This is a genomic window from Actinocatenispora comari, from assembly GCF_017312725.1.
In the GTDB taxonomy this organism is placed as follows: domain Bacteria; phylum Actinomycetota; class Actinomycetes; order Mycobacteriales; family Micromonosporaceae; genus Actinocatenispora; species Actinocatenispora comari.
Genome location: NZ_BOPO01000039.1, coordinates 57,672 through 99,154 on the forward strand (window position 1 = coordinate 57,672; position 41,483 = coordinate 99,154).

The following is a 41,483-nucleotide window of genomic DNA, read 5'->3' on the forward strand; positions in this document are numbered from 1 at the left end:
AACGTCTCGGTCGCGTTGTTCTCCGACGAGCCGGTCTTGCCGCCGACCGAGCGGCCGGACAGGATGCTGCCCACCTCGGTGGCGGTACCGCCGTCGCAGTGCCCGCCGGCAGACTGCTGGCCGACCGGGCAGCGCGCCGCGTCGGCCGCCGCCGCCGCGACCCCCCGGCTCACCGCCTGGTGGCAGTCGGGACCGCCGGCCGAGACCCGGTCACCGTGCGCGTCGGTGATCGAGGTGATCGGCGTCGGGGTGCAGTACTTGCCCTGCGCCGCAACGGTCGCGTAGGCATTGGCCAGGTCCAGCGGGGTGGTGTCGGCGACGCCGAGGGTGAACGAACCCCACGAGTCGGCGTCGTGCGCGGCCCGCTGCGCGTCCGAGTCGGCGCGGAAGGTGATGCCGAGCTTCTTCGCCATCGCGACCGCCTTGTCGGCCCCGACCTGCTCCTCCAGCCAGACGAAGTAGGTGTTGACCGACCGGCCGAAGCCGGTCCACATGGTGCGGTAGCCGTCCATCCAGGACGGGTTGTCGTTGCCCGGGCAGTAGTAGCCGCCGCAGCTCGCCGGCCCCGAGTCCGGCCACTTCGTCTGCAGCCGGCCGGGCGCGTCGAACCCGGTGGACAGCGGCTTGCCCTCGCTCAGCGCCGCCAGCATGGTGAACATCTTGAACGTCGATCCGGCCTGGTACCCGTCGACGCCACCGCCGCCGGCGATCAGCTGCGCCGTGGTGTTCGGGTACCCGTTCTGGCCGTCGGGGTTGCTCGCCAGGCTGAAGTGCCGGTTGACCGCGAGCGCCGACACCTTGCCGGTACCGGGCTGCACCACGGCGATCGGCAGCGCGCGGGCGTTGCCGTAGTCGTACACCGAGAGTGACTGGGCCAGCGCCTCGCGCTGAGTGTCCGGGTCCAGCGACGTGACGATCTTGTACCCGCCCTGCCGGAGCGCCTGCTCGCGCTGCGCGACGGTCCTGCCGAACGCCGGCTGGGCGTCCCACCACTGCTTGACGTAGTCGCAGAAGAAGCCCCAGTCGTTGTGGTTCGCCGGTACCGACACGCAGTCGTTGGGCGTGCTGCTGGGGTTCAGGGCGAGCGGCGAGGCCTTCGCCGTCCTGGCCCGGGCGCGGGTGATGTCGCCGGCCTTGGCCATCGAGTCGAGCACGTAGCTGCGGCGTTGCAGCGCCGCCTTCCGGTCGCCGGTGACCGGGTTGTCGGCGTCGGGCGACTGCACCAGCCCGGCGAGCAGCGCCGCCTGGGGCAGCGTGAGCTGGTCCGGCGGTACCGAGAAGTAGGTGCGGCTGGCCGCGTAGACGCCGTACGCGCCGTGGCCGAAGTAGGCGATGTTGAGGTAGCGGCGCAGGATCTCGTCCTTGGACAGCCGCTGCTCCAGCGCCGTCGCGTACCGCATCTCCGCGAGCTTGCGGCCGACGGTGTCCTTGGTGGCGTCGGCGCGCTCCTGCGGGGTCAGGCTCGGGTCGGTCTTGAGCACGTTGCGCACGTACTGCATGGTCAGCGTGGAGGCGCCCTGGCTGACCCCGCCGGACGAGCCGTTCGCCACTAGGGCCCGCAGCACGCCGCGCGGGTCGACCCCGCCGTGTTGGTAGAACCGGGTGTCCTCGGCGGCGACGATCGCCCTGCGCATCACCGGCGCGATCGCCGACAGCGACACCGCCTTGCGGTTCTCGTCGTAGAACGTGGTGATCAGCGTCTTGCCGTCGTTGGCGTAGAGGTAGCTGGCCTCCTGGGTGGGCGGCGTCTTCAGGGCTGCGGGCAGGTCGTCCCAGGAGCCGCCGGCGGCGCGCAGCGCGAGCCCGGACAGCGCGCTGGCCGGGAACGCCACCGCCGCGACGACGAGCCCCGCCACCACACCGCACAGCAGCAGGGTCGCCAGACTGGTCAGGCCGGACCGTCGTGCCGTGCTCGGCATCGCCACCTCCGTCGCGTCGCGCGTGCTTCCCGCAACCCTCTGTCGGCGGCGCCGAGCGCGACCAGTACTTCACTGGATCGGGAGCTGATTCACTGCCCGGTACCGGCCGATACCCAGCAAGCGACCCGTCATGGCGGCTTTGGCCGACTCACCCGATTCACCCTCCTGAACCGGTTATGGCACAGCTTGCCGGGCGGCGGGCCGGGCCCGTTCGGTGTCGAGCCGTGCGGATCGTTGCGTTCCGGGCCGCCGGGCGTGAAACTTCCTTACCAACGTCACCTCAAGGCTTGAAGGGAACTTCAGATGCCCCCGTCAGGTCCCGACCTGCCCGAGCGGGTGCTCGGCACCCCGCTGACCCGCCGCCGGCTCGGCACGCTCGCCGCCGGTACCGCCCTCGCCGCCGGCGTCGCCGCCATCCCCGGCATGCTGCTGCCCACCGCCGCCCAGGCCCAACCGTCCGCCCCGGCCGGCGCCACCGCCGAGCCCGACCCGGACGCGCCGCTGCGGCAGCTGCGGGCGATGTGGATCGCCAGCGTCGTCAACATCGACTGGCCGTCCGCGACCGGGCTGCCCGCCGCCGAGCAGCGCGCCCAGCTCACCGCCTGGTTCGACCTCGCCGTACGGTTGCGCTTCAACGCGGTGGTCCTGCAGGTGCGGCCCACCGCCGACGCGTTCTGGCCGTCGCCCTACGAACCGTGGTCGCAGTACCTGACCGGCACCCAGGGGGTCGACCCCGGCTACGACCCGCTCGCGTTCGCGGTCGAGGAGGCGCACAAGCGCAACCTGCAGCTGCACGCCTGGTTCAACCCGTACCGGGTGAGCATGCAGACCGACCCGAGCAAGCTGGTGGAGTCGCATCCGGCCCGCCGCCACCCGGACTGGGTCTTCGCCTACGGCCCCAAGCTCTACTACGACCCCGGCATCCCGGAGGTACGCCGGTTCGTCGAGGACGCGATCCTCGACGCGCTGCGCTACGACATCGACGCCGTGCACTTCGACGACTACTTCTACCCGTACCCGGTGGCCGGGCAGGAGCTGCCGGACGCCGACACCTTCGCCACCTACGGCGCCAGGTTCGACGACATCGGCGACTGGCGCCGGCACAACATCGACCTGCTCATCAGCGAGATGTACCAGCGCATCCACGCGCGCAAGCCGCACGTGCAGTTCGGGGTGAGCCCGTTCGGCATCTGGCGCAACGCCTCCAGCGACCCGGCCGGCTCGGACACCGGCGGCACCGAGTCGTACAACGCGAACTACGCCGACACCCGCAAGTGGGTCAAGCAGGGCTGGCTGGACTACATCAACCCGCAGGTGTACTGGAACATCGGGCTGGCGGTCGCCGACTACGCGAAGCTCACCCCGTGGTGGGCCGAGCAGGTGCGCGACACCCCGGTCAAGCTGTACATCGGCGAGGCGACCTACAAGGTCGGCGCCGCGGGCCAGCCCGCCGCCTGGCAGGACCAGGCCGAGCTGTCCCGCCACCTCGACCTCGACGCGCAGTACCCGGAGGTGGCCGGCAACGTCTACTTCTCCGCGACCGAGGTGCGGGCCGACACCCTCGGCGCGACCAGCCGGCTGGTCGCCGAACACTACCAGCACCCGGCGCTGCCGCCGGCGATGCCGCGGCTGGACCCGCGCGCACCGGGGCGCCCGCAGCTGACCCACGCGGTACGCACCGGCGACGGGGTGAGCCTGCGGTTCCACCCGACCGGATCGCTGCGCCCCGTCAGCTACGCGATCTTCCGGTTCGACGGCCGCGGCGCGCGACCGGTCGTCGACGCCGGCAACCTGATCGCGACGGTACGTGCCACCGGGCACGCGCAGCGCTGGACCGACACCACCGCCGGTACCGGCACGCACGGCTACGCGGTCATGGCGCTGAGCCCCACCGAGGTGGCGAGCCCGCTGTCCGCCACCCGTACCGTGCACTGACACCGGCGTCGAACCACTGCCGGGGCGGCCACCGGCCACCCCGGCAGTGTCGTGTCCGGCCGGCTCCGGTCCCGGCCGTGGCGGGCGAGCTTCGCAGATTCCTGGCCGGTGGTGACAACCCGCGGCGGGGGTCGACCCGTGTCTCACTCACACGGGTACGCAAGGGGGCACCGCCGGATGGGCCGACGCGAGGACGGGTTCACCGCGTACTACCGGGCGCGCGCGGCGTCGATGCGGCGCACCGCGTACCTGCTGTGCGGCGACTGGCACGGCGCCGAGGACCTGGTCCAGACCGCGTACACGAAGCTCTACCTGGCCTGGCACCGCGTGTCGGCGCACGACCGGCTCGACCAGTACGTGCGGCGCATCGTGGTGCGCGCCTTCCTCGACGAGAAACGCCGCGGGTCGCGCCGCGAGTACCCGACCGACGCGGTACCCGACGTCGCGGTCGATCCGTCCGCGCCGGAGGAACGAATGGTCCTGGTGGCCGCGCTGGCGCAGGTCGCGAGCCGGCAGCGGGCCGTGCTGGTGCTGCGGTTCTGGGAGGACCTGTCGGTGGCCGAGACCGCCGAGCTGCTCGACATCACCGAGGGCACGGTGAAGAGCCACACCGCACGCGGGCTGGAGACCCTGCGCCGGGCACTACCCGAGCGCCACTCGATCGGCGCGGGAGACCCGGTATGAGCGAGCACGAGGTCACCGACCTGTTCGAGCGGGTGCTCGACACGCCGGAACCACCGCTGCCCGAGGCGGGCCAGGTGATCGCAGCCGGGCGTGCCGCCCGGCGTCGCCGCGCGCTCGGTGCGTCCGCCACCGCGCTGGCCGTGGTGCTGCTCGCCGCCGCCGGTACCGCCGGCGCCACCGGCCTGCTGTCCGGCGAGCGGTCCGTGCCGCCGCAGCGCGGCGTCGCCCGCGGGTACACCCCGCACCCGACGCCGAACGTGACGCACTTCCTGCCGTCCGGCCGACCGCACGCGGGAGGCCCGGATCTGCCCGCCCGCGCCGCCCAGCTGCTCGACACGCTGACCCACGCCGTACCGCCGGGCTACACCGTGCCAACGACGGATCTGGTGCGGTACGGGGGACTCGGGTACGAGGTGCGCGGCTACACCGCCCCGGCCGGCCACCCCAAGGCGGACGGGAGCTGGCGGATCGACGCGCACACCGACGTCTACCGCGACGGCCGGGCCGGCTCGCTGTGGGTCACCTGGACGAACGGAGTGCGGTACCCGGCGGCCGGCTCGGTGTGCGACGCGACGGTCCCGCTGCGGCACACCGGTACGGCAACGCGGTGCTCGGTGACCTCGGTGCGCGGCGTGGCGGTACGGCTGGACGAGCAGGACCTGCCGGACGGCAACACCGTGCGGTACGCGACCGCATTCGGCGCCGGCCACTGGGTCACGGTCAGCGCCGACCAGCGGGGCGCCGCCCCGGGAAAGGCCGCGCTGCCGGCGCCGCCGCTGTCCGGCACCGATCTGGCCCGGCTGGTGACCGGGCCGAGTCTGGGCACCGGCGACTGACCCACCCGCAGCCGCGCACACCCCTACCGATCGAGGAGTACCGATGGCCGGCCGACGCCGCGCACGCAGCCCGTGGTGGGCCAGGCTCTGCCTGGTCGCCGGGATCGTCCTGACGCTGGCCAGCGGCGCGAGCTACGCCGGCACCGTGCTGGTGACCGACCGGGTCGACCGGTCCGTCCCGCAGGCGGACCTGCTCGGCGACGGAGGCGGGCGCACGCCCGGCAGCCGGGTGACCGGGCCGCTGGACATCCTGCTGGCCGGCTCGGACCTGCGGCGGTCGTGGCACCGCCACCAGACGGAGAACCCGCGGACCGACACCATCATGTGGCTGCACGTGCCCGCCTCGTACGACCACGCCTACCTGCTCTCGATCCCACGCGACCTGGAGGTGCCGATCCCGTACGACCCGAGGACCGGGAGGGGTGGCGTCAGCACCAAGATCAACGCGGCGTTCGCCTGGGGCATGACCGGCGTCGACGACGTCACCGGTGGCATGCAGAACCTGCACGCCACGCTGCGCAGGCTCACCGGCGAGAGCTTTTCGATGGCGGCGCTGGTGAACTGGGACGGGTTCACGGCGATCGTGTCCGAGCTCGGTGGCGTGACACTGTGCGTGGACAGGACCTTCACCTCGACCCAGCCCACGCTCGGCCACCACACCTTCCGCAAGGGCTGTCACCACTACGACGCCGAGCTGGCGCTGGCCCTGGTGCGGGAGCGCTACGCGTACGCCGACTCCGACTACGGCCGGCAGCGGATGCAGCAGCAGTTCATCAAGCAGATCCTCCAGCGCGCCACCAGCGCCGGCGTGCTCACCAGTCCGACCAAGATCGACAAGGTGGTGGGCGCGGCCGGCAAGGCGCTGACCATGGACCGCGACGGCTACCGGCTGGTCGACCTGGTGCTGGCACTGCGCAGGATCACCCCGGACGCCATCACCAGCCTGCAGATCGCGCACACCACCCTGCCCGACTACAACGAGCAACTGGTCCAACCGGTCGACGGCGAGCTGTTCCGGGCCATGCGGACCGACCGGATGGACGGTTTCGTCCTGGCACATCCCGAACTGGTGGCCCACGGCCGCGGGCTCGGCCGGTGACACCCGGTACCGTGCCGTCGGCGGTACCCGAACGGAGCGCAACCAGCGGCTCGCCACGGGCGTGGTGTGCCGGGCCGCCCCGCGCGGCCGCCGATCCGTACGGCAAGGTAGGAGGCGAACAAAGCGGCACGTCGATCCGGAGACGGCGACAATGCCGCGTCGCGTGACAACGTGGTCACCCCCCGAAACACCTGATCACGACTCCCCCCACCGCGATGAACGAGGAGTGACCTGATGAGCCGTCGCCGCCGGAACCGCAGGCGCAGTCCCTGGTGGACGAAGCTGTGCCTGATCGCCGGCCTGGTACTGGTGATCACCAGTACCGGCGTCTACGCGGGCACCGTCGCCGTGGCCGACAAGGTCAACAACTCGGTCGCCCAGGACGATCTGCTGGGCGACGGCGACAACCGCAACACCGAGCACGGCAGCCGGGTGACCGGACCGATCGACATGCTGCTGGCCGGCTCGGACATGCGCAAGAGCTGGAACAAGTCCGGCGAGCTGCCCCGGACCGACTCGATCATGTGGCTGCACATCCCGGCCTCGCTCGACCATGCCTACCTCCTGTCGATCCCGCGGGACCTGGAGGTGACGATCCCGGTCGACAAGCACACCGGCAAGGGCGGCGAGACCACCAAGATCAACGCCGCCTTCCCGAACGGGATGAAGGACGTCAACGACATCAAGGGCGGCATGCAGTCCCTGCACGCCACCGTGCAGCAGCTCACCGGCGCCGAGTTCAACATGGCCGCCCTGGTCAACTGGGACGGGTTCAAGGCGATCGTGTCCGAACTCGGTGGCGTGACGCTGTGCGTGGACAAGACTTTCACGTCGACCCAGCCCTCGCTGGGCCACCACACGTTCCAGAAGGGCTGCAACCACTACAACGCCGACCTGGCGCTCGCCCTGGTCCGGGAACGCTACGCCTACAACGACTCCGACTACGGCCGGCAGCGGATGCAGCAGCAGTTCATCAAGCAGATCCTCAAGCGCGCCACCAGCGCGGGCGTGCTCACCAACCCGTCCAAGATCAACAGCGTGATCGGCGCCGCCGGCAAGGCGCTGACCACGGACCTGAACGGGTACAAGGTGGTCGACCTGGTGCTGGCGTTGCGCAAGATCAGCCCGGACAGCATCACCACCCTGCAGATCGCGCACACCACGCTGGCCGACGGGAACGAGGGCGTCGTGCAGCCGGTCGACGACCAGCTGTTCCAGGCGTTGCGTACCGACAAGGTGGACGACCTGCTGCTGTCCCACCCGGAGCTGGTCAGCAAGGGCGAGGGCACCGGCAAGTCCACCGGGTGAGCGTCGGCCCCGGACGTCCGACGGCGGCCACTCCGGTGGGTACCGGCGTGGCCGCCGCGGTCGGGACACCCGACCCTCGTCAGCTGGCCCTCGTCAGCTGGCCTTGTCGACGAACTGGGTGGTGTAGGTCTTCGACAGGTCGACCGTGTCCTGCTTGCCCTTGACGTTCGGGGAGAACGAGCCGAGCACCTTCAGCGAGTTGCGCGCGGCGCCGGCGTCCATCCGGCCGTCGGAGTTGAACATGCCGATCGTGCTCTTGACCGACTGGACGTAGAGCTGCTTGCCGCCGTTGGCGTAGTCGGCGGGCATCTTCGCCGCGATCTGCTCGGCGGAGTGCGCGTGGATCCACTTCAGCGTCCGGACCATCGCGTTGGCGAGCTTCTGCACGGTCTGCGGGTGCGCCTTGACGTACGCGCAGTCCATGTACAGCGAGCTGGACGGGTAGAGCCCGCCGAGCGCCGCCCGGGTGCCCTGCTCGGTACGCATGTCCAGCAGCACCTTGCCCTTGCCGGTACTGACCAGTTGCGCCACCGTCGGGTCGGTGGTCATGCCGGCGTCGATGCCGCCGTTCTCCATGGCCGCGATGAACGTCTGCCCGGCACCGGCCTTGACCGTCGTGTAGTCCGCCGCGGTCAGCCCCTGCTTGCTCGCGAGGTACTGGGTGAGGAAGTCGGTGGACGAACCGGGGCTGGTGACGCCGAGCTTGCGGCCCTTGAAGTCCTTCGGTGAGCGGATCTGGCCGGCCTTGTCGCTCGCCACCATCTCGACCTCGCCCGGCACGTCGGCCATCTGCACCACCGACTCGACGCACTTGTGCTTGGTCTGCAGGTCGATGGTGTGGTCGTAGAAGCCGACCACACCCTGCACGTCGCCGGAGATCAGCACGTTCTCGGCCTGCGCGCCGGCCGGCTCGGTGAGCAGCTTGACGTCGAGGCCCTCCTGCTTGAAGTAGCCGAGCTGGTCGGTGAGCTTCGCCGGCAGGTAGATCACCTTGTCGATGCCACCGACCATGATCGAGACGTGGTTGTCGGCGCCCGCGGCGCCGGCCTTGTCCCGCGAGTCGCGGCAGCCGGTCGCCGCGGTGAGGGTGAGCGCCGCCGCCAGCACGGCGCACACGATGGACCGTGTTCTCATCGAAACTCCTTGCGGGGTGAGGGAACGAATGTCGCCGTCAGGTCTGCACGTCGGCGCTGGCGGCCGGGGGGCGCCAGCGCAGCAGCCGCTTCTCGGCGGTGGAGATCAGCCACTCGGCGACCAGCGCAAGCACGGTCACCACGATCATTCCGGCGTAGATGCCGGCCGAGTCAAACGTGCCCTGGGCGTTGTTGATGAGCAGACCGAGCCCCTTGTCGGCGCCGGTGAACTCGCCGACCACCGCGCCGATCAGCGCGAACCCGAACGCCGAGTGCAGCGAGGCGAAGATCCACGAGGTGGCCGACGGCACCACGATGGTGCGCAGTACCGAGATCCGGCTGGCGCCGAGGATCCGGGCGTTGTCGACCAGGTTGCGGTCGACCTCGCGAGCGCCCTGGAAGGCGTTGAAGAACACCGCGAAGAACACCAGCACCATCGCGGTGGCGACCTTCGACGACATGCCCAGGCCGAACCAGATGATGAACAGCGAGGCGAGCACGATGCGCGGTACCGCGTTCGCCGCCTTGATGAACGGCGCCGCCACCTCGGCGAGGAACCGGGCCCGGCCCAGCACGATGCCGAGCACGACGCCGGCCACGGCGCCGATCGCGAAGCCGAACACCGCCTCTTCCAGGGTCACCGCGATCTGGGTCCAGATCGAGCCGAACGCGGTGCCGTGGCTGAACCAGCCGACCAGCCGGGACCAGATCGCCGTGGGCTTGGAGTAGTAGAACGGGTCGATCCAGTACGTCGCGGTCAGCTGCCAGCCGACCAGCCACACCACCACCGCGGCGAGCCGGACCGCCCAGACCGCGCCGCGCCGCCGACGGCGCCGCGCGACCAGATCCGGTACCCCGGCGCTGCGCTGCTCGGCCGCCATCGCCACCGCCCCGTTGTCCACTGTGGACAGGTGCTCACCCGACACGGCTGGCCTCCTCGCGGGCCCGGGCCACCTCGACCCGCAGGCTCTCCCACACCTCGCGGTAGATCTCCAGGAACTCGGCGGTCAGCCGTACCTCCTCGACGTTGCGCGGGCGCGACAGCGGTACCGCGAACACGCCCTTGACGGTCGCCGGGCTCGCGGTCATCACCACCACCCGGTCGGCCAGCGCGATCGCCTCCTCCAGGTCGTGCGTGACGAACACGACGGCGGCGCCGGTACCGGCCCACAGCCGCAACAGCTCGTCCTGCATCAGCGCCCGGGTCTGCACGTCCAGCGCGCTGAACGGCTCGTCCATCAGCATGATCTCGGGCTCGTTGACCAGCGTCTGGGCCAGCGCCACCCGCTTGCGCATGCCGCCGGACAGCTGGTGCGGGTAGTACTTCGCGAAGCCGGCGAGGCCGACCCGCTCCACCCACGTCGCCGCCTTCGCCCGGGCCGCCGCCTTGCTCGCGCCGCGGTACCGGGGGCCGGCCGCGACGTTGTCCAGCACCGAGCGCCACGGCAGGATCGCGTCGTTCTGGAACATGTACCCGACGCCGCGCGGGATCGAGCGCACCCGCTCCCCGCGCACCAGCACCTCGCCCTCGCTGGCCGGCTCCAGCCCGGACACCAGCGACAGCGTGGTCGACTTGCCGCAGCCGGTCGGGCCGACCACGGCGACGAACTCCCCGGCGGCCACCTGCATGGTCAGTTCGCGCACCGCGGTGTGCGCCGGGCCGCTCCCGCTCGGGAACCGCTTGGTGGCACCCCGGAGTTCGATCACGGGGTCGTTCATGGACGTCCCTCCTCGGCGGACTCGGTCGCCTCTTGCCTCGGCGCGGAACGTTAGGTGAACTGGCTCACGTGCGGAACCTTCTCGAAATTGTTCGTTCAATCAGCGTTAATGCCGTTTCGCGCATTACGCGCGCGGGGCTGACGCGGCGGCTGGCGCGCATCCGGTTCGCCCGGCAGATCCTGCTGTTCCAGATCTGCGTCGTCCTGCTGGTGGTCGGCGTCGGCTTCGCGCTCGTCGGCTGGCTGATGGACCGCCAGCTCACCGACCAGTACGAGCGGCGCGCGCTCGCGGTGGCACACGCGGTCGCCGCCGACCCGGACATCGCCGACGCGGTCGCGGCCGGTGACGTGCCGGTCGTCAGTACCGACGCCGAGCGGGTACGGCAGGCCACCGACGCGCTGTTCGTCGTGGTCACCGACGCCCGCGGGATCCGGCTCGCGCACCCGAACCCGGCCGAGATCGGCCGGCACGTGTCGACCGACCCGTCCGAGGCGCTCGCCGGGCACGACGTGGTGGACGTGCAGCGCGGCACGCTCGGCTGGTCGGCCCGCGGCAAGGTACCGGTGTACGCGGCCGACCACCGGGTCGTCGGCGAGGTCAGCGTCGGGTTCGCGGCCGACGACGTGCGGGCCAACTGGCTGCGGGTGCTCGCCGACGCGGCGCTGTTCGCGGGCGGCGCGCTGCTGCTCGGCGTCGCCGGCTCCGCCCTGCTGTCCCGGCGGCTGAAGAGCCAGACGCTCGGGTTGGAACCGCGCGAGCTGGCCGAACTGGTGCAGGAGCGCGAGGCGGTGCTGCACGGCGTCGGCGAGGGGGTGGTCGCCGCCGACGCCGCCGGCCGGATCACCGTGTGCAACGACGAGGCGGCCCGGCTGCTCGGCAGCCGGCCGCCGGTCGGCGCCCGCGCCGCGGCGCTGGACCTGCCGATCCGGGTCCGCGCCGCGCTGTCCCGGCGCACCGACCAGGAACGGATGATGGCGATCGCCGGCGACCGGGTCCTGGTCGCCACCACCCGGCAGGTGCACCGGGACGGCCACGACCTGGGTACCGTGCTGACGCTGCGGGACCGTACCGACATCGAGACGCTGACCCGCGAGCTGGACACCGTACGGTCGCTGTCCGGCGCGGTCCGGGCGCAGCGGCACGAGTTCGCGAACCGGCTGCACACCCTGGCCGGGCTGCTGCAGACCGGCCACCACGCGGAGGCGGTCGAGTACCTGCACGCGCTGCAGGACGCGCCCACCGAGCTCGGGCCGGCCCCGGACGGGGTGCGCGACGCGTACCTGCACGCGTTCCTGTCCGCGAAGACCGCCGAGGCCGGCGAGGCCGACGTGCGGCTGCGGGTCGCCGACGTCAGCTGGGTACCAGGCCGGGTCACCGCACCGGTCGCGGTCACCACGGTGGTCGGCAACCTCGTCGACAACGCCGTCCGGGCCGCCCACCTGGGCACCCGGCAACCCGCGTACGTCGAGGTCACCCTGCTCGCCGACGCCGACACGCTGCACGTGTCGGTGGCCGACTCCGGCGACGGGGTACCGGCCGGGTTGCGGGCGCGGATCTTCACCGAGGGGTTCACCACCCGGATCAGCGCCGGCCACGGCCTCGGGCTGGCGCTGGCCCGGCAGGCCGCCCGCAGCCTCGGCGGCGACGTCCGCCTCGCCGACCCCGGCGCCGCGGAGAACGCGGTGGACGGCGGGGGCGGGCACGGCGCCGTGTTCGTCGCCCAGTTGCCGGCGGCCCTCGACACCCCTCGCCCACCTGGTGTACTGGTCGACGATCGGCAGGCGATCGGACCGGAGGAGGCGGGGTGTTGAAGGTACTGGTGGTGGAGGACGACTTCCGGGTCGCCGAGGTGCACGTCGCCTTCACCGAGCGGGTCGAGGGGTTCAGCGTGGTCGGTACCGCCCGTACCGTTGCGGAGGGACACCGACTGATCACGCAGACCCGGCCCGACCTGCTGCTGCTCGACCGATACCTGCCGGACGCGTCCGGGCTGACGCTGCTGCGCGAGGTGTCGGTGGACACGATCGTGCTCACCGCGGCCGGCGACGCCGAGACGGTACGCGCCGCGTACGCCCTCGGCGCGCTCAACTACCTGGTCAAACCGTTCACCGCGGAACAGTTGGCGGACCGGCTGCGCGGCTATGCCCGGTACCGGGCGACACTCGCCGCGGCGGGCACGCTGAGCCAGACCGACATCGACCGCGCGGTCCGGCTGCTGCACGAGGGCGACCGGGCCGCCGCGCCGAAGGGCCACTCCCCCGTGACCGCCCGGCTGGTCGCCGACGCGCTGCAGGCGGCCACCGAACCGCGGTCGGCCGCCGCCGTCGCCGCCGAACTCGGCATCGCCCGCGCCACCGCGCAGCGCTACCTGGCCTCGCTCGCCGAGTCCGGCCGCGCCACCATGACGCTGCGGTACGGGACCACCGGGCGCCCGGAGCACCTGTACGCCTGGCTGGCGGGCTGAGCCACCGGTGGCACGCCGGGTCGAGCGGCGCGCGGGTGTCCTGGCGATGGCGCGCGGGCGCGGCCCGGGTGCGCTCGCCGACCCGTCGCGGCGCCGATCGGCACAAGATGTCGTACCCCCGGCCTAGCGTCTCCCCCATCGGTGCCGCCGTCGGCGGCGTGCCGAACCACCGGTGCGAGAGATCGGGGGCGGGCGATGAGGCGATTCGTGGCAACCGTCGAGCAGCGTGACGACGGCTGGGTGGCGACGGTGCCGGACGGCGAGCAGGTGCTGGCGCACGACCCGCGCTCGATCACCTGGGAGCTGCGCGAGCAGCTCGGCGCCCGGCTGGGTCAGGCCGGTTCCGGTGCACCGCAGGACATCCAGCTCGAGCTGACCGATGCGTCGGGGCGACCGGTGCACGGCTTCGTGCTGCTGTTCGTGCCGCTGGGAGCGGCCGGCGACTACACCGCGGTGCGCTCGTCGCCGCCGAGCGGTTGCCGGTGGTTCGGCGCGGAACTGCCCGGACTGCGCTGCGTGCGGCCGGGGCCGACCCGGCTCGCCGCGATCGCCGACACGGTGGCGGAGCTGCGGGCCGGTTACGGGCTCGTGGCCGAGGCGAGCGATCTCGGCTTCGAGAAGCTCTGGGAGTGGCCGCCGGATCCCGAGCACGGCACCGACCTGGTCGCCCAGCTGCTGCTGATGGCCGCGCAGCGGGCCGGCCAGCTCGGCATCGGGGCCGACGAGTTGACCGGCTTCCTGCACGCCGCGCACGCCGACCGAGCCGCGGCGGGCGACCGGTGATGCGGGTCGGTGCCAGCCGTCCCACGCCGCCGGCCGGTGCGCTCCGGACCGACCCGAGCCGACGGACACGCGCCGGGCCGACGCGGGTCCGACCGACACCAGCCCGAGCGACCCGGGCAACGCGAGCGGGGCTGATCCGAGCACGAGCGACGCGAGCCCGAGCGACACGAGCCCGAGCGACGCGGCTCCAGGCAACACTGCTCCAAGGCAACACGGCTCCGAGGCGACGCCGGGTCGGGACGTCCGAAATCTCCGTGGTGTGGTGGGGCGACCGGTGTCATGATCGCGAGCCGAGGAGGTGGCGACATGCGCCGTACGGCCGACCTGAGCGAGCTCACTCCCGTCGTGCGGGCCGCGACCGGTCGCCGGCCGGTGGCGGCCCGGCGGCTGGCCGGCGGTTCCAAGAAGGGCGTCTACCGGGTCCGGCTGGACGACACCGGCACGGTCGTGGTCTACCTGTGGCGGCCGGACGAGGATTTCTGGCCGGCGACGGCCCGGCGCGACGACGGGCCGGCCGACCCGTTCGCGCACGCCAGCGGGCTCCGGCTGTTCGCCGGCGCGCACCGGCGGCTGTCCGCGCTCGGCGTCGGGGTGCCGGAGATCGTGCTGCGCGACGAGCGGCGGCGGTGGATCGACGCCGACGTCGTGATCGTGCGTGACATCCCCGGCCCGTCACTGGAGACGCTGCTGCGGCACGGTCCGCAGCCGGTCACGATGGACGTTCTCGCCAAGGCGCTGGAGCGGATGCGCCGCTGCCCGGCACCGGCGATCGGCAAGGTGGGCCCGGTCGAGTCGGGTGCCCGGATCGGCGAGACCCGGTGCGAGCGCCTCGTGTACGAGCGGGCGCTGGTCGACCTGCGCGACGCGGCCCGGCGCGAGCCGCGGCTGGCCGCGGCCGAGGACCGGCTCGCCGCCACGCTGGGCACGCTGTTCGACCGGGTGGTGCCGCGACCGCCGGCCGGGCTGGTGCACGGCGAGCTTGGCGGCGACCACGTGCTGGTCCGGCCGGACGGCACGCCGGTGCTGATCGACATCGAGGGCGCGATGTACTTCGATCCGGAGTGGGAGCACGCGTTCGCCCGGATCCGGTTCGGCGCGGACCATCCCCGGCTGGTGCGCGGGCCGCTCGACGAGGCCAGGCTCCGCTGCTACGCGCTGGCCGAGCACCTGTCGCTGGTGGCCGGGCCGCTGCGGTTGCTCGACGGCGACATCCCGGACCGCGCCGGCTTCACCGCGATCGCCGAGTACAACCTGGCCGCCGCGCTCGCCTTCGATCCGGACCGGCCGGTGTCCACAGTGGACAATTAGCCCCTCAGCACAGCCCGATCTGGGCGGCCATGCCGCGGGCCTGGTAGTCGAACCACTCGGCACGGCGGTCGATCATGTTGTCGAGCTGGCCGAACAGTTCGAAGCTGATCGCCCCGTAGAGCTGGGACCAGGCCGCCAGCGTGCGGGCCAGCAGCGGTTCGTCCAGGTCGACCTCGACGGTGCGGGCGAGCGCGGCCAGCTCGGTACGCAGCCGGGCCGGGATCGGCGGGCCGTCGGCCGGCGCCAGCTGCCCGGCGTCGCGGGCCTCGGCGACGATGCCCACCAGCACGTACGGGGTGCGGCTGGCCGGGCCGGTGGTGTCTCTCGGTGCCCGGTAGCCGGGCACCGGGCTGCCCAGCACCAGCGCGTACTCGCTGGGCGCGGTCAGCGCCCACTCCCGCAGCGCCCGCGCCACCGCGACCCACCGGCCGGCGAAGTCGGTGCGCCGCTTGTACCGCGCGTCGGCGGTCTCGGCGGCGGCCCCGAGCGCGTCGTACGCGTCGATGATCAGTGCGGTCAGCAGCTCGTCGCGGCTGGCGAAGTACCGGTACACCGCGGACGAGGCCATACCCAGCTCGCGGGCGACCGCGCGCAGCGACAGGTTCGCGCCCTCGACGGCGAGCTGCGCCCGGGCCGCCTTCTTGATCTCCTCGGTCAGCTCGGCCCGGACCCGGGCCCGGATCGACGTACCACGTTCCGCCATGTCGCGAGTATCGCACACAACCGAGAGCAGTGCTCTTGACAACGAGCAGACGCCGCGCGAATAGTGGTCTCAAACGAGAGCGCTGCTCTCTCTTGTGAACGGAGGAACACCATGGCACTGCACGTGATCGTCGGCGGTGGCCCGGTCGGTACGGCCACGGCCCGGGTGCTGCTCGACCGCGGCGAGAAGGTCCGCGTCGTCACCCGCAGCGGCTCCGGTCCCGCCGAGGCCGAGCGGATCGCGGCCGACGCGACCGACGCCGACCGGCTCACCGCGCTGACCACCGGCGCCGCGGCGCTCTACAACTGTGCGAACCCGCAGTACCACCGGTGGCTGACCGACTGGCCACCGCTCGCCAGCGCGCTGCGGGCCGCCGCCGCCCGCACCGGTGCGGTGCTCGCCACCGCGAGCTGCCTGTACGGGTACGGCCCGGTCGACGCGCCGATCACGCCGGCCACCCCGCTCGCCGCCACCCACCCGAAGCTGCGGATCCGGGCGGACATGTGGCGCGACGCGCTGGCCGACCACGAGGCCGGCCGGATCCGTACCACCGAGGTGCGCGCCGGCGACTACCTGGAGGCCAACTCGGTGTTCAGCGCGGTGCTCGGCGCGCCGGTCCGGGCCGGCAAGCGCTGCTTCTCGGTCCTGCCGGTCGACGTGCCGCACACGTTCACCTCGATCGCCGACATGGCCGCCACCCTGGTCACCGCGGCGAGCACCGAGGCCGCCTGGGGCCGGGCCTGGCTGGTACCGAGCGTCGCGCCGCTGACCATCCGCGAGCTCGCCGGCCGGTACGCGTCGGTCGTCGGCGCGCCGGAGCCCCGCATCACCGCCCTGCCGTACCCGGTGCTGTGGGGTGCCGGGCTGGCGGACACGTTCGCGCGCGAGATGCGCACCACCTACTACCAGTGGGCGCGGCCGTTCACGATGGACAGCAGCGCCACCGAGGCCGCGTTCGGCCTGACCGCCACCCCGCTGGAGACCGTCCTCGCGTCGGTGGCGGCCTGAGCTGTCCGGCCGGTGCCGCACGAATCGGGTGGGGCTGGCCGCCGCGGGCGAAACCGGCGGTTGGTAGCGTCTGCGAGCACTCGCGCGTAGCCATCACCGTCGACGAGGAGAACCATGGCAACCACGATTCGTCGGGCAGTCATTCCGGCCGCGGGGCTGGGGTCGCGGCTGCTGCCGCTGACCAAGGCGACGCCGAAGGAGATGCTGCCGGTCGGCGACAAGCCGGTGATCGAGCACACCGTCCGGGAGCTGATCGCGTCCGGCATCACCGACATCACGATCGTGGTGTCCGAGGGCAAGTCGCTGATCCTGGACCACTTCCGGCCCAACCCGGCGCTGGTGGCGCGGCTGCGCGCGGACGGCAAGACCGCCTACGCCGACGCGGTGGAGGAGGTCGGCGAGCTGTCCTGGCAGGGCCACATCACCTACCTGGACCAGCACGGCCCGTACGGCAACGGCACGCCGGTGCTGAACGCGGCGCGCAACTTCGGCGACGAGCCGGTCCTGGTGCTGTGGCCCGACGACGTGTTCGTCGCCACCGTGCCGCGGGCGCAGCAGCTGATCGCCGCGTACGAGAAGACCGGCTGCCCGGTGCTCGCGCTGATGCCGATGGAACCCGCCGACTCGGTCCGGTACGGGGTGCCAACCGTCAACGAGGACCTCGGTTCCGGCCTGCTGCGCATCGGCGGCCTGGTGGAGAAGCCGAACCCGGCCGACGCACCGTCCAACTACGCCGCGATCGGCGGCTACGTGATCACGCCGGGCATCGTGGACGAGCTCGCCGAGCAGACCCGGCGCTGGTACGAGCACCGGTCCGGCGAGATCTACCTGACCGACGCGATCAACGCCTACGCCGCGCACCACGCGGTCTACGGCAAGGTCATCCAGGGCCAGTGGTACGACACCGGCAACCCGCTGGCCTACCTCACCGCGCAGTTCGCCGCCGCGCTGGCCGATCCCGAGTACGGCCCGCACCTGCGCCGCCTCGCCGCCGACCAGCCCGACCCGACCACCCAGCCCTGACCCCCGACCCCTGACCGGCCAGCCCGACCGGCCGGCCCTGGCCGGCAAGCCCTGACCGGCCAGCCGTGATCGGGCGCCGCGGTCGGGTGCCGGTTCGGCGGGGCGACCCGCCGCCGGGTGAACCCGGCGAAGGGCGACCGGTGCGGGAACTCAGGCGCGACAGCGGATCTCACCGTGCAGCAGACTGAGCCAGCCGTCCTCGTCGGCGGCCCAGGCGCGCCAGGCGGCGGCGATCCGGTCCAGATCGGCGCGGCTCGCGGCGCCCGAGTCGACCAGCTGGTGCGCCAGGTCGGAGGCGACGATCCGCTCCGCCCACATGCCGCCCCAGTGCTGCCGGTCGGCCGGGTCGGCGTGGCACCAGACGCTGGCGCTCGGGGTGATGTCGGTGAACCCGGCGGCGCGGGCCCAGGCGAGCAGCCGCCGGCCGGCGTCCGGTTCACCACCGTTGGCCCGGGCCGCGGACCGGTAGAGCGCGAGCCACTCGTCCAGCTCGGGCAGCTGCGGGTACCAGGCGAACGCGGCGTAGTCACTGTCCCGCGCGGCGACGATGCCGCCCGGCCGGCAGACCCGGCGCATCTCGCGCAGCGCCAGGACCGGATCGGCGACGTGCTGCAGCACCTGGTGGGCGTGCACCACGTCGAAGCTGTCGTCGCCGAACCGGAGGTGGTGCACGTCGTCGACGACGAAGTCGACGTTGTCCAGCCCGCGCCGGCGGATCTCGGCCCGGGCCAGGTCGAGCGCCGGGCCGGTGCGCTCCAGCGCGGTGACCCGGCCCGGCGCGACCAGTTCGGCCAGATCGGCGGTGATGGTGCCGGGGCCGCAGCCGACGTCGAGCACCGACATGCCCGCGGCCAGCTCCGGCAGCAGGTAGCCGGCCGAGTTCACCGCCGTCCGCCACCGGTGCGAACGCAGCACCGACTCGTGATGGCCATGCGTGTACACGTTGCTCGTCATGCCTCGACCGTATCCTCGCGTCTCGCCATACGGAACATCAATCCTGCATTGTGAGACTCAGGCACCGTGCCCGTGGTGGTACCGGTGGGCGACGGCGTGGCCGCGGCCGCGCGAGATCAGCCACCGGTTGACCGGCGTCGCCACCACGAACGCGAGCGCCAGCGCGATCAGCAGCGACGACCAGAACAGCACCGAGGCGAGCCCGGCGTCCATCGCGCCCGGGATGGCGAGCACGGTGAGGTTGTCGATGATCTCCATGACCACGATCGACACCGTGTCGGCGGCGAGCGCGATCCGCAGCGCGGCACCGACGCTCAGGCCGGCACGGATCATGCCGCGCATGGTCAGCGCGTACCCGAAGACGAACGCCAGGGCGACCGACAGCACCACCGTCACGCCGTTGGACAGCCCGAAGGCGGTCCCCAGCACCATGCCGAGCACCTCGCCGATGGCGCAGCCGGTCAGGCAGTGCAGCGTCGCCTGCGCGGCCGAGCGCCAACCGACCGACCGCCACCCGCGCACCCCGTGCGCCGCCGCCGCGTGACCCGCGTGGTGGGCACCGGCGTCGTGCATGGGGTGGCCGGTGGCACCGGGACGAGCCGCCGTGCGCGACCCGCCGCCGTGTTCTTCACTCATGTCGAGCTCCTCACCCGTTCGCCGCGGTGGTCCGCGGCACCCGATGACCATACCCCCTGGGGGTATTTTGACCACAGGTTTCCGGGAGACCGTGGTCACGTCCGGACCATCAGAACCGAGGATCGAGCGAGCGAACGCTGGTGCCGGCCCGTACGCCGGCCGGCGTCATCCCTGGACAGCAACCGTACGATCGTGCGATTCTGTGTCGATGGCGAAGGGTGCACAGACCCGGGAGGCGATCGTCGACACGGCGGTCGAGCTCGCCTTCCGGGTGGGGCTCGGCGGGCTGACCATCGGCGAGCTCGCCCGGGCCCAGCAGATGTCCAAGAGCGGGCTGTTCGCGCACTTCCGGTCCAAGGAAGCGCTGCAGCTCGCCGCCCTGGCGCGGGCCCGCGAGACGTTCGTCGACCTGGTCGTGCGGCCGGCGCTGACCGCGCCGCGCGGCCTGCCCCGCATCCGCGAGCTGTTCGAACGGTGGCTCGACTGCGGCCGCGGCGGCGTGCCCGGCGGCTGCCTGTTCGTCAAGGCGGCCACCGAGTTCGACGGCCAGCCCGGCGCGCTGCGCGACCAGCTCGCGCAGGACCACCAGGACCTGTTCGACACGATCGGCCAGGTCTGCCGCAGCGGCGTCTCGGTGCACCAGGTGCGCCCCGACGTCGACGCCGACCAGTTCGCGCACGACCTGTACGGCGTGATGCTGGTGTTCTACCTGACCCACCGGCTGCTGGCCGACCCGGCGGCCGAGACGCACGCCCGGGCGTCGTTCGAGACCCTGCTCGACGCCGTGCGGACCGAGGCCGCCTGACTCCGGCACCACCCCACACCGACCGAGGAGCGCTGATGAGCACCACGATGTCGCCAGAAAAAAGCACGACCGTTCGTACTCAAAACGGGTGGCGGATGCGGGCGATCCGGCTGACGTTCGGCGCGGCCGAGCGGCTGGCCCCTGCACTCGGCGGCCGGCGGGCGGCGCTGCTGTGGTGCACCCCGCCGAGCGGTCGCGGCCGGCGCCGGGACGACCGGCCGGCGCTGCCGAGCCGGCACGACACCCTGTCCACCGGGCACGGCCGCCGGATCACCGTGCAGAGCTGGGGCCCGGAGCGTGCCGCACCGGTGTTCCTCGTGCACGGCTGGGGCGGCTGGCGCGGTCAACTCGGCCCGTACGTCGGGCCACTGGTCGCGGCCGGCCACCGGGTCGTCGCGTTCGACAGCCCGAGCCACGGCGACTCCGGTCCCAGTGTGCTCGGGCCCCACCGCAGTACCGCCGCCGAGATGGTCGACGCGCTCGCCGACGTGGTGGCCAGCTACGGACCGCCGGCCGGCATCCTGGCGCACTCGCTCGGCTGCGCGACGAGCCTGGTGGCGCTGTCCGACGGGATGCCGGCGGCGCCGCTGGCGTTCGTCGCGCCGGCGGCCGACCCGCTCGCCCGGCTCGGCGAGTTCACCGCGGCCCTCGGTGCCGGCGCCCGGGTCGAGGCGGCACTGCGCCGGCGACTGGAGGCACTCGCCGGCCGGCCGCTGGCGGACTTCGCGGTCACCGAGTCGGCCGTACCGCAGCGTCCGGCGCTGCTCGTGGTGCACGACCGGGACGACCGGGAGACACCGTACGAGCAGGGCCGGCGGCTGGCCGAACGGTGGCCGAACGGCGAGCTGATGACCACGACCGGTCTCGGCCACCAGCGGATCCTGCGGGACGCCGCGGTGATCGCCCGCGTCACCGACTTCCTCACGTCCCGCTGACCCGACGATCGCCGGCACCACGGTCGACCGCGCGGCGACGAGCCTGTTGCCGCGGCAGCCCCGCTGCTGTGGCACGCCCGTTGCCGCGGCGGGCCCCGGTCGTGACGAACCGGTCAGGCGGCGAACCGGTCAGGCAGCGAACCGGTCAGGCCATGCCGCCGTTGGCGTAGAGGACCTGGCCGTTGATCCACCGGCCCGGGCCGGCCAGGAACGCGACCAGCTCGGCGATGTCGTCCGGCGTACCGAGGCGGCCGAACGGGTTGGCGCCGGCGATCTGGTCGATCAGCTGCTGCGGCTTGCCCTCGAAGAACAGCGGTGTGGCGGTCGGCCCGGGCGCGACCGCGTTGACCGTCACGTCCCGGCCGGCCAGCTCGCGGGCGAGGATCAGGGTCAGCGCCTCGACCGCACCCTTCGACGCCGCGTACGCGGCGTAGCCGGGGGTGGCCAGCTTGGTGATCGAGGTGGAGAAGTCGACGATCGCACCGCCGGGGCGCAGCCGGCGGGCGGCGAGCTGGTCGACCACCATGGTGCCGCGCACGTTGGTGCGCTGGACCCGGTCGAACACCGCCAGGTCGAGCTGCTCAACCGGGGCGAGCGGCATGATGCCGGCGGTGTGCACCAGCACGTCCACGCCGCCGAACCGCTGCTGCGCGCGGTCGAACAACGCGGTCATCGCCGCCTCGTCGGCGACGTCGCCGCCGTCGGCCACCGCGGTGCCGCCGGCCTCGGTGATCGCCCGGACCGCCTGGTCGGCCGGGGCCCGGTTGCGGGCGTAGTCCACCACGACCGCCATCCCGTCGGCGGCCAGCCGGGCCGCGGTCGCCTGGCCGATGCCGCCGGACCCGCCGGTCACGATCGCCACCCGTTGCGTTGTCTGCATGATCGCCTCCGCTGTTGTGGACTGCTCGTCCATTAACTTGAATGTAGACGCGTCGTCCATATACTGCAAGCACGGTGAGGGAGGCGACATGGACGACCAGACGGCGCTGCGGCCGGGGCGGGGGCGGCGACCGGCCGCGGCGGTACGACGAGCGGTCCTCGTCGCGGCCGGCGAGCTGCTGTTCGAGCACGGGCTCGCCGCGGTGACCTTCGAGAAGGTCGCCGCGCGCGCCGGCACCAGCAAGATGACCCTGTACAAGTGGTGGCCCTCCCCCGGCGCGCTCGCCCTGGACGGCTACTTCACCGCGGTCGAGCAGACGCTCGCGTTCCCGGACACCGGCGACATCGAGCGCGACCTCACCAGCCAGCTGCACGCGTTCGTCCGGCTGCTCACCGAACGGCCGGCCGGCCGGGTCGTCGCCCAGCTGATCGGCGCCGCGCAGACCGACCCCGATCTCGCCGCGGCGATCGCCGACCGGTACACCAGGCCGCGGCGGGCGCTCGCGGTCGACCGGATGACGCGCGCCCAGCAGGCCGGGCAGCTGCGTGCCGGGCTCGACCCGGAGGTGGTGGTCGACCAGCTGTGGGGTGCCTGCTACCACCGGCTGCTGCTGCCGGACCTGCCGATCGACGTCGGCTTCGCCGATGCGCTGGTGCGCAACCTGATGGCCGGCATCCGGCCGTGACCCCCGTCCCACGCATCGAGGATCGGTAACGGCCGGCGCGCCACCGGCCGGCGTGTCGAATAATGTCCGGGGATCGCCACCGCTCCGCCGTGGAGCGGTGGTCACAGCGGAGGGGTTGGCCGATGCGGAAGCCGAACGGATTGTCAAGGCGCGGCGTGCTCGCCGGCGCCGCGGGGCTGGTGGCCACCGGTGCGCTCGCCGCCTGCGGCTCCAACACCGGCCGCGGCTCGTCCGGCGGCGGCTCCGGCCCCACCGTCTCGCAGTGGTACCACCAGTACGGCGAGGCCGGCGTCGAGCAGGCGGTCAAGCGCTACGCCAAGGCGTACTCGAAGGCGAACGTGCAGGTGCAGTGGACCGCCGGCGACTACGACACCAAGCTCGCCACGGCGCTGGTCGGCAGCGGCGGGCCGGACGTGTTCGAGCAGTCGGTGGCGAAGGTCGACCAGGTCCGGGCGCATCAGCTGGCGGACCTGACCGACGTGTTCGGTTCGGCGAAGGACGACTTCACCCCGGCGGTGCTGGACGCGCAGACCGTCGACGGCAGGATCTACGGCATCCCGCAGGCGATCGACATGCAGATGCTGTTCTACCGCAAGAGCTGGCTGGCCAAGGCGGGAGTGTCGGCGCCGACCACGCTGGCGGAGCTGACCAGCGCGGCGAAGAAGCTGACGAACAAGAAGGTCAAGGGGCTGTTCCTGGGCAACGACGGCGGCGCCGGGGTGCTCGGCGCGGTACCGCTGTGGTCGGTCGGGCAGAGCTACCTGTCCGACGACCAGCGCAAGGTCGGGTTCACCGCGGCCGCCGCGGCGCCGGTGTTCGCCGCGCTGCGCACGATGTACTCCTCGGGCAGCCTGCTGCTCGGCGCACCGGCCGACTGGTCCGACCCGTCGGCGTTCACCCAGGGGCTGACCGCGATGCAGTGGTCCGGGCTGTGGGCGGTGCCGGTCGTGCAGAAGGCGCTGGGTCAGGACTTCGGCGTGATCGCCTGGCCGAAGGGTGACGGCAGCGGCGCGCTGTCGGTGCCGATCGGCGCGTACGCCTCGACGGTCAACGCGAAGAGCAAGCACGTCGATGCCGCGAAGGCGTTCGCGAAGTGGCTGTGGGTCGACAAGACCGACTACCAGCGCGACTTCGACCTGTCGTACGGGTTCCACATCCCGGCGCGCACGTCGATCGCGGCGAAGGCGGACAAGCTGTCCTCCGGTGCCGGCAAGGACGCCGTCGACCTGGTCCAGCAGTACGGCAAGGTGCAGGCGACGCCGGGCTGGACCTCGCCGATGAACACCGCGTACACCGACGCGCTGAACAACATCATCCGCAAGGGATCGAACCCGGAGAGCGAGCTGAAGACCGCGATCGGCAAGATCGACAAGCAGCTGAGCACGCTGTACAAGTGACCTCCCGCGACGTGGCCGACCGCGACACGGTGCACGGCTCGGCGCGGGACCGGCGCCGGGCCAGGCGGCACGGCAGGCAGCGCACCTGGCCGGCGTTCTGGGTGTTCGTCGGGCCGTTCCTGGCCGGGCTGATCCTCTTCACGTTCGTGCCGATCGTGTGGAGCGCGGTGCTCAGCTTCTTCGACGCGCACAACACGGTCACCCCGACGCGGTTCGTCGGGCTGGCCAACTACGTCGACATGCTGACCAACTCCGACTTCCTCGCGAGCCTCGGTACGTTCAGCGTGTTCGCGGTGTTCATCGTGCCCACCACGGTGGCGATCTCGCTCGGCCTGGCGCTGCTGGTGCACCGGCTGCGGTTCGCCCGGGCGTTCTTCCGGTCGGTGTTCTTCCTGCCGGCAGCCTGCTCGTACGTGGTGGCCGCGCTGATCTGGAAGCTGTCGATCTTCAACGGCGTCCGGTTCGGGCTGGCCAACACGGTGCTCGGGCTGTTCGGCATCGACCAGGTGCCGTGGCTGTCCTCGGCCAGCCCACCCTGGTACTGGGTGGCGCTGGTGACGCTGCGGCTGTGGCTGCAGGTCGGCTTCTACATGGTGCTGTTCCTCGCCGGGCTGCAACGCATCCCGGGCGAGCTGTACGAGGCGGCGTACGTGGACGGGGCGAAGCCCGGCTGGCAGGTGTTCCGGTACATCACGCTGCCGCAGCTGCGGGCCACCACGGTGGCGGTGGTGCTGCTCAACCTGATCGCGGCGTACCAGGCGTTCGACGAGTTCTACAACCTGATGAGCTCGGCCCGCGGGTACCCGCCGTTCGCCCGGCCGCCGCTGGTCTACCTGTACTTCACGGCACTCGGCCAGGGGCAGGACTTCGGCCACGGCAGCGCGGGTGCGGTGATCCTCGCGCTGCTGATCGGGATCGTGACGGTGTTGCAGGGCAAGCTGTTCGGCTTCGGCCGGCGGGACTGACGACCCGGCGCCCCGCCGGCGGGACTGACGAGCCGGCGTCCGGCGCGGCGGGACGCCGGCGGTCAGCCAGCTCCGGCCGGGGCACTCCGGCAGGCAAGGAGGAGACGATGGACGGTCCACACGCGGTCGGGTACGCGCGCAGCGCCCGCGGCCGGGTCGGCGCGATCGCCCGGTACACCGCGTTGGTGGTCGCGGCACTGCTGTTCCTGCTGCCGTTCTATCTGCTGGTACGCAACGGACTCGGCTCCGACGCGGAGATCACCGCGCCGGACTGGACGTTCTTCCCCACCACGCTGCACTGGGGCAACATCGGCGAGCTGTTCGCCGACCCGTCGGTACCGATGGCGCACTCGCTGCTCAACTCGGGCCTGGTCAGCGTGGTGCAGACGATCGGCCAGGTGGCGCTGTCGTCGATGGCCGGGTACGGCCTGGCCCGGATCCCGTTCCGGTACAGCAACGGGGTGCTCGCGGCGATCGTCGCGACGCTGATGATCCCGGCCGCGGTCACCTTCGTCCCGACGTTCGTGGTGGTGTCGTCGCTGGGCTGGGTGTCGACGCTGCGCGGGCTGATCGTGCCCGGCCTGTTCAGCGGGTTCACCGCGTTCCTGTTCCGGCAGTACTTCCTGAGCTTCCCGAAGGAGCTGGAGGAGGCGGCGCGGGTGGACGGCCTCGGCCACTGGGGCGCGTACTGGCGGATCGTGGTGCCCAACTCGACCGGCTTCATCGCCGCGATCGGCGTCATCACGTTCCTCGGCTCGTGGAACGCGTTCCTGTGGCCGCTGGTGATCGGCCAGGACTCGTCGTCCTGGACCGTGCAGGTGGCGCTGTCGTCGTTCATGACCGCGCAGACCATCAACCTGCACGAGCTGTTCGTCGCCGCGGCGGTGTCGATCCTGCCGCTGCTGCTGGTGTTCGTGTTCCTGCAGCGGTACCTGGTGCAGGGGGTGGCCGAGTCCGGCATCAAGGGCTGAACCGGGCTTTCTTCGCGTCTCGATCAGCCGATCGGCGGGGTGCACCCACCGATCGGCGGGTGCGACGGATCCACTGCGGCACCGGCATTCCGGCCGGCTTCGGCGGATGTGGCCGGACGCCCGCGCTGCGAGCCTGATGGGGTCCGACATCGAGGTGACGACGGGAGACGGATCACCATGGACACCCAGCGAGTCGCAACCGATCGCCCCACCACCCACTCCGCGCTCCGGACCGCCCGCACGCTCGTCGGTGCGTACCTGGCGGTCAGCGCGCTCGCGGTCGCCGCGCTCGTGGCGCTGCGCGACCATCCCACCCTGGTCAACTCCGCCTCGTGGGTACGGGCCAGCATCGTGCTGGTCACCGCCGTGCTGATGTTCCTGTTCGCCCGCGGCGCCGCCCGCGGATCGCGCCGGGCCTGGCTGCGGCTGCGGATCGTCTCCGCGGTCATGCTCGTCGCGATCGTGGTGATCGTGTCCTTGCCCGGTTTCCTGCCCGCCTGGCTGCGCATCGAGCAGGGCGTGTGCGGTGCGCTGCTGCTGGCCGTGGTCGTCCTGGTCAACCGGCGCGGGGTGCGTACCGCGTTCGCGGCGAGCTGACCGTGGCCGCGCCCCGCCCGACCACCACCCTCGATCTCACCCGCCCGGCTAGATTGACCCCGGGCGGCGTCGAGGGGGGCAGCGTGGTCGCGACGCGGGTACGGTCCTGGATGGTCCGCCGGGCAGGCGGAACACCGGTGCTGACCGTGCTGCCGTACCTGCTGCTGGCGTTCCTCGCCGCGATCACCGTGCCGGTCCAGCACGCCAACGGCGCCTCGCCGATCGTCGAGCTGGTCCTCGCCGCGGCGCTGGCCGGCTGGATGCTCTGGCTGTTCACCCTGCACCCCGGCTGGCGGGACCGGCCGGTGGTGATGGCGGTGTTCCTCGCCGGGGTGGTCGCGGTGACCATGGTGCTGGTGCTGCGGGCGCCCTGGTTCGGCTTCTTCACCCCCGCCGCCTACGTATACGCCTACCGGCTGGTGCGGTGGCCCGGACAGCTCGTCGCCGTCGCCGCGGTCGCGGTGGTCGCCGGCACCGCCCAGGCGTACGCGGTGCCGCTGGACGACGCGGCCGGCATCGCCACCTACGCCGCCATCGTGGTGGCCAACGCGCTGCCGATGTGCGGCTACGCCTGGCTGCGGCAGAACCTGGACCGCCAGGACCGGCAACGCCGGCAGGCGCTCGCCGAGGTCAGGGCCGCCAACGAACGGCTCGCGGCGAGCCTCGCGGACAACGCGGCGCTGCACCGGGCGCTGCTCGACCAGGCGCACCAGGCCGGCGTCGCCGCCGAACGGCAGCGACTGGCCCGCGAGATCCACGACACCATGGCGCAGGGGCTGACCGGCATCGTCACCCAGTTGCAGGCCGCCGAGCAGGCCGCCGACGAGCCGGTACGGTGGCGCCGGCACTTCGCCGCCGCGACCGCGCTGGCCCGGGAGAGCCTGACCGAGGCCCGCCGGTCGGTGCACGAGCTGCGGCCCGAACCGCTGGAGACCGGCCGGCTGTCCGAGGCGCTCGCCGAGGTCGCCCACCGCTGGTCGGCCCGCAGCGGGATCGACGCCCAGGTCACCACCACCGGTACGGTCCGGCCGATGGGCACCGACGCCGAGGTGGCGCTGCTGCGGGTGGCGCAGGAGGCGCTCGCCAACGTCGCCAAGCACGCCGGCGCCGGTCGCGTCGGGGTGACCCTGTCGTATCTGGCGCACGAGGTGGCGCTGGACGTGCGGGACGACGGCCGCGGGTTCGATCCCACCGCACCGGCGGCCCGGCGTACCGACGGCGGGTTCGGGCTGGTGGCGATGCGGCAGCGGGTCGAGGCGCGGGCCGGTGAGCTCACCGTCGAGTCCGAGCCCGGCCTCGGCACCACCATCAGCGCGCGGATCCCCACCGCGGAGGAGGCAGGATGACCGACGACGCACTTCCCGCCGCGGAGGAGGCCGGATGACAGCTCCGGTACGGCTGCTGATCGCCGACGACCATCCGGTCGTCCGGGACGGCCTGAGCGGGATGTTCGCCGCCGACCCCGGGTTCGAGGTGGTCGGCGAGGCGTCGGACGGTGCCGAGGCGGTACGCCGGGCCGAGGCGCTGCGCCCCGACGTGATCCTGCTCGACCTGCGAATGCCCGGGATGGACGGGGTCACCGCGATCACCGAACTGGCCCGGCGGCACATCGAGTCGCGGGTGCTGGTGCTCACCACGTACGACACGGACGGCTACGTGCTGCCGGCGATCGAGGCCGGCGCCACCGGCTACCTGCTCAAGGACGCGCCGCGGGACGAACTGTTGAACGCCGTGCGGGCCGCGGCGGCGGGCCGCTCGGTGCTGGCGCCGTCGGTCGCCTCCCGGCTGATGCACCGGGTCCGCACCCCGGCCGCGGAACCGTTGAGCCGGCGCGAGATCGAGGTGCTGGAGCTGGTCGCGGCCGGCACCACCAACCGCGAGCTCGCCGCCCGGCTGTTCATCAGCGAGGCCACGGTCAAGAGCCACCTGCTGAACATCTACACCAAGCTCGGCGTCAACGACCGGGCTGCCGCCGTCGCGGAGGCGTTCCGCCGCGGACTGCTGGCGGTCGGCACCGACGAGCAGTGACCACGGTGGCGGCCCGGCCGAAGCCGGACCGCCACCGCCGCTCACACCGGGTCGGGATCGGTGACCGCCTCGGCGAACTGCGCCGCGTACAGCCGGGCATAGGCACCGTCGGCCGCGAGCAACTGGTCGTGCGTACCCTGCTCGACGATGTCGCCGTGCTCCATCACCAGGATCAGGTCGGCGTCGCGGATGGTGGACAGCCGGTGCGCGATGACGAAGCTGGTGCGGCCCGACCGCAGCGCGGTCATGCCGTGCTGGATCAGCACCTCGGTGCGGGTGTCCACCGAGCTGGTCGCCTCGTCCAGGACCAGGATCGTCGGCTCGGTGATGAACGCGCGGGCGATGGTGAGCAGCTGCTTCTCCCCCGCGCTGACGTTGGAGCTCTCCTCGTCGAGCACCGTGTCGTACCCGTCCGGCAGGGTGCGCACGAACCGGTCGACGTGGGTGGCCCGGGCTGCCTCGACGATCCGCTCCCGGGACACCCCGTCCACGCCGTAGCCGATGTTCTCGGCGATGGTGCCGCCGAACAGCCAGGTGTCCTGCAGCACCATGCCGATGCGGCGGCGCAGCTCGTCCCGGGACATCGTGCGGGTGTCGACGCCGTCCAGCGCGATCCGGCCGGAGTCCACCTCGTAGAACCGCATCAGCAGGTTGACCAGGGTGGTCTTGCCGGCCCCGGTCGGCCCGACGATGGCCACCGTCTGGCCCGGCTCGACCGCCAGGGACAGATCGGAGATCAGCGGCTTGTCCTTGGCGTACGAGAAGGACACGTGCTCGAACGCGACCCGCCCGGTCAGCTGGGCCGGTCGCTGCGGCTGGGCCGGGTCGGCCACCTGCTCGTCCGCGTCCAGCAGCTCGAACACCCGCTCCGCCGACGCCACCCCGGACTGCAGCAGGTTCGCCATCGCCGCCACCTGGGTGATCGGCTGGGTGAACTGCCGCGAGTACTGGATGAACGCCTGCACGTCACCCAGCGACAGGTTGCCGGACGCCACCCGCAACCCACCGATCACCGCGACCAGCACGTAGTTGAGGTTGCCGATGAACATCATCGCCGGCTGCATGATGCCGGAGATGAACTGCGCCCTGAACGCCGAGGAGTACAACGCGTCGTTGTGCTCGGCGAACGTGTTCGACGCCTGCCGCTGCCGGCCGAACACCTTCACCAGCGCGTGCCCGGTGTACATCTCCTCGATGTGGGCGTTGAGCTTGCCGGTGCTGGCCCACTGCTTCAGGAACTGTGGCTGCGCCTTCTTGCCGATCACCATCGCGACCACCAGCGACACCGGCACCGTCACCACCGCCACCAGGGCGAGCAGCGGCGAGATGTACAGCATCATGATCAGCACGCCGACGATGGTCAGCAACGAGGTGACCAGCTGGCTGAGCGCCTGCTGCAGGGTCTGCGAGATGTTGTCGATGTCGTTGGTGGTGCGCGACAGCACCTCGCCGCGCGGTTGCGAGTCGAAGTAGCTCAACGGCAACCGGGACAGCTTCTCCTCGGTCATCTGCCGCAACCGGAACGCCAGCCGCTGCACCACCGTCGCGGTCAGCCGGCCCTGCCAGACGCCGAGGCCGGCGGCCACCGCGAAGGCGAGCGCGGCGAACAGCAGCACCCGGCCGACCGCGCCGAAGTCGATGCCCTGGCCGGGCACGAAGTGCATCGCACCGAGCATGTCGGCGATCTTGCTGTCGCCCTTGGCCCGCAACCCGTCGATCACCTGCTGCTTGGTGACGGTGGCCGGGAACCGCCCGCCGATCACACCGCTGAAGATCACGTCGGTCGCGTGCCCGAGGATCTTCGGCCCGATGACCTGCAGGGCGACGCTGACCAGCCCGAGTGCCAGGATGGCGAACGCGCGGGCGCGGTCCGGCCGCATCATCCGGATCAGCCGCTTGCTGGAGGCGCCGAAGTGCATCGACTTCTCGGCCGGCATCATGCCGCCGCCCATGGGCCCGTGCCCACCGCCGCCCGGCCGGCGCCGCGGAACCGCTTCCTGACGCGCGCTCATGCTGCCTCCTGCTCGGTCAGCTGGGACAGCACGATCTCGCGGTACGTCTCGTTGCCGGCCATCAGTTCCTCGTGCGTGCCGGTACCGACGACACGACCCTCGTCGAGCACGATGATGCGGTCGGCGTGCCGGATCGTCGCGACCCGCTGCGCCACGATCACCACCGTCGCCTCCCGGGTCTCGCCGACCAGCGCGGCGCGCAGCGCGGCGTCGGTGGCGTAGTCCAGCGCCGAGAACGAGTCGTCGAACAGGTAGATCTCCGGCTGCTGGACGAGCATCCGGGCGATCGCGAGCCGTTGCCGCTGGCCGCCGGAGACGTTCGACCCGCCCTGGCCGATCGGCGCGTCCAGCCCCTCCTCCATCGCCTCGACGAAGTCCCGGGCCTGCGCCACCTCCAGCGCGTGCCACAGCTGCTCGTCGGTGGCGTCCGGGTTGCCGTAGCGCAGGTTGCTCGCCACGGTGCCGGCGAACAGGTACGGCTTCTGCGGCACCATGCCGACCGTGCGGGACAGCAGCGCCGGGTCGAGCTGCCGGACGTCGACACCGTCGATCAGCACCTGCCCCCCGGTCGCGTCGAACAGCCGGGGCACCAGGTTGAGCAGGGTGGTCTTGCCGCTGCCGGTGGAGCCGATGATCGCGGTGGTCTCGCCGGCCCGGGCGGTCAGGTCGATGCCGGACAGTACCGGCTGCTCGGCGCCCGGGTAGCCGAACGCGACGTTGCGCAGTTCCAGCTCGCCGTGCACGGTCAGCTCGGTGACCGGGTCGGCCGCGACGGTGACCGTGGTCTCGGTGTCGAGCACCTCCTCGATGCGCTCGGCGCACACCTCGGCCCGCGGCACCATGATGAACATAAACGTCGCCATCATCACCGACATCAGGATCTGCATCAGGTAGCTCAGGAACGCGGTGAGCGCACCGATCTCCATGCCGTGACCGATCCGGTGCCCGCCGAACCACAGCACCGCGACGCTGGACAGGTTCATGATCAGCATGACCGCCGGGAACATGATCGCCATCAGCCGGCCGACCGCGAGCGAGACGTCCATCAGCTCGCCGTTGGCGTCGGCGAACCGGCGCTGCTCGTACCCGTCGCGGACGAACGCGCGGATCACCCGGATGCCGGTGATCTGCTCGCGCATCACCCGGTTGACGGTGTCGATGCGCTTCTGCACGGTGCGAAACAGCGGCCGCATCTGGCGGATCACCAGCGTCACGACGACCACCAGGACCGGGACGATCACCAGCAGCAGCGCGGACAGCGGCACGTCCTGGTTGAGCGCCATCAGGATGCCGCCGACGCACATGATCGGCGCCGACACCATCAGGGTCAGCGTGATCACCACGAGCAGCTGCACCTGTTGGACGTCGTTGGTGGTGCGGGTGATCAGCGACGGCGCGCCGAACTGGCCCACCTCCCGCACCGAGAAGCTCTGCACCCGGTCGAAGATGCCGGCCCGGATGTCGCGGCCGACGCCCATCGCGGTCTTCGCACCGAAGTAGACGGCGACCGCGGCGCAGACGATCTGGACCAGCGCGACCGCCAGCATGATCCCGCCGTAGCGCAGGATGTAGCCGGTGTCGCCCTTGATCACGCCGTTGTTGATGATGTCGGCGTTCAGCGTCGGCAGGTAGAGCGTCGCGAGCGTCTGCACGAACTGGAACACCACCACCAGCACGATGCTCTTGGTGTGCGGGCGCAGGTAGACCCGCAGCAGTCTGAGAAGCACACCGACCTTCCCCGTAGAAGCTCTATCACGTTAGTCGGACGATATATCGTTAACTGGCCGGCCGGCAAGTCGCCGAGCCGAAAGAAATCACCGGAATCTTTCGTCGGATGGCCCGCCGCGGCGACCGAGCCTACGTCGGCAGGACCGACATCGGCGACAACTTTCTCTCCGCGGCACGGCACACCCTAGCCCCGGCCTCCGACACCGTTCGGCGCCTCCGCACCCCGGCATCGAGAGCCCCGAGCGTCGAGAACCGTGGACTCGGAAACCGGTGGACTCGGAAACCGGTGGACTCGGGAACCGTGGACTCGGGAACCGTGGACTCGGGAACGTGGGCGTCGGGGAACCGGGGGTGCCGGGAGCCGGGGGCGTCGGGAACTGCCGGCCGGCTCAGCTCGGCCGTACCGGGCCGGAACCGGCCGGGGCGTGCGCGGCCACGGCGGCACCCATCCGGCGCACCACCTCGGTCAGGATCGGCGCCGACGTCGCGAAGTTGAGCCGGACGAAGCCGCGGCCGACCGCGCCGAAGTCCGCGCCGTCGTTGACCAGCACCCGTGCCTCGGCGGCGAAGAACGCGGCCGGATCGGCGACGCCCAGCTCCCGGCAGTCCAGCCAGGCGAGGTAGGTGGCCTCCGGCATCCGGTAGCGCACCGCCGGCAGGTGCTCGGCGAGCAGGTCGGCCAGCAGCCGGCGGTTACCGTCCAGATAGGACACCGTGTCGGCCAGCCAGCCGGCGCCGGCGGAGTACGCGGCGAGGTTCGCGACGATGCCGAGGGTGCTCGCGCCGAGGGTCTGCACGAGCGCCAGCGAATCCCAGCGCCGCGCGTCCGCCTCGCTGGTCAGCACCACCTGGGCGCACTTGAGCCCGGGCAGGTTCCAGCCCTTCGACGCCGAGACCAGGGTCACCGAGTGGCCGGCCGCGGCGAGCGACACGCTCGCGTACGGCACGTGCCGGGCGCCGGGATAGACCAGCGGCGCGTGCACCTCGTCGGCGATCACCCGGGCACCCGGGTGCGCGTCGACCACCTCGGCGAGTGCGCGCAGCTCGTCGGCGCGGAACGTACGACCCAGCGGGTTGTGCGGGTTGCACAGGATCAGCGTGCCGGCGCCCGCGGCGAGGCCGGCGTCGATCGCGGCCAGGTCGTAGCTCGGCCCTGCCTGCGTCTCGACCAGCGGCACCGGCACGACCTCGCGCCCGCAGACGCGCGTCACCTCGAAGAACGGCGGGTACGACGGCGTCGGTACCAGCACCGCGCTGCCCGGTGCCGAGTAGAGCCCGATGGCGAGCTCGATGCCGCGCAGGATGTCCGGCAGCAACCGGATCCGCTCCGCCGGTACGGCCAGTCCGCGCTCGGCGAGCACCGCGGCGGTCGCGGCCGGCAGCCCGGTGCTCGCGTCGTCCGGCGGGTAGCCGGTGTAGCCGCGGGCCACGGCGTCGCGCAGGGCCGCGTCGATCGCCGGCGCCGGCGGGTAGTCCATCTCGGCCACCCAGGCGGCCAGCACGTCGGGTTCCGGCCGGGTCCACTTGATGCTCCCGCGCCGCCGGAGCTCGTCGACCCGCAGCGTGTCGTAGCTGTGCACGGTGCCCCTCCCTGCCGCCGGGCGCGGCGCGATCCGCCGGGCCGCCGGGGCGGCCGCCCGCCCTGCCGACGGTATCCGTGGCGACCGGGACGGCGCGATGGGACATGTCATACTCCCGGCGTGTCCGATGCCGCCGACGAACTGCGCGCCCGGCGGTTCGGCGGATCCTGGCGGCGCTACCAGCAGCAGGCGTTGGACGCATTCGAGGCGGACCGGGCCGGCGGCGATCACCGGTTCTTCGCGGTGCTGCCGCCCGGCGCCGGCAAGACCCTGATCGGCCTGGAGGTGGCCCGCCGCCTCGGCCGGCGGACCCTGGTACTCGCGCCCAACACCGCGGTGGTCGGGCAGTGGGCGGACACCTGGGACCGCCGGTTCGTCCCCGACGGGGCGCCCTGCGGCACCGACCGCGATCTCGCCGGCGCGGTCAACGTCCTGACGTACCAGTCGATCGCGGTGCTGCGGGCCGGCACCGCGGCGCCGCACCGGCGCGCCACGCTGCGCGCCGGCAGCCACGACGAGCTGCTCGACCTGCTGCACCCCAACGGCCGCGCGGTGATCGAGAGGGCCCGCGGGCTCGGCCCCTGGACGCTGGTCCTGGACGAGTGCCACCACCTGCTGTCCACCTGGGGCGCGCTGGTCCGGGCGGTGGTCGACGCGCTCGGCGAGCGCACCGCACTGGTCGGGCTGACCGCGACCCCGCGCCGATCGCTGACCGGCTGGCAGGCGGAGCTGCACGACGACCTGTTCGGCCCGGCCGACCTGGAGGTGCCGGCGCCGGCCCTGGTGAAGGCCGGCACGCTGGCGCCGTACCAGGAGCTGGTCTACCTGACCCGGCCGACGCCGGCGGAGGACACCTGGCTGGCCAGCGAAACCGCCCGGTTCGCCCAGCTGCGGTTCCAGCTGATCGACCACGCCCTCGGTACGGTGCCGCTGCTGACCTGGCTGTCCGCCCGCGCCGACCGCTCGTACGCCCCGGCCGGCGGCACCGACACGCACCGACCCGACGCCCCGGCCGGGCACGGCGACCCGGGCGAGGACGGTCGAGGCACTCCGGCCGAGCGCGCTGAGAGCGGGCGCGCGGCAGGGTCGGCCGGCGGGCCGCGGTTGAGCTGGTCGGCCTTCGAGGCGGCCGAACCGGCGCTGGCCCGGGCGGCGCTGCGGTTCGCACACGCCGGGATGATCGGGCTGCCGGCCGGCGCCCGGCTGCGCGAGATGCACCGCACCGCACCCGACGCCGACGACTGGGTCGCCGTACTGGGCGACTTCTGTACCGGTCACCTGCAGGCCAGCGCGGACGAGCGGGACGTCGCGGCACTCGCCGCGATCAAGCGGGTACTGCCCGGTCTCGGCTACCGGCTGACCAGCCGCGGGCTGCGGGTCGGCCCGTCGCCGGTGGACCGGCTGTGCGGCCTGTCCGAGGCGAAGATCGCCGCCACCACGCACATCCTCGCGGCCGAGTCGGCGGCACGCGGCGACCGGCTGCGCGCGCTGGTGCTGTGCGACTTCGAGCAGCTGGCCGGGCGGCCCGCCGCGAGCCTCGCCCCGGTACCGCTCAGCGCGCTGTCCGGATCCGCCCGGCTGGCGTTCGCCACGCTGGCCGCGGCCGACGTGGACGGCCCGGGCGGGCTCCGGCCGCTGCTGGTCACCGGGGCCACCTTCGCCGCGCCCCGGGCGCTCGCGGCGGAACTGGTCGCGGCGGCGACCCGGGCCGGGCACCGGGTCGGTACCGCACCGCTGGACGCCGTGACCGTGCTGCTGACCGGCCTGCCGACCCGGGCCGCGGTCGCGCTCGCCACCGAGTTCTTCGCCGCCGGCCGGGCCCGCGTCCTGGTCGGCACCCGGGCGCTGCTCGGCGAGGGCTGGGACTGCCCGCAGGTGTGCGTCACCGTCGACCTGACCACCGCGACCACGGCGACCGCGGTGACCCAGATGCGCGGCCGGGGCCTGCGACCCGATCCGGCGGACCCGGCGAAGCTCACCGACAACTGGACCGTGTGCTGCGTGGCCGACGAGCATCCCCGCGGCGACGCCGACTACCTGCGGCTGGTGCGCAAGCACGACGCGTACTTCGCGCTCGGCGCCGGCGGGGAGGTCGAGTCCGGTGTGACGCACTGCGACGCCGCACTGTCCCCGTACGCGCCGCCCGACGCCGCGACGTCCCGCGCCGTCACCGCCCGGGCGCTCGCCGCCCCGGCCCGCCTCGCCGAGGTACGGGACGAGTGGCGGATCGGCGCGCCCTTCGCCGGCGTCGAGGCGGCGAGCCTGCGGGTCCGGTCCGGGCGCTCGCTCGGCCGCTCCGCCGCCTGGTTGCCGGGCGCCCTGCTGGCACCCACGGCGCCGGACGAGCACGGCCCGCGGCTCGCCCCGGGGTACGTCGTGGCCGCCGTGGCGGCGGTGCTGGTCGCTGCGCTGTCCCTGCTGCTCGGGCCGGTGGTGGCGCTGGCGGGCATCGCCCTCGCCGGCACCGCGGGGTTGGTCGCCACCGCCGTGGGGCTGGTCCGGCGGCACCGGATCCGTACCGGGCCGGACGCGCTGGAGCAGCTCGCCGCGGCGGTGGCGGACGCGCTGCACACCGCCGGCGGTACCGACACCGGCGCCGGGGCGCTGCACGTGTCGCCCGCCGTGGACGGTTCGCTGCGGTGCGAGCTGACCGGGGTACCGGCGGAGCAGTCGGCCCTGTTCGCGGCCGCACTGGACGAACTGCTGGCCCCGCTCGCCGAACCGCGCTACCTGGTGGGCCGGCGGGTCCTGGTCGCCCCGGCCGGGGCGAGGGGTGCCGTGACGCTCGCCGTACGGTCGATGGTGCGGCGGCCGCTGCCGGGTGCGGTGGCGTGGCACGCGGTGCCGCGGTGGTGCGCGCGCAACGCGGTACGCCGGGAGCTGTTCGCCGCCGCTTGGGAGCGGCACGTCGGCCCGGCCCGGCTGCTGGCCGCCGAGGGCGCCGAGGGCGCCGCGATCTGCGAGCTGATGCGCGGCGAGGACCCGTTCGCGATCACCGCCCAGCTGCGCACCGTCTGGCGCTGAGCCCCGCCGGACCGGCTGGTGCCGCCCCCGTGGGCCGCGACACCGGGGCGGCACGACGGGGTGCGGATGCGCCCCGGCGCGGCACCTATGCTGGCGGTACGCGACTGGCGCGGCAAGGTGGGGCACCACCGGGGAGCGACGTCGGCCGCACCGCGCGCCTGGGTGTGGCAACCACGATCGTCCTTGCCCTCCTGGAGGTGGCAATGTCCGCGTTGCACGACACCGATCCGCAGCTCGCCGGCATGGTCGACGCCGAGCGGCGACGCCAGTTCGACGTGTTGCGGCTGATCCCGTCGGAGAACTACGTCTCCCCCGCCGTGCTCGCCGCGACCGGCACGGTGCTGACCAACAAGTACTCCGAGGGGTACCCGCACCGCCGCTACTACGAGGGTCAGCAGGTCATCGACCAGGTCGAGGACCTGGCCAACGAACGCGCCCGGGAGCTGTTCGGGGTCGAGCACGCGAACGTGCAGCCCTACTCCGGCTCGCCCGCGAACCTCGCCGTCTACCTGGCGTTCCTGGCGCCCGGCGACCCGGTGCTCGCAATGGGGCTGCCGGCCGGCGGGCACCTGACCCACGGCGCGCCGCCGTCGGCCACCGGCCGCTGGTTCGACGCGGTGCACTACGGGGTACGCCGGGACACCGGCCGGATCGACCTGGACGAGGTGCGCGACCTGGCCCGGTCGCACCGGCCGAAGCTGATCATCTGCGGCGGTACCGCGATCCCGCGCACCATCGACTTCGCCGCGTTCGGCGAGATCGCCCGCGAGGTCGGCGCGATCCTGCTGGCCGACATCGCGCACATCGCCGGGCTGGTGGTCGGCGGCGCGCACCCGAGCCCGGTCGGGCACGCCGACGTCATTTCCACCACCACCCACAAGACGCTGCGCGGACCGCGCGGGGCGATGCTGCTGTCCACCGCGGAGCACGCGAAGGCGCTGGACTCCGCGGTCTTCCCGGGGCTGCAGGGCGGGCCGCACAACCACACCACGGCGGCGATCGCGGTGGCGCTGGCCGAGGCCGCGCAGCCGGACTTCACCGAGTACGCCCAGCGGATCGTGGCGAACGCGCAGGCGCTGGCGGCCGCGCTGACCGACCGCGGCTACCAGTTGGTCTCCGGCGGTACCGACAACCACCTGCTGCTGGTCGACCTGACCGACAAGGGCGTGACCGGCAAGGTGGCGGCGAAGGCGCTGGACGCCGCCGGGGTCGAACTGAACTTCAACACGGTGCCGTTCGACCCGCGGCGGCCGTTCGACCCGTCCGGGATCCGGCTCGGCACTCCGGCGATCACCACCCGCGGCCTCGCCCCGCAGCACATGCCGCAGGTCGCGGAGTGGATCGACCGCACGGTACGGGCCGCGGCCGACGGCGACGAGTCCGGCTACGCCGACACCGCCGCCCAGGTACGGGAGTTCCTCGCCGACTTCCCGATCTTCGGCGAGGCCTCCTGACGCCCGGCGGTCTCGCACCGCACGACGGCGGCCGGGCCGGCGATCCGCGGACCGCCGGCCCGGCGCCGCTCACCGAGCGCCGCGCCGGTCGTCAGCGGGACAGGGCGCCACGGGTGTTGATCCGCCGGCCGTTGCGGTCGAACACGTGCAGCTGGGACAGGTCGGCGTGCATCGCGACGATCTCGCCGACCTTCGGCGCCGCGTACGGCGGGAGCCGCAGCGCGAACTCCGCGACCTGCTGCTCGTGCCGGCCGGGATCGGCCTCGGCGACCGGCTCGGGATCCGGTGCCTGCTCCGCCGGCCCGTCCCGGCGCGAGCGCCACCACCGCCGCAGCGAGCTCTCGACCGGCATGACGGCCTCGTGCCCGGTGCCGGTCAGCTCGTCCAGGCCGGCGGCCATGCCACCGACGTCCAGGTACGCGATGGTCTCGTGGCCGAGATGCTCGGCGTAGCGCACGATCCCGCGCAACGCGCCCGCGTGGTCGGCGCCGACCGGCGTGACCGCCTCGGCCCGCAGCCCGACGATGACCTGCTCACCGTGGTAGCGGACCAGGTCGCGGACCCGCGGGTCCGACCAGGGCAGCGCGACGTGCTGGTGGCCGAGATCCAGCAGCAGCCGGTCGTCGAGGTAGGCGTACACGGTGGCCCAGAGCAGGTTCATCCGCGGGGTGCCGAGGAACGCGGCGACGAACAGCGACTCGGGCGCGCGGTAGGCGCCGTGCGGGGTACTGAGCTGCTCGATCCGACCGTCGCGCAGGATGGCGACCCGGTCGGCCATGGTCAGCGCCTCGGTCTGGTCGTGCGTGACGTAGATGGTGGTCACGCCGATGCTGCGGACCAGGCTGGAGATCTCCGCCCGCAGCCCCTGCCGCAGCGCGCTGTCCAGGTTGGACAGCGGCTCGTCGAGCAGGAAGACGCGCGGCTCCCGGATGATCGCCCGGCCCATCGCCACCCGCTGTTTCTGGCCGCCGGAGAGCTGGCCGGGCCGGCGTTCCAGGGTGTCGGCGACGCCGAGCGCGGCGGCCAGGTCGGCCACCCGCTCGGAGACCGTCTCCGGCGACTGCCGCGCCAGCTTCAGCGGGAAGCCGAGGTTGCCGCGCACCGACATGTGCGGGTACAGGGCGAAGTCCTGGAACGCCATCGCGACCCGGCGCTCCCGGGGCGACCAGCGGTTCGCGATCTCGCCGTCGAACCGGATCAGCCCGTCGGTCGGGTCCTCCAGTCCGGCCACCATCCGCAGGATGGTGGACTTCCCGCAGCCCGAGGGGCCGAGCAGCACCATCACCTCGCCGTCGGACACCGACAGGTCCAGTGCGTCGACCGCCACCGTCCCGCTCGGGAACGTCTTGGACACTGACTCAAGAGCCAGCGCTGTCATCGGGCCTCCAATACCGCCTGGAACGGCACAAGCCGCCGAACATACTGTGGCCGCTCTCACAGCACATACAATCAGCCGAACGTGTAGAAGCGAAGTCGCCAGTTGCGGCGCGCAAGGTGCACGAATTGGGCGATGGCGGCGACACTCATCGTCGCCGGTAACGTCCAGTCCCGTGTTCGTGTTGTTGCCGCCCTCCGAGACGAAGGCGCCCGGCGGTCAGGGCGCCCCGCTGCAGCTGACCCGGCTGTCGTTCCCGTCGCTGGGTTCGACCCGGTCCCGGGTCATCGCCGCGGTCCAGGCCGCATCGACCGACGCCGACCTGGCCCGGGCCGTACTGCGGCTGTCGGCGCGGCAGGACGCCGAACTCGCGGCGAACCGGGCGCTGTGGCACGCGGCGACGACACCGGCACTGCTGCGCTACACCGGCGTGCTGTACGAGGCGCTCGGCTACCCGTCGCTGCCGGCCGCCGACCGGCGCCGCGCGGACGAGCGGCTGGTCGTCGGATCCGCCCTGTTCGGCGCGGTCCGGGCGAACGACGCGATCCCGGCGTACCGGCTCTCGGCGGGAGTCCGGCTGCCCGGCCTCGGCTCGCTGCGCTCGGTCTGGCGGCCGGTGCTGACCGCCGCGCTGGCCGGCGGCCCCGTCCTGGACCTGCGTTCCTCGGTGTACCAGGCGCTCGGCCCGGTGCCCGACGCGATCACCGTCCGGGTCGTCTCGCCCCGCCCGGACGGCCGGCTGGCCATCGTCAGCCACCACAACAAGGCGTACAAGGGGCGGCTCGCCCGGGCGATGTGCGCCGCCGACCGGCTGGACGGCATCGAGGACGTCATCCTCGCCGCGAAGACCGCCGAGCTGGACGTGACCCGTACCGGCGACAACGAGCTCCAACTGCGCACCGAGGCCGGCTGACCCGGGTACCGGCGGGTACCGGGGCGCTGGCCGAAAACTTCGGCGCAACAGAGGTGTCGCCACGGCCCGGCTGGGTACGGTGGCCGTGTGATGCCACAACCCCCGAGCGTCCCCGCCATCGACGTCGACGCGGTCGCCGAGGACACGCTGATCCTCGACGTTCGCGAGCCGGACGAGTATGCCGCGGGACACATCGCCAACGCCCTGCCCATGCCGATGGGATCCGTGCCGGAGCGGATCCCGGAGTTACCGGACGGACGGCGCATCGTCGTGGTCTGCCGGTCCGGTGGCCGGTCCGCCCGGGTCACCGGCTACCTCCGCCAGGAGGGCCTGTCCGCGGTCAACCTGGACGGGGGTATGCGCGCCTGGGTTGCCGCCGGGCGGCCGATGACCGCCGACACCGACACCGAGCCCACCCTGATCTGACCGCGTCGCACCGACGCGGACCCGCGGCGCACGCCGGTCACCGGCGTGCGCCGCACTCGTACCTGGCGCGCCGTCCCTGGACAACCCGACCCGGTGGCTCCGCCCGGCACGATCGCCCCTGCCCGGCACGACGGCCCCGGCCCGGCACGACGGCCCCCGCGCGGCACGACGGCCCCCGCGCGGCTCGACGGCCCCC

Annotated in this window: 36 protein-coding genes and 1 riboswitch (1 of these 37 only partly in view); of the genes, 24 read left to right on the plus strand and 12 right to left on the minus strand. The window is 72.7% G+C overall.

What is annotated here, in order from left to right; translation table 11 throughout:
• Positions 1-1,919: the 5' portion of a transglycosylase domain-containing protein gene (locus NUM_RS12395; protein WP_207124963.1), read on the minus strand. It extends 187 nt beyond the left edge of the window; only the first 1,919 of its 2,106 coding nucleotides appear in the window; the start codon lies at positions 1,917-1,919; its stop codon lies beyond the left edge, outside the window.
• 303 nt (positions 1,920-2,222) lie between these two features.
• Between NUM_RS12395 and NUM_RS12400 the strand changes: the two genes are divergently transcribed.
• The 5 genes from NUM_RS12400 (at position 2,223) to NUM_RS12420 (ending at position 7,781) form a co-directional block, all read left to right on the plus strand.
• Entirely contained in the window at positions 2,223-3,854 is a 1,632-nt protein-coding gene (locus NUM_RS12400) for a glycoside hydrolase family 10 protein (protein WP_225918517.1), read from the plus strand.
• A gap of 177 nt (positions 3,855-4,031) precedes the next feature.
• Positions 4,032-4,538, plus strand: coding sequence for a SigE family RNA polymerase sigma factor (locus NUM_RS12405; RefSeq protein WP_207124964.1), 507 nt, complete (start codon positions 4,032-4,034; stop codon positions 4,536-4,538).
• Positions 4,535-5,374: a hypothetical protein gene (locus NUM_RS12410; protein ID WP_207124965.1), complete on the plus strand. Its 840-nt coding sequence runs from the start codon at positions 4,535-4,537 to the stop codon at positions 5,372-5,374. Before NUM_RS12405 ends, NUM_RS12410 begins: the two co-directional genes overlap by 4 nt.
• Positions 5,375-5,417: 43 nt before the next feature.
• Positions 5,418-6,473, plus strand: a complete 1,056-nt coding sequence (locus NUM_RS12415; RefSeq protein ID WP_207124966.1) for an LCP family protein — start codon at positions 5,418-5,420, stop codon at positions 6,471-6,473.
• A 234-nt stretch (positions 6,474-6,707) separates the two neighbouring features.
• The gene (locus NUM_RS12420) at positions 6,708-7,781 is read left to right on the plus strand and encodes an LCP family protein (protein ID WP_207124967.1); all 1,074 of its coding nucleotides are present in this window, start codon (positions 6,708-6,710) and stop codon (positions 7,779-7,781) included.
• Between the two features lie 93 nt (positions 7,782-7,874).
• Here NUM_RS12420 and NUM_RS12425 read toward each other — a convergent pair whose 3' ends face one another.
• Genes NUM_RS12425 through NUM_RS12435 form a run of 3 tightly spaced genes read right to left on the minus strand, consistent with a single transcriptional unit; the run spans position 7,875 to position 10,633 of the window.
• Positions 7,875-8,915 (minus strand): ABC transporter substrate-binding protein, encoded by a 1,041-nt coding sequence (locus NUM_RS12425; RefSeq protein ID WP_207124968.1) that lies wholly within the window; start codon positions 8,913-8,915, stop codon positions 7,875-7,877.
• 37 nt (positions 8,916-8,952) lie between these two features.
• Positions 8,953-9,840 (minus strand): ABC transporter permease, encoded by an 888-nt coding sequence (locus NUM_RS12430; protein WP_225918518.1) that lies wholly within the window; start codon positions 9,838-9,840, stop codon positions 8,953-8,955.
• Positions 9,830-10,633, minus strand: coding sequence for an ABC transporter ATP-binding protein (locus tag NUM_RS12435; protein WP_207124969.1), 804 nt, complete (start codon positions 10,631-10,633; stop codon positions 9,830-9,832). Before NUM_RS12435 ends, NUM_RS12430 begins: the two co-directional genes overlap by 11 nt.
• Positions 10,634-10,701: 68 nt before the next feature.
• Between NUM_RS12435 and NUM_RS12440 the strand changes: the two genes are divergently transcribed.
• The 4 genes from NUM_RS12440 to NUM_RS12455 all read left to right on the plus strand — a co-directional run bounded on the left by NUM_RS12440 (position 10,702) and on the right by NUM_RS12455 (position 15,188).
• A complete protein-coding gene (locus NUM_RS12440; RefSeq protein WP_225918519.1) occupies positions 10,702-12,444 on the plus strand; it encodes a sensor histidine kinase in 1,743 nt (580 codons plus the stop codon).
• Positions 12,438-13,097 carry a response regulator gene (locus NUM_RS12445; RefSeq protein ID WP_207124970.1) on the plus strand — a complete coding sequence of 220 codons (660 nt, stop codon included), beginning with the start codon at positions 12,438-12,440 and terminating at the stop codon, positions 13,095-13,097. The genes NUM_RS12440 and NUM_RS12445 overlap by 7 nt, the downstream gene beginning before the upstream one ends.
• Positions 13,098-13,304: 207 nt before the next feature.
• Positions 13,305-13,880, plus strand: a complete 576-nt coding sequence (locus NUM_RS12450) for a hypothetical protein (RefSeq protein WP_207124971.1) — start codon at positions 13,305-13,307, stop codon at positions 13,878-13,880.
• A gap of 306 nt (positions 13,881-14,186) precedes the next feature.
• Positions 14,187-15,188: a phosphotransferase gene (locus tag NUM_RS12455; protein WP_207124972.1), complete on the plus strand. Its 1,002-nt coding sequence runs from the start codon at positions 14,187-14,189 to the stop codon at positions 15,186-15,188.
• Positions 15,189-15,192: 4 nt separating this feature from the next.
• Here the strand turns inward: NUM_RS12455 and NUM_RS12460 are convergent, their stop codons facing one another.
• On the minus strand, positions 15,193-15,891 hold the full coding sequence (locus tag NUM_RS12460; RefSeq protein WP_207124973.1) for a TetR/AcrR family transcriptional regulator: 699 nt from the start codon (positions 15,889-15,891) through the stop codon (positions 15,193-15,195).
• A gap of 111 nt (positions 15,892-16,002) precedes the next feature.
• Here NUM_RS12460 and NUM_RS12465 point away from each other — a divergent pair, with 111 nt between their 5' ends.
• Both NUM_RS12465 and NUM_RS12470 read left to right on the plus strand, forming a co-directional pair.
• Positions 16,003-16,899 carry an NAD-dependent epimerase/dehydratase family protein gene (locus NUM_RS12465; protein ID WP_207124974.1) on the plus strand — a complete coding sequence of 299 codons (897 nt, stop codon included), beginning with the start codon at positions 16,003-16,005 and terminating at the stop codon, positions 16,897-16,899.
• Positions 16,900-17,013: 114 nt separating this feature from the next.
• Positions 17,014-17,922 carry a UTP--glucose-1-phosphate uridylyltransferase gene (locus tag NUM_RS12470; protein ID WP_207124975.1) on the plus strand — a complete coding sequence of 303 codons (909 nt, stop codon included), beginning with the start codon at positions 17,014-17,016 and terminating at the stop codon, positions 17,920-17,922.
• 150 nt (positions 17,923-18,072) lie between these two features.
• Here the strand turns inward: NUM_RS12470 and NUM_RS12475 are convergent, their stop codons facing one another.
• Positions 18,073-18,864: a class I SAM-dependent methyltransferase gene (locus NUM_RS12475; RefSeq protein ID WP_207124998.1), complete on the minus strand. Its 792-nt coding sequence runs from the start codon at positions 18,862-18,864 to the stop codon at positions 18,073-18,075.
• 69 nt (positions 18,865-18,933) lie between these two features.
• A complete protein-coding gene (locus NUM_RS12480; RefSeq protein ID WP_225918520.1) occupies positions 18,934-19,512 on the minus strand; it encodes a DUF4396 domain-containing protein in 579 nt (192 codons plus the stop codon).
• 208 nt (positions 19,513-19,720) lie between these two features.
• On the opposite strand from NUM_RS12480, the gene NUM_RS12485 reads away from it, so the two are divergent.
• Together NUM_RS12485 and NUM_RS12490 are read left to right on the plus strand one after the other, a co-directional pair.
• A complete protein-coding gene (locus tag NUM_RS12485) occupies positions 19,721-20,317 on the plus strand; it encodes a TetR/AcrR family transcriptional regulator (RefSeq protein ID WP_207124976.1) in 597 nt (198 codons plus the stop codon).
• Positions 20,318-20,412: 95 nt separating this feature from the next.
• Positions 20,413-21,252: an alpha/beta hydrolase gene (locus NUM_RS12490; RefSeq protein ID WP_207124977.1), complete on the plus strand. Its 840-nt coding sequence runs from the start codon at positions 20,413-20,415 to the stop codon at positions 21,250-21,252.
• A 145-nt stretch (positions 21,253-21,397) separates the two neighbouring features.
• Here the strand turns inward: NUM_RS12490 and NUM_RS12495 are convergent, their stop codons facing one another.
• Positions 21,398-22,165, minus strand: coding sequence for an SDR family oxidoreductase (locus NUM_RS12495; RefSeq protein ID WP_370466969.1), 768 nt, complete (start codon positions 22,163-22,165; stop codon positions 21,398-21,400).
• Between the two features lie 55 nt (positions 22,166-22,220).
• On the opposite strand from NUM_RS12495, the gene NUM_RS12500 reads away from it, so the two are divergent.
• The 7 genes from NUM_RS12500 (at position 22,221) to NUM_RS12530 (ending at position 28,775) form a co-directional block, all read left to right on the plus strand.
• Positions 22,221-22,817, plus strand: a complete 597-nt coding sequence (locus tag NUM_RS12500; protein WP_207124978.1) for a TetR/AcrR family transcriptional regulator — start codon at positions 22,221-22,223, stop codon at positions 22,815-22,817.
• A gap of 122 nt (positions 22,818-22,939) precedes the next feature.
• A complete protein-coding gene (locus tag NUM_RS12505; protein ID WP_207124979.1) occupies positions 22,940-24,214 on the plus strand; it encodes an ABC transporter substrate-binding protein in 1,275 nt (424 codons plus the stop codon).
• Positions 24,211-25,179 (plus strand): carbohydrate ABC transporter permease, encoded by a 969-nt coding sequence (locus tag NUM_RS12510; protein WP_225918521.1) that lies wholly within the window; start codon positions 24,211-24,213, stop codon positions 25,177-25,179. The genes NUM_RS12505 and NUM_RS12510 overlap by 4 nt, the downstream gene beginning before the upstream one ends.
• A 107-nt stretch (positions 25,180-25,286) precedes the next feature.
• Positions 25,287-26,150: a carbohydrate ABC transporter permease gene (locus tag NUM_RS12515; RefSeq protein WP_207124980.1), complete on the plus strand. Its 864-nt coding sequence runs from the start codon at positions 25,287-25,289 to the stop codon at positions 26,148-26,150.
• A gap of 177 nt (positions 26,151-26,327) precedes the next feature.
• The gene (locus NUM_RS12520) at positions 26,328-26,747 is read left to right on the plus strand and encodes a hypothetical protein (protein WP_207124981.1); all 420 of its coding nucleotides are present in this window, start codon (positions 26,328-26,330) and stop codon (positions 26,745-26,747) included.
• 110 nt (positions 26,748-26,857) lie between these two features.
• Positions 26,858-28,093: an ATP-binding protein gene (locus NUM_RS12525; protein ID WP_207124982.1), complete on the plus strand. Its 1,236-nt coding sequence runs from the start codon at positions 26,858-26,860 to the stop codon at positions 28,091-28,093.
• Positions 28,094-28,127: 34 nt separating this feature from the next.
• Positions 28,128-28,775, plus strand: coding sequence for a response regulator (locus NUM_RS12530; RefSeq protein WP_207124983.1), 648 nt, complete (start codon positions 28,128-28,130; stop codon positions 28,773-28,775).
• Positions 28,776-28,816: 41 nt separating this feature from the next.
• On the opposite strand, the gene NUM_RS12535 is transcribed toward NUM_RS12530, so the two are convergent.
• The 3 genes from NUM_RS12535 to NUM_RS12545 form a co-directional block, all read right to left on the minus strand.
• Entirely contained in the window at positions 28,817-30,787 is a 1,971-nt protein-coding gene (locus NUM_RS12535; RefSeq protein WP_370466970.1) for an ABC transporter ATP-binding protein, read from the minus strand.
• Complete coding sequence (locus NUM_RS12540; RefSeq protein WP_207124984.1) at positions 30,784-32,514, minus strand: ABC transporter ATP-binding protein; 1,731 nt, start codon at positions 32,512-32,514, stop codon at positions 30,784-30,786. The genes NUM_RS12535 and NUM_RS12540 overlap by 4 nt, the downstream gene beginning before the upstream one ends.
• Before the next feature lie 390 nt (positions 32,515-32,904).
• Entirely contained in the window at positions 32,905-34,095 is a 1,191-nt protein-coding gene (locus tag NUM_RS12545) for a MalY/PatB family protein (RefSeq protein ID WP_225918522.1), read from the minus strand.
• A gap of 120 nt (positions 34,096-34,215) precedes the next feature.
• On the opposite strand from NUM_RS12545, the gene NUM_RS12550 reads away from it, so the two are divergent.
• The gene (locus NUM_RS12550) at positions 34,216-37,119 is read left to right on the plus strand and encodes a DEAD/DEAH box helicase family protein (protein ID WP_207124986.1); all 2,904 of its coding nucleotides are present in this window, start codon (positions 34,216-34,218) and stop codon (positions 37,117-37,119) included.
• 90 nt (positions 37,120-37,209) lie between these two features.
• Positions 37,210-37,290, plus strand: a riboswitch (ZMP/ZTP riboswitch).
• 32 nt (positions 37,291-37,322) lie between these two features.
• Positions 37,323-38,573 (plus strand): serine hydroxymethyltransferase, encoded by a 1,251-nt coding sequence (locus tag NUM_RS12555; protein ID WP_207124987.1) that lies wholly within the window; start codon positions 37,323-37,325, stop codon positions 38,571-38,573.
• A gap of 91 nt (positions 38,574-38,664) precedes the next feature.
• On the opposite strand, the gene NUM_RS12560 is transcribed toward NUM_RS12555, so the two are convergent.
• Entirely contained in the window at positions 38,665-39,951 is a 1,287-nt protein-coding gene (locus NUM_RS12560) for an ABC transporter ATP-binding protein (protein WP_207124988.1), read from the minus strand.
• 172 nt (positions 39,952-40,123) lie between these two features.
• Between NUM_RS12560 and NUM_RS12565 the strand changes: the two genes are divergently transcribed.
• On the plus strand, positions 40,124-40,861 hold the full coding sequence (locus NUM_RS12565) for a YaaA family protein (RefSeq protein ID WP_207124989.1): 738 nt from the start codon (positions 40,124-40,126) through the stop codon (positions 40,859-40,861).
• A 90-nt stretch (positions 40,862-40,951) separates the two neighbouring features.
• Entirely contained in the window at positions 40,952-41,287 is a 336-nt protein-coding gene (locus NUM_RS12570) for a rhodanese-like domain-containing protein (protein ID WP_207124990.1), read from the plus strand.
• Positions 41,288-41,483 lie beyond the last annotated feature (196 nt).

Bases quoted from the DNA above. Each gene is read 5' to 3' on its own strand.
- NUM_RS12400 (WP_225918517.1), top strand. From the start codon at position 2,223: ATGCCCCCGTCAGGTCCCGACCTGCCCGAGCGGGTGCTCGGCACCCCG.
- NUM_RS12405 (WP_207124964.1), top strand. From the start codon at position 4,032: ATGGGCCGACGCGAGGACGGGTTCACCGCGTACTACCGGGCGCGCGCG.
- NUM_RS12410 (WP_207124965.1), top strand. From the start codon at position 4,535: ATGAGCGAGCACGAGGTCACCGACCTGTTCGAGCGGGTGCTCGACACG.
- NUM_RS12415 (WP_207124966.1), top strand. From the start codon at position 5,418: ATGGCCGGCCGACGCCGCGCACGCAGCCCGTGGTGGGCCAGGCTCTGC.
- NUM_RS12420 (WP_207124967.1), top strand. From the start codon at position 6,708: ATGAGCCGTCGCCGCCGGAACCGCAGGCGCAGTCCCTGGTGGACGAAG.
- NUM_RS12425 (WP_207124968.1), bottom strand. From the start codon at position 8,915: ATGAGAACACGGTCCATCGTGTGCGCCGTGCTGGCGGCGGCGCTCACC.
- NUM_RS12435 (WP_207124969.1), bottom strand. From the start codon at position 10,633: ATGAACGACCCCGTGATCGAACTCCGGGGTGCCACCAAGCGGTTCCCG.
- NUM_RS12455 (WP_207124972.1), top strand. From the start codon at position 14,187: ATGCGCCGTACGGCCGACCTGAGCGAGCTCACTCCCGTCGTGCGGGCC.
- NUM_RS12460 (WP_207124973.1), bottom strand. From the start codon at position 15,891: ATGGCGGAACGTGGTACGTCGATCCGGGCCCGGGTCCGGGCCGAGCTG.
- NUM_RS12465 (WP_207124974.1), top strand. From the start codon at position 16,003: ATGGCACTGCACGTGATCGTCGGCGGTGGCCCGGTCGGTACGGCCACG.
- NUM_RS12470 (WP_207124975.1), top strand. From the start codon at position 17,014: ATGGCAACCACGATTCGTCGGGCAGTCATTCCGGCCGCGGGGCTGGGG.
- NUM_RS12480 (WP_225918520.1), bottom strand. From the start codon at position 19,512: ATGAGTGAAGAACACGGCGGCGGGTCGCGCACGGCGGCTCGTCCCGGT.
- NUM_RS12485 (WP_207124976.1), top strand. From the start codon at position 19,721: ATGGCGAAGGGTGCACAGACCCGGGAGGCGATCGTCGACACGGCGGTC.
- NUM_RS12490 (WP_207124977.1), top strand. From the start codon at position 20,413: ATGCGGGCGATCCGGCTGACGTTCGGCGCGGCCGAGCGGCTGGCCCCT.
- NUM_RS12495 (WP_370466969.1), bottom strand. From the start codon at position 22,165: ATGGACGAGCAGTCCACAACAGCGGAGGCGATCATGCAGACAACGCAA.
- NUM_RS12500 (WP_207124978.1), top strand. From the start codon at position 22,221: ATGGACGACCAGACGGCGCTGCGGCCGGGGCGGGGGCGGCGACCGGCC.
- NUM_RS12505 (WP_207124979.1), top strand. From the start codon at position 22,940: ATGCGGAAGCCGAACGGATTGTCAAGGCGCGGCGTGCTCGCCGGCGCC.
- NUM_RS12515 (WP_207124980.1), top strand. From the start codon at position 25,287: ATGGACGGTCCACACGCGGTCGGGTACGCGCGCAGCGCCCGCGGCCGG.
- NUM_RS12520 (WP_207124981.1), top strand. From the start codon at position 26,328: ATGGACACCCAGCGAGTCGCAACCGATCGCCCCACCACCCACTCCGCG.
- NUM_RS12525 (WP_207124982.1), top strand. From the start codon at position 26,858: ATGGTCCGCCGGGCAGGCGGAACACCGGTGCTGACCGTGCTGCCGTAC.
- NUM_RS12530 (WP_207124983.1), top strand. From the start codon at position 28,128: ATGACAGCTCCGGTACGGCTGCTGATCGCCGACGACCATCCGGTCGTC.
- NUM_RS12535 (WP_370466970.1), bottom strand. From the start codon at position 30,787: ATGAGCGCGCGTCAGGAAGCGGTTCCGCGGCGCCGGCCGGGCGGCGGT.
- NUM_RS12555 (WP_207124987.1), top strand. From the start codon at position 37,323: ATGTCCGCGTTGCACGACACCGATCCGCAGCTCGCCGGCATGGTCGAC.
- NUM_RS12560 (WP_207124988.1), bottom strand. From the start codon at position 39,951: ATGACAGCGCTGGCTCTTGAGTCAGTGTCCAAGACGTTCCCGAGCGGG.
- NUM_RS12570 (WP_207124990.1), top strand. From the start codon at position 40,952: ATGCCACAACCCCCGAGCGTCCCCGCCATCGACGTCGACGCGGTCGCC.